This is a genomic window from Deinococcus misasensis DSM 22328, from assembly GCF_000745915.1.
Lineage (GTDB): Bacteria > Deinococcota > Deinococci > Deinococcales > Deinococcaceae > Deinococcus_C > Deinococcus_C misasensis.
Window position 1 is genome coordinate 1 of record NZ_JQKG01000014.1, and the last position, 51,778, is coordinate 51,778.

71 protein-coding genes, 1 tRNA gene and 1 pseudogene (1 of these 73 cut by a window edge) are annotated in these 51,778 nt (G+C 57.6%); 19 read left to right on the top strand and 54 right to left on the bottom strand.

Going from position 1 to position 51,778, the window contains the following annotated elements:
* The 3 genes and pseudogenes from Q371_RS10525 to Q371_RS10535 all read left to right on the top strand — a co-directional run.
* Window positions 1–317: pseudogene (locus tag Q371_RS10525) on the top strand (IS4 family transposase); the annotation flags it as partial.
* 3 nt (window positions 318–320) lie between these two features.
* On the top strand, window positions 321–1,157 hold the full coding sequence (locus Q371_RS10530) for an SDR family oxidoreductase (RefSeq protein ID WP_034340048.1): 837 nt from the start codon (window positions 321–323) through the stop codon (window positions 1,155–1,157).
* A 274-nt stretch (window positions 1,158–1,431) separates the two neighbouring features.
* Window positions 1,432–1,761, top strand: a complete 330-nt coding sequence (locus tag Q371_RS10535) for a hypothetical protein (protein WP_034340051.1) — start codon at window positions 1,432–1,434, stop codon at window positions 1,759–1,761.
* A 42-nt stretch (window positions 1,762–1,803) separates the two neighbouring features.
* On the opposite strand, the gene Q371_RS10540 is transcribed toward Q371_RS10535, so the two are convergent.
* From Q371_RS10540 to Q371_RS10750, 43 genes are all read right to left on the bottom strand, one after another.
* Window positions 1,804–2,208 (bottom strand): DoxX family protein, encoded by a 405-nt coding sequence (locus tag Q371_RS10540; protein WP_034340061.1) that lies wholly within the window; start codon window positions 2,206–2,208, stop codon window positions 1,804–1,806.
* Between the two features lie 135 nt (window positions 2,209–2,343).
* Complete coding sequence (locus Q371_RS10545) at window positions 2,344–3,243, bottom strand: HpcH/HpaI aldolase/citrate lyase family protein (RefSeq protein ID WP_034340397.1); 900 nt, start codon at window positions 3,241–3,243, stop codon at window positions 2,344–2,346.
* 20 nt (window positions 3,244–3,263) lie between these two features.
* On the bottom strand, window positions 3,264–3,719 hold the full coding sequence (locus Q371_RS10550; RefSeq protein WP_034340064.1) for a tellurite resistance TerB family protein: 456 nt from the start codon (window positions 3,717–3,719) through the stop codon (window positions 3,264–3,266).
* Window positions 3,720–3,732: 13 nt separating this feature from the next.
* Window positions 3,733–4,848: a cysteine protease StiP domain-containing protein gene (locus Q371_RS10555; protein ID WP_034340067.1), complete on the bottom strand. Its 1,116-nt coding sequence runs from the start codon at window positions 4,846–4,848 to the stop codon at window positions 3,733–3,735.
* Complete coding sequence (locus tag Q371_RS10560; protein ID WP_034340070.1) at window positions 4,845–5,579, bottom strand: HAD family hydrolase; 735 nt, start codon at window positions 5,577–5,579, stop codon at window positions 4,845–4,847. The genes Q371_RS10555 and Q371_RS10560 overlap by 4 nt, the downstream gene beginning before the upstream one ends.
* A 7-nt stretch (window positions 5,580–5,586) precedes the next feature.
* Window positions 5,587–6,717: a phosphoribosyltransferase domain-containing protein gene (locus Q371_RS10565; protein WP_034340073.1), complete on the bottom strand. Its 1,131-nt coding sequence runs from the start codon at window positions 6,715–6,717 to the stop codon at window positions 5,587–5,589.
* Window positions 6,714–7,748, bottom strand: a complete 1,035-nt coding sequence (locus tag Q371_RS10570; protein ID WP_051964082.1) for an ATP-grasp domain-containing protein — start codon at window positions 7,746–7,748, stop codon at window positions 6,714–6,716. The genes Q371_RS10565 and Q371_RS10570 overlap by 4 nt, the downstream gene beginning before the upstream one ends.
* A gap of 163 nt (window positions 7,749–7,911) precedes the next feature.
* The gene (locus Q371_RS10575) at window positions 7,912–8,955 is read right to left on the bottom strand and encodes a DUF475 domain-containing protein (RefSeq protein ID WP_034340076.1); all 1,044 of its coding nucleotides are present in this window, start codon (window positions 8,953–8,955) and stop codon (window positions 7,912–7,914) included.
* Between the two features lie 142 nt (window positions 8,956–9,097).
* A complete protein-coding gene (locus Q371_RS10580) occupies window positions 9,098–9,676 on the bottom strand; it encodes a TerD family protein (protein ID WP_034340078.1) in 579 nt (192 codons plus the stop codon).
* 55 nt (window positions 9,677–9,731) lie between these two features.
* Window positions 9,732–10,307 carry a TerD family protein gene (locus Q371_RS10585; protein WP_034340079.1) on the bottom strand — a complete coding sequence of 192 codons (576 nt, stop codon included), beginning with the start codon at window positions 10,305–10,307 and terminating at the stop codon, window positions 9,732–9,734.
* 24 nt (window positions 10,308–10,331) lie between these two features.
* A complete protein-coding gene (locus Q371_RS10590) occupies window positions 10,332–11,564 on the bottom strand; it encodes a TerD family protein (RefSeq protein ID WP_034340083.1) in 1,233 nt (410 codons plus the stop codon).
* 38 nt (window positions 11,565–11,602) lie between these two features.
* Window positions 11,603–12,181, bottom strand: coding sequence for a TerD family protein (locus tag Q371_RS10595; protein WP_034340403.1), 579 nt, complete (start codon window positions 12,179–12,181; stop codon window positions 11,603–11,605).
* Window positions 12,182–12,736: 555 nt separating this feature from the next.
* Entirely contained in the window at window positions 12,737–13,015 is a 279-nt protein-coding gene (locus Q371_RS10600; protein ID WP_034340086.1) for an HU family DNA-binding protein, read from the bottom strand.
* Between the two features lie 252 nt (window positions 13,016–13,267).
* Window positions 13,268–13,531: a hypothetical protein gene (locus Q371_RS10605; protein ID WP_034340089.1), complete on the bottom strand. Its 264-nt coding sequence runs from the start codon at window positions 13,529–13,531 to the stop codon at window positions 13,268–13,270.
* Window positions 13,532–13,916: 385 nt separating this feature from the next.
* Window positions 13,917–15,380, bottom strand: coding sequence for a hypothetical protein (locus Q371_RS10610; RefSeq protein WP_034340091.1), 1,464 nt, complete (start codon window positions 15,378–15,380; stop codon window positions 13,917–13,919).
* A 137-nt stretch (window positions 15,381–15,517) separates the two neighbouring features.
* On the bottom strand, window positions 15,518–16,771 hold the full coding sequence (locus tag Q371_RS10615) for an SGNH/GDSL hydrolase family protein (protein ID WP_034340095.1): 1,254 nt from the start codon (window positions 16,769–16,771) through the stop codon (window positions 15,518–15,520).
* On the bottom strand, window positions 16,768–17,202 hold the full coding sequence (locus tag Q371_RS10620) for a hypothetical protein (RefSeq protein ID WP_034340098.1): 435 nt from the start codon (window positions 17,200–17,202) through the stop codon (window positions 16,768–16,770). The genes Q371_RS10615 and Q371_RS10620 overlap by 4 nt, the downstream gene beginning before the upstream one ends.
* Window positions 17,199–17,483, bottom strand: a complete 285-nt coding sequence (locus Q371_RS10625; RefSeq protein WP_034340101.1) for a hypothetical protein — start codon at window positions 17,481–17,483, stop codon at window positions 17,199–17,201. Before Q371_RS10625 ends, Q371_RS10620 begins: the two co-directional genes overlap by 4 nt.
* A gap of 137 nt (window positions 17,484–17,620) precedes the next feature.
* On the bottom strand, window positions 17,621–18,223 hold the full coding sequence (locus tag Q371_RS10630; protein ID WP_211253834.1) for a glycoside hydrolase family 19 protein: 603 nt from the start codon (window positions 18,221–18,223) through the stop codon (window positions 17,621–17,623).
* A complete protein-coding gene (locus Q371_RS10635) occupies window positions 18,210–18,575 on the bottom strand; it encodes a hypothetical protein (RefSeq protein ID WP_034340104.1) in 366 nt (121 codons plus the stop codon). Before Q371_RS10635 ends, Q371_RS10630 begins: the two co-directional genes overlap by 14 nt.
* Window positions 18,572–18,988, bottom strand: a complete 417-nt coding sequence (locus Q371_RS10640) for a hypothetical protein (RefSeq protein WP_034340107.1) — start codon at window positions 18,986–18,988, stop codon at window positions 18,572–18,574. The genes Q371_RS10635 and Q371_RS10640 overlap by 4 nt, the downstream gene beginning before the upstream one ends.
* Window positions 18,989–19,228: 240 nt before the next feature.
* The gene (locus tag Q371_RS10645; protein WP_034340110.1) at window positions 19,229–19,981 is read right to left on the bottom strand and encodes a hypothetical protein; all 753 of its coding nucleotides are present in this window, start codon (window positions 19,979–19,981) and stop codon (window positions 19,229–19,231) included.
* Window positions 19,981–20,466 carry a hypothetical protein gene (locus Q371_RS10650; protein WP_034340113.1) on the bottom strand — a complete coding sequence of 162 codons (486 nt, stop codon included), beginning with the start codon at window positions 20,464–20,466 and terminating at the stop codon, window positions 19,981–19,983. Before Q371_RS10650 ends, Q371_RS10645 begins: the two co-directional genes overlap by 1 nt.
* Window positions 20,467–20,476: 10 nt before the next feature.
* Entirely contained in the window at window positions 20,477–21,715 is a 1,239-nt protein-coding gene (locus Q371_RS27725) for a phage tail protein (RefSeq protein ID WP_084571381.1), read from the bottom strand.
* Complete coding sequence (locus Q371_RS10660) at window positions 21,712–22,152, bottom strand: hypothetical protein (RefSeq protein ID WP_034340116.1); 441 nt, start codon at window positions 22,150–22,152, stop codon at window positions 21,712–21,714. The genes Q371_RS27725 and Q371_RS10660 overlap by 4 nt, the downstream gene beginning before the upstream one ends.
* 2 nt (window positions 22,153–22,154) lie before the next feature.
* A complete protein-coding gene (locus tag Q371_RS10665; RefSeq protein ID WP_034340119.1) occupies window positions 22,155–23,819 on the bottom strand; it encodes a hypothetical protein in 1,665 nt (554 codons plus the stop codon).
* A gap of 4 nt (window positions 23,820–23,823) precedes the next feature.
* The gene (locus Q371_RS10670; RefSeq protein WP_034340121.1) at window positions 23,824–30,054 is read right to left on the bottom strand and encodes a phage tail tape measure protein; all 6,231 of its coding nucleotides are present in this window, start codon (window positions 30,052–30,054) and stop codon (window positions 23,824–23,826) included.
* A 65-nt stretch (window positions 30,055–30,119) separates the two neighbouring features.
* Entirely contained in the window at window positions 30,120–30,674 is a 555-nt protein-coding gene (locus Q371_RS10675) for a hypothetical protein (RefSeq protein WP_034340123.1), read from the bottom strand.
* 64 nt (window positions 30,675–30,738) lie between these two features.
* A complete protein-coding gene (locus tag Q371_RS10680; protein ID WP_157442637.1) occupies window positions 30,739–30,993 on the bottom strand; it encodes a hypothetical protein in 255 nt (84 codons plus the stop codon).
* Window positions 30,963–31,466, bottom strand: a complete 504-nt coding sequence (locus Q371_RS10685; protein WP_034340126.1) for a hypothetical protein — start codon at window positions 31,464–31,466, stop codon at window positions 30,963–30,965. Before Q371_RS10685 ends, Q371_RS10680 begins: the two co-directional genes overlap by 31 nt.
* Before the next feature lie 106 nt (window positions 31,467–31,572).
* Complete coding sequence (locus Q371_RS10690; RefSeq protein ID WP_034340129.1) at window positions 31,573–32,547, bottom strand: hypothetical protein; 975 nt, start codon at window positions 32,545–32,547, stop codon at window positions 31,573–31,575.
* Window positions 32,547–32,819: a hypothetical protein gene (locus tag Q371_RS10695; protein WP_034340132.1), complete on the bottom strand. Its 273-nt coding sequence runs from the start codon at window positions 32,817–32,819 to the stop codon at window positions 32,547–32,549. Before Q371_RS10695 ends, Q371_RS10690 begins: the two co-directional genes overlap by 1 nt.
* Entirely contained in the window at window positions 32,816–33,262 is a 447-nt protein-coding gene (locus tag Q371_RS10700) for a hypothetical protein (protein ID WP_034340135.1), read from the bottom strand. Before Q371_RS10700 ends, Q371_RS10695 begins: the two co-directional genes overlap by 4 nt.
* Entirely contained in the window at window positions 33,259–33,723 is a 465-nt protein-coding gene (locus Q371_RS10705; protein WP_034340138.1) for a hypothetical protein, read from the bottom strand. The genes Q371_RS10700 and Q371_RS10705 overlap by 4 nt, the downstream gene beginning before the upstream one ends.
* Entirely contained in the window at window positions 33,720–34,058 is a 339-nt protein-coding gene (locus Q371_RS10710; protein WP_034340142.1) for a hypothetical protein, read from the bottom strand. Before Q371_RS10710 ends, Q371_RS10705 begins: the two co-directional genes overlap by 4 nt.
* Window positions 34,055–34,498: a hypothetical protein gene (locus Q371_RS10715; protein WP_034340144.1), complete on the bottom strand. Its 444-nt coding sequence runs from the start codon at window positions 34,496–34,498 to the stop codon at window positions 34,055–34,057. Before Q371_RS10715 ends, Q371_RS10710 begins: the two co-directional genes overlap by 4 nt.
* 3 nt (window positions 34,499–34,501) lie before the next feature.
* Window positions 34,502–34,777 (bottom strand): hypothetical protein, encoded by a 276-nt coding sequence (locus Q371_RS10720; protein ID WP_034340147.1) that lies wholly within the window; start codon window positions 34,775–34,777, stop codon window positions 34,502–34,504.
* Window positions 34,740–35,066 (bottom strand): hypothetical protein, encoded by a 327-nt coding sequence (locus tag Q371_RS10725; RefSeq protein ID WP_034340167.1) that lies wholly within the window; start codon window positions 35,064–35,066, stop codon window positions 34,740–34,742. Before Q371_RS10725 ends, Q371_RS10720 begins: the two co-directional genes overlap by 38 nt.
* Window positions 35,067–35,080: 14 nt before the next feature.
* Window positions 35,081–36,079 carry a hypothetical protein gene (locus Q371_RS10730; RefSeq protein ID WP_034340173.1) on the bottom strand — a complete coding sequence of 333 codons (999 nt, stop codon included), beginning with the start codon at window positions 36,077–36,079 and terminating at the stop codon, window positions 35,081–35,083.
* A gap of 64 nt (window positions 36,080–36,143) precedes the next feature.
* Window positions 36,144–36,551, bottom strand: coding sequence for a structural cement protein Gp24 (locus Q371_RS10735; protein WP_034340176.1), 408 nt, complete (start codon window positions 36,549–36,551; stop codon window positions 36,144–36,146).
* A 33-nt stretch (window positions 36,552–36,584) separates the two neighbouring features.
* Window positions 36,585–38,222, bottom strand: a complete 1,638-nt coding sequence (locus tag Q371_RS25605) for a S49 family peptidase (protein WP_051964085.1) — start codon at window positions 38,220–38,222, stop codon at window positions 36,585–36,587.
* Complete coding sequence (locus Q371_RS10745; protein WP_157442638.1) at window positions 38,170–38,709, bottom strand: hypothetical protein; 540 nt, start codon at window positions 38,707–38,709, stop codon at window positions 38,170–38,172. Before Q371_RS10745 ends, Q371_RS25605 begins: the two co-directional genes overlap by 53 nt.
* Window positions 38,702–40,066: a phage portal protein family protein gene (locus tag Q371_RS10750; protein ID WP_034340185.1), complete on the bottom strand. Its 1,365-nt coding sequence runs from the start codon at window positions 40,064–40,066 to the stop codon at window positions 38,702–38,704. The genes Q371_RS10745 and Q371_RS10750 overlap by 8 nt, the downstream gene beginning before the upstream one ends.
* A gap of 62 nt (window positions 40,067–40,128) precedes the next feature.
* On the opposite strand from Q371_RS10750, the gene Q371_RS10755 reads away from it, so the two are divergent.
* Window positions 40,129–40,344 carry a hypothetical protein gene (locus tag Q371_RS10755; protein WP_034340187.1) on the top strand — a complete coding sequence of 72 codons (216 nt, stop codon included), beginning with the start codon at window positions 40,129–40,131 and terminating at the stop codon, window positions 40,342–40,344.
* A gap of 37 nt (window positions 40,345–40,381) precedes the next feature.
* On the opposite strand, the gene Q371_RS10760 is transcribed toward Q371_RS10755, so the two are convergent.
* The 3 genes from Q371_RS10760 to Q371_RS25610 form a co-directional block, all read right to left on the bottom strand.
* Window positions 40,382–40,636, bottom strand: a complete 255-nt coding sequence (locus tag Q371_RS10760) for a hypothetical protein (protein WP_034340190.1) — start codon at window positions 40,634–40,636, stop codon at window positions 40,382–40,384.
* Window positions 40,637–40,725: 89 nt separating this feature from the next.
* Window positions 40,726–42,003 carry a PBSX family phage terminase large subunit gene (locus tag Q371_RS10765; RefSeq protein WP_051964087.1) on the bottom strand — a complete coding sequence of 426 codons (1,278 nt, stop codon included), beginning with the start codon at window positions 42,001–42,003 and terminating at the stop codon, window positions 40,726–40,728.
* Window positions 42,003–42,653: a terminase small subunit gene (locus Q371_RS25610; RefSeq protein ID WP_157442639.1), complete on the bottom strand. Its 651-nt coding sequence runs from the start codon at window positions 42,651–42,653 to the stop codon at window positions 42,003–42,005. Before Q371_RS25610 ends, Q371_RS10765 begins: the two co-directional genes overlap by 1 nt.
* A 124-nt stretch (window positions 42,654–42,777) precedes the next feature.
* Here Q371_RS25610 and Q371_RS10775 point away from each other — a divergent pair, with 124 nt between their 5' ends.
* The 3 genes from Q371_RS10775 to Q371_RS27545 all read left to right on the top strand — a co-directional run bounded on the left by Q371_RS10775 (window position 42,778) and on the right by Q371_RS27545 (window position 44,099).
* On the top strand, window positions 42,778–43,116 hold the full coding sequence (locus Q371_RS10775) for a hypothetical protein (RefSeq protein ID WP_157442640.1): 339 nt from the start codon (window positions 42,778–42,780) through the stop codon (window positions 43,114–43,116).
* A 56-nt stretch (window positions 43,117–43,172) separates the two neighbouring features.
* Window positions 43,173–43,838 carry a YgjP-like metallopeptidase domain-containing protein gene (locus Q371_RS25615; protein WP_157442641.1) on the top strand — a complete coding sequence of 222 codons (666 nt, stop codon included), beginning with the start codon at window positions 43,173–43,175 and terminating at the stop codon, window positions 43,836–43,838.
* Window positions 43,839–43,946: 108 nt separating this feature from the next.
* Window positions 43,947–44,099, top strand: coding sequence for a hypothetical protein (locus Q371_RS27545; protein WP_169743829.1), 153 nt, complete (start codon window positions 43,947–43,949; stop codon window positions 44,097–44,099).
* Window positions 44,100–44,143: 44 nt separating this feature from the next.
* On the opposite strand, the gene Q371_RS10785 is transcribed toward Q371_RS27545, so the two are convergent.
* Window positions 44,144–44,221, bottom strand: a tRNA-Trp gene (locus Q371_RS10785).
* A 43-nt stretch (window positions 44,222–44,264) separates the two neighbouring features.
* Here Q371_RS10785 and Q371_RS26940 point away from each other — a divergent pair.
* Window positions 44,265–44,429, top strand: coding sequence for a hypothetical protein (locus Q371_RS26940; protein WP_157442642.1), 165 nt, complete (start codon window positions 44,265–44,267; stop codon window positions 44,427–44,429).
* A 44-nt stretch (window positions 44,430–44,473) separates the two neighbouring features.
* On the opposite strand, the gene Q371_RS10790 is transcribed toward Q371_RS26940, so the two are convergent.
* Window positions 44,474–44,821, bottom strand: a complete 348-nt coding sequence (locus Q371_RS10790; RefSeq protein ID WP_034340196.1) for a hypothetical protein — start codon at window positions 44,819–44,821, stop codon at window positions 44,474–44,476.
* 98 nt (window positions 44,822–44,919) lie between these two features.
* On the opposite strand from Q371_RS10790, the gene Q371_RS26945 reads away from it, so the two are divergent.
* The 11 genes from Q371_RS26945 to Q371_RS26955 all read left to right on the top strand — a co-directional run bounded on the left by Q371_RS26945 (window position 44,920) and on the right by Q371_RS26955 (window position 48,985).
* The gene (locus tag Q371_RS26945; RefSeq protein WP_157442643.1) at window positions 44,920–45,072 is read left to right on the top strand and encodes a hypothetical protein; all 153 of its coding nucleotides are present in this window, start codon (window positions 44,920–44,922) and stop codon (window positions 45,070–45,072) included.
* 191 nt (window positions 45,073–45,263) lie between these two features.
* Window positions 45,264–45,473 (top strand): hypothetical protein, encoded by a 210-nt coding sequence (locus Q371_RS10795; RefSeq protein WP_034340198.1) that lies wholly within the window; start codon window positions 45,264–45,266, stop codon window positions 45,471–45,473.
* A 46-nt stretch (window positions 45,474–45,519) separates the two neighbouring features.
* The gene (locus Q371_RS10800; protein WP_034340200.1) at window positions 45,520–45,753 is read left to right on the top strand and encodes a hypothetical protein; all 234 of its coding nucleotides are present in this window, start codon (window positions 45,520–45,522) and stop codon (window positions 45,751–45,753) included.
* A gap of 51 nt (window positions 45,754–45,804) precedes the next feature.
* Window positions 45,805–46,221 (top strand): hypothetical protein, encoded by a 417-nt coding sequence (locus Q371_RS10805; protein ID WP_034340203.1) that lies wholly within the window; start codon window positions 45,805–45,807, stop codon window positions 46,219–46,221.
* A 23-nt stretch (window positions 46,222–46,244) separates the two neighbouring features.
* Complete coding sequence (locus Q371_RS10810; protein ID WP_034340208.1) at window positions 46,245–46,481, top strand: hypothetical protein; 237 nt, start codon at window positions 46,245–46,247, stop codon at window positions 46,479–46,481.
* On the top strand, window positions 46,471–47,505 hold the full coding sequence (locus Q371_RS10815; protein ID WP_034340212.1) for an AcrVA2 family anti-CRISPR protein: 1,035 nt from the start codon (window positions 46,471–46,473) through the stop codon (window positions 47,503–47,505). The genes Q371_RS10810 and Q371_RS10815 overlap by 11 nt, the downstream gene beginning before the upstream one ends.
* Before the next feature lie 75 nt (window positions 47,506–47,580).
* A complete protein-coding gene (locus tag Q371_RS10820) occupies window positions 47,581–47,856 on the top strand; it encodes a helix-turn-helix transcriptional regulator (protein ID WP_034340214.1) in 276 nt (91 codons plus the stop codon).
* A gap of 181 nt (window positions 47,857–48,037) precedes the next feature.
* Window positions 48,038–48,196, top strand: a complete 159-nt coding sequence (locus Q371_RS26950; RefSeq protein ID WP_157442644.1) for a hypothetical protein — start codon at window positions 48,038–48,040, stop codon at window positions 48,194–48,196.
* On the top strand, window positions 48,193–48,549 hold the full coding sequence (locus Q371_RS10825) for a hypothetical protein (RefSeq protein ID WP_034340217.1): 357 nt from the start codon (window positions 48,193–48,195) through the stop codon (window positions 48,547–48,549). The genes Q371_RS26950 and Q371_RS10825 overlap by 4 nt, the downstream gene beginning before the upstream one ends.
* A complete protein-coding gene (locus Q371_RS10830) occupies window positions 48,546–48,824 on the top strand; it encodes a hypothetical protein (protein WP_034340221.1) in 279 nt (92 codons plus the stop codon). Before Q371_RS10825 ends, Q371_RS10830 begins: the two co-directional genes overlap by 4 nt.
* Window positions 48,824–48,985, top strand: coding sequence for a hypothetical protein (locus Q371_RS26955; protein WP_157442645.1), 162 nt, complete (start codon window positions 48,824–48,826; stop codon window positions 48,983–48,985). The genes Q371_RS10830 and Q371_RS26955 overlap by 1 nt, the downstream gene beginning before the upstream one ends.
* A gap of 43 nt (window positions 48,986–49,028) precedes the next feature.
* Here the strand turns inward: Q371_RS26955 and Q371_RS10835 are convergent, their stop codons facing one another.
* The 6 genes in view from Q371_RS10835 to Q371_RS10860 are tightly spaced (at most 4 nt apart) and all read right to left on the bottom strand, a layout consistent with a single transcriptional unit that may run on beyond the window.
* Entirely contained in the window at window positions 49,029–49,298 is a 270-nt protein-coding gene (locus Q371_RS10835; RefSeq protein WP_034340225.1) for a hypothetical protein, read from the bottom strand.
* 4 nt (window positions 49,299–49,302) lie between these two features.
* Window positions 49,303–49,545, bottom strand: coding sequence for a hypothetical protein (locus Q371_RS10840; RefSeq protein ID WP_034340228.1), 243 nt, complete (start codon window positions 49,543–49,545; stop codon window positions 49,303–49,305).
* A complete protein-coding gene (locus Q371_RS10845; protein WP_034340230.1) occupies window positions 49,542–50,279 on the bottom strand; it encodes a hypothetical protein in 738 nt (245 codons plus the stop codon). Before Q371_RS10845 ends, Q371_RS10840 begins: the two co-directional genes overlap by 4 nt.
* Window positions 50,276–50,809: a hypothetical protein gene (locus Q371_RS10850; protein ID WP_034340233.1), complete on the bottom strand. Its 534-nt coding sequence runs from the start codon at window positions 50,807–50,809 to the stop codon at window positions 50,276–50,278. The genes Q371_RS10845 and Q371_RS10850 overlap by 4 nt, the downstream gene beginning before the upstream one ends.
* Window positions 50,806–51,510: a hypothetical protein gene (locus Q371_RS10855; RefSeq protein WP_034340235.1), complete on the bottom strand. Its 705-nt coding sequence runs from the start codon at window positions 51,508–51,510 to the stop codon at window positions 50,806–50,808. Before Q371_RS10855 ends, Q371_RS10850 begins: the two co-directional genes overlap by 4 nt.
* Window positions 51,507–51,778: the 3' portion of a hypothetical protein gene (locus Q371_RS10860; RefSeq protein WP_034340238.1), read on the bottom strand. Its footprint extends 109 nt past the window's final position; 272 of the gene's 381 nt are visible here — the last part of the coding sequence; its start codon lies off the right edge, out of view; it ends in the stop codon at window positions 51,507–51,509. Before Q371_RS10860 ends, Q371_RS10855 begins: the two co-directional genes overlap by 4 nt.

The window sequence follows — 51,778 nt, forward strand, 5'->3', positions numbered from 1 at the left end:
TTTTGCTTGAACGTTATTTGAAAAGGTTCCGGATTGAATGTCTTTTCAAGAACCTCAAGTCTCTGGGTTTTCGGCTGGAGAACACCCACATGACGGATGCTCGGCACCTGGAACGTTTGGTGTGCCTACTGGCAGTGGTGTTCGTGTGGGCGGTGAAACTGGGCGAAAGGGTTCAGATTCCAAAAAAGAAACATGGTCGTTTGGCCCGGAGTGTCTTTCGGGTGGGGATTTCTCTGCTGCTGGAGTTATTCAGGAAGCCATTGTGGGCTTTACTGGAAGGCCTTCAGCTTTTGTTCCCCAAACTTGTCGGGTACTGAGCCATGAAAGACACACCGATGGAAAAACCCGGACACCAGAGCGAGATGACACCCCAGCCCGAGGTCATCAGCCCCAACTACAAAGCCGCAGGAAAACTGGAAGGACAGGTCGCCATCATCTCAGGCGGAGACTCGGGCATTGGTCGTTCTGTGGCCGTGGCTTTCGCAGCAGAAGGGGCAGACGTTGCCATCATCTACCTTGAAGAAAACCAGGACGCCAGAGACACCCGGAAAATGGTTGAAGAACAGGGCCGCAAGTGCTTGCTGCTCTCTGGCGACGTGGGCAAACCCGAGTTCTGCGAACAGGCCGTGGAGCGCACACTGGAAACCTTCGGGAAACTGGACATTCTGGTGAACAATGCCGCAGAGCAAACGCCACAGGAAGACTTCATGAAGATCACCCCTGAGCAACTGGAGAAAACCTTCCGCACCAACATCTTCGGTTACTTCTTCCTGACCCGTGCGGCCATGCCTCACCTCAAAAAAGGCTCGACCATCATCAACACCACTTCGGTCACGGCTTACAGGGGCAGCCCTGCTCTGGTCGATTACTCCTCCACCAAAGGGGCGATTGTGGCCTTCACCCGTTCCCTCTCAGGCATGCTGGCAGAGAAAGGCATCCGGGTGAATGGGGTGGCCCCCGGCCCGATCTGGACCCCACTCATTCCTTCCACCTTCCCAGAGGACAAAGTTGAGAAATTTGGTGAAAACACCCCACTCAAACGCCCCGGTCAACCCAGCGAAGTGGCCACCTGTTTTGTGTTTCTGGCCTCTCAGGACAGCAGTTACATGACCGGGCAGGTGCTTCACCCCAACGGTGGGGAAATCATCAACGGGTGATGGAAGGTGCTGAAATGGTGGCTGCAATGTAGAAAGCGGTCAGCCATCAGCATTCCGCTTTCAGCAACAAAAGCTTTGGCGATGGTTTGAAAAAACAGAAACCAGCGAGGCTTGGCGCAACCTCACTGATTGGGCAATCAACTCTGTTTCGGATTGTTGATTGCGAAAGCCAAAGGCTCTGGGAGGTTTTTCACTGACCGCTGATGGCTGAATGCTGACCGCTTATGTGCCCCTTTGTCAGTTTTCTGTAACACTGTCGGGTTAGTCTGGAAGGGTGGAGTGGTTCGATCCGGTCCAGAGGGACCTCAAACGTGTCATTCACCTGCTGCACCGTCCTGATGTGGACCAGCAGGTGCAAAAAATCTATCAATTGCTGTACCGGACAGCGGTCAGGATTGGCCGCAAGACCCGCAGCAGCACCGGTGAGCCCCTCAACCTCAAGCGGAAAGAGGACGATTTCTTGCCGGTGCGTTTTCAGCTGTACAAAGCCCACTGCCTGAAAGCTGTCACAGAAGCACTGGATCAGTGGAAGCGTGGCCCCAAAACCAAAGAAGACCACAACCAGATTTTCCTGTGCATGCAGGTGGCTCTGGCCTGTTTTTGACCTGTGCTTGAAATACAGTGAACCATCCAGCAGCCCGAGGGTTTATTCCTCGGGTTTGTCTTTCTGGGCAGACCACCACACCAGCCAGATCAGGAGGGGCTGAAAGGGCAGTCTGGCCCAGGCGATCCATTTGGGCACCGGGTATTTGTCGGCATTGAGGGCCATGTGGATGTTGGCCGGGTAAACCGCAATGAGCAGCAAAATCAGCCACGGCACCGACCATTTGCGGTATTTTTTGCCCAGCAGGGCAGCGCCTCCTGCCACTTCGGCAACACCACTGACCGCCACGGCAGCTTCAGGGTAAGGCACCCATTTGGGCATGATCGACAAAAAAGGTTTGGGCAGCAGGAAATGCATGATGCCCGTAAAAATGAAAAAACCAGAGAGGGTGTTTCGAACGGTTTTTCTGGAAGGTTTGCGTTTCAAAATCTTTTCGATGGCAGACATGGTTCTGATTTTAAAGGTTGAAGGGCGGGCAAAACAGGAAGCTGCACAGCAAAAGCTCTGGCAGAACCAGAGCTTTTGCTTGTGGTGTTGGATTTTTGAACTTTGGATTTTGAAGGTTGGATTTTGAACGGGGATTCAGTCGTTGGCTGCCTGAAGCTGGATGCTGCCGGGTTCCATGCCGTACACCTCGAAGCGGTCCAGCACCTGTTGCGCCCAGTTGCTGTGGGTGGCCGGTTCGCACATGGCGTCTCCAAACTTGAAGACTGCGGGTGCGTCCGTGGCCAGAATGGCCCGGGCCATCTCCAGATCGGTGCTGGTCACCCGGTACAGGCTCTCAATGATCGGCACCTGTGAGGGGTGAATGGCGGTTTTGCCAAACAGTCCGTACTGCAAGTCCATGCGGGTTTCCTGAATCAGTGTGTCGGCATCGTCGGTGAAATCATAAACCGGAGCGCTCAGGTTGAAGCCGTAGGGCTTGAAGTGCAACACCAACTGGTTGATCAAAGAGCCCAGAGGGGTCTGGTAGGCACTGACCCCTCTGCTGCGTCGCATGTTGAGCAGACCCAGCAGGTCATTTCCGCCAATTCTTAAAGACAACACCCGGTGTTGCTGGGCCAAGAGCATCGAACGCAACTCTTCCAGAGCGCTGCGGTCAAACACCGTGCGGGTCTCCAGGGTCGGCATGATGCTGAACGCGGTGCCTTTGAGGGTGCCCATCCAGAGCGGCAGGTTTTGCGGTTCCACTTTGGGCAGCACAAAACCCTGCACCTTCTCGATGCCTTCGAAGTCCAGCAGGGTTTGCAGCACCACGATGTTTCTGGGCCGGATGAACACCTTCAGGTCGGTGTCTTGCAGGTCTTTCAGGACCCTCTGGATGTTCTGAAGGGCCTCTGGAAGGTGCTGCAGCAACACAGCATCTTCGGTGCACAGAATCACCGAACGCAAAGAAGGGTATTTTTCCCGGTTGGCCACAGCCAAGAGCTGGCTGTGGGTTCCGGGCACGTACAGGGATGCTCCCAGTTCAAGTGCGTGCATCAGGGTGGTTTCCCGTCCTCTCAAGCACCAAACTCTGCCGGGTCGATGGCCACAGCGTTGCAAATTTCTTTCAGAACGCGTCGTTCATGCTCATCGAAATTGCCGTCTGCGTTGGCGATCACCACGGCGACTTGCACCGCTGCGCGGGCGGCGTCCGGTTTGCTTTTCAGTTTGGACACCGCTTGAATCGCTTCAATTTTGCCGAAATCAAAGTCCTGTTCGAGTTTTCCGCAATAAAAATCAAATTTCTGCTTGAGGGTGGCCACATCAAAAGATTGCAGCATCGAGTTGCTCATGATGAACTGGGCGGTCTTGCTGCGCTCAGAGGGATCGATTTTGCCATCTGCAGCGGCGATCAATGCACAGGCTGCCATGCTGCCCTCAGCGAACTCGCGGTTCATGAACTGTTTGCCTGCTTTTTGCAGGTCTCCGGCGAGGGATTGGGCTGCACCTTTCAGTCGATTGAAAAAACTCATGTTGTACCCCTTTCTATATGTCTTCATTTTTCAGCAGTGGTCGAATCAGGGCCACGGACTGATACGGTAAGTCTACCTTTTCCAGCACCTTCACATTCCGTTTCTGGGCCAGATCCAGCAGGTGTTGCACATCCTTGTGGTTGATGTCCTGAACCACCAGAAGCTCGGGCACCCTCCTGAGCATCACCCGGGTGCTTTCTCCCACACCGGGTTTGATGTAATTGAGGGGCCTTTCTCCGTACTGGTGCTGCAATTCTTGCAGGCACTTCAGGGATGCTGACCTCAACATCTCTTTGTTACGCGAGGGGGAGGAGAGAAGTTCCGGCAAGATGGGAGGCTCAGGGTGGTGCTCCTCGATCAGGCCCAGATAGGTGAGGGTTTCGTCCTGGGCGGTCAGGTGGGGCAAATGCATGGCCCCATCGAATTCACCTGAAGCGTGATCTGCGGCCTGACGCACCGTGCGGCTGATCAGCCCAGAGACGGTTCCGTTCAGCACTGCGTGGGGAATCAGGTAGTCTTCGTGGGTGGGCGCATAAAATGCCGTTCCAGAGATGTCTGCCAGCACATAAAGGTTACTGGATAGGGAAGTGCCATTTTCTGCATTGAAGCGGTCGATGCTGATTTGCAGTTCCCTTGAAATCACCCCTTTTCCGGTCCAGCCATCAATGAAACGCAGGTGTTGCCCGTCCTCGGGGTGTTTTTGCAGGATGTATTGCAGGGCATTCAGGTCCAGCCCCCTGTCACGGATGATGCTGACGCTGTAATGCTCTGTTGCATGACCACAGGCCCGCAAAAACCGGGTCAAAAGCACACCCACAGGCGTACCTGCCCTTGCCAGACTGACCAGAATCAGGGTCTGGGCTTCCGGGGTGTCGTGCACCAGTTTGGCAGCCAGTTGCCGGATGTCTCGGGCCACCCTTTCGGCGTGCCTCTGGACCGCCTGATGGTAGAGGGCAAGGTAATCGGCTTTGGGCGGTGCTTCGATGGAGAGCATTTCGCTGTAATGGCTTTCTCCAGACTGGATGCGCCTTTCCTTTTCTTCCAGAGAGACGGTTTCCATTTCAATCTGACGCAGCACAAAAGTCACGTCCTGTGCATCGTAACTGGTTTGCAAGGTTGGGCTTTTCATGGGTGCTCCAGCAGTTTTTGAATCTGGCTGTTTTGCGGGGTCATCCAGAAATCACACACCTGCATGAACTCCAGGTCTGTGTGGCTGTCTCCAATTCCCACAGACAGGGGACTTCCCAGCTTCTCTTGCAGATACAGAACCGCATGCTTTTTTCGCACAGCATCGGGAATGAAAGACAGGTTGTTGCTGTTCAGGTGCACGTAAAACTTGCCTTCCAGAAAGGGTCTGACTTTCTCCAGAGCTTCACTTAAGGCGTCCTCTGGCAAGGAGCGCACTTTGCTGACCGTGCAAATTGGCAGCTCCCCTTCATGGATGATGCGATGAAACATTTTGCTGGCGTCCGGCTCGTGTTCGGTCAGAAGCCGGATGGCGGTTTCCAGCATTTCCCGGTAAGTGCTGGCTTCCTGCTGCATGCGTTCGGTCCATTCCTGTTCCGGTTGCCATCCCTCCGCTGTTTTCTCCAGCAGGGTGGCTCCGTGGTTCAAGATGGCGTGCGTGCCCCATGCAAGCCTGAGGGCTTCAAAACCCCGGCGGTCCCTTCCGGTCACGGGAATCACGTTGCCCTGTTCCAGCCACCTCAAAAACCTCCTCTGGTGGTCCAGCGTGAAGGTGGGTTTCACCCCAGAGCCCTCCTGCACCACATTGATTGGGGTTTCAGAGGGTTTTTGCCTGAGGTGCAGTTTGCGTTCGGTTTGCAGAAAAGTGTCGTCCAGATCGGTGAAAATCAGCATGGTGACCTCAAAAGTAAACCGCCTCTGCTTTTAAAAGTTCCATCAAATCCTGATCTTGCTGGGTGGGCAGGGTCTCAAAGCACACGAAAATCCGGCTGTACTGCTCTGGGCGGTGGTTGTACAGGTAGTTGGGAATCTGGTCCCCGTAATTGTCCATGAATTCCAGACGGTCCTGAATCACCTCGCCGGGCAGAATCGGGCTGCGGGTGGTGGTGTGAAAAACCACCCTGTGTCCTTTGTTTTCCAGCGCCAGTGCAAACCGCAAAGGCTCAAAAGCAAATTCTCCGGTGCCCAGAACCAGAATGGGTTTCTCCTGCATGGGCAGGTTATCCACCAGAGATTGCACCTCCTCTGGCAGGTGTTCGGTGGCAGGCAGGCGTCCCAGACGGGCATACTCATGCCGGATCAATGGGGCTTTGTCCTCGCCATTGCCGATCACTTTGGGCAGCTCAGGCGGAGAAAAATCCGGATTGGCCTCAAAAGCCATGTTGCCTTTGACCAGAGCGTGGATGGTGACCGGCAAACCGAACTCCTCCAAAAGCACCTCCTCTGGCAGGTCCAGCCAACTGGTGAAGCACACCAGATGCACCTCCCTCAGGCCAGGAAGTTGCCTTTTCAAAGTGTGGGTCAGGGCCTTCAGGGTTTTTCCGGTGGTGATTTCATCGTCAATGAGCACGAGGGTTTTTGCCCCATCCCAGAGGTCTTTTTTGGGACCAGACTCTGGAGGGTAAATCAGGTGGTCGGTGGCATGCGAGTGGGTTTCCTGAAACTGCAAGGTGCTCCGGTCTCCCAGACGGTAGCGGGTGGAAGGCAGGTACAGCACGTCCTGACGGCCAGAGGCTTTGCTGTACTCCTCAAAGATGCTGGTGGCAAGACCAGTGGCGGTCTCTGCCATCCCGATGAACAGCACCGGACCTTCTGCCTGTGCAGGCAGTGAAGTGGCCAGAAAACGGTGGTGCTTCAGGGCTTCAGAGGGCCTGACCGGCAAGTGCTTCCCGAGGATCTTGCTGACAAACAAGAACCCCCGTCTGGGATTCTGCCGGACCGCATAGGTGGTGATGGATTCTAGAGGCACCTGCTCTTCATGCAGTTCAATCTGCAAAGTGCCCGAGGGCAACTCAACGGTGCTGCGCTTCAATGCTGCTCCTCCAGAACGTCTTCTTTGACCAGCAAGCTGGAGCTGAACGCCATCATGTGCACATTGCGCCTCGGGGCAGGCACTTCATGGGGCTGGATTCTGCCCAGTGCAAGGAGTGCAGCGTAATGCCCGTAATTCAGGCCAGCGGTGATGCTCATGTGGATGCCGCCACTGGGCCTTGGGTTGATTTCCAGCATGTTGGGCACCCCCTGACGGTCTTTCAATTGCATGTTGAAAATCCCGCTCAGGCGGTAATGGCGGGTGATGTCGCGCACAATCTGTTCCACCTCGGGGTTCTCTTCGCTGAACTGGCTGCTGCCTTCCTGACTTTTGGTGCGAATCACGTACTGGGCGAGTTCGCCGTCAAGGGCAAGGCAATCAATCGAACGCTCGGTGCCTTCGCAAAGCTGCATCAGGAGCATTTCGGTGAATTTTTTGTTGTTCCCGAAGTACTCTCTGGCTTCTGTGTAGCTCATGGCGTACAGCTCATTCCCGAGCAACAAGGTCATGCGGCTGCGGCGTCGCAGCATCCTGAAGCCACTGGCATAAATGCCCACACTGGGTTTGAAGCACAGGGGTTCGGTTTCCCCTCCCAGTTCTTCGACCCTCTGGTTGAATTCATCGAGGGTGTGAAAGGTGCGCCAGTCGGGAATGGGGCAAATTTCGGTGGGAAAAGCCTTTAAAAAATCTGCTTTGTGGTCCAGCAGTTTGATGGTCTCTGGTGATGCGGCCACCACCAGCCGGGTGCCCAGAGCTTCAAAATCCGCTTCATGCTTCTTGACGATGCTCTTTTCCTTGGAGGGAAAGAACACCTCAATGCGGTGCTTTTTGCAGTAATCCAGTGCCCACTGAACGTAGGCAGAACCCACCAGCCCTTTGGGTTCAAGTTCGTGGTGCCATGGGCCGTAAAGCATCGGGGCATCATTGGAGGTGTGGGTGGCGTAAATCTCCCATTGTGCTGTGCTGTGCATGGCTGCAATCACATGGTGCAGCACACTGAAACCCTTGTTGAACCAGACGCGTGTTTTCATGTTTGTCCTTCTGACCCACTTTGGTGGGCCTTTGAAACGGTGGTTTGATTGTATGGCATGTGCGCCCGGTCTTGTTTACGCTGCCTCTGGCAAAACCGTTCCGCAGTGCTGCGAAGAGCACAAAAAAGGCGAGGGGATGCCTCGCCTTGGGAACCGTTGAATTTTACTCGCCCAGCTGCGGATTCTGCCGCTGGTAACGCATGGACCAGAGCACCGAAGCCACAATGAAGCCCACACCAATCAAGCCGGTGACCACCTCGGGGATGTGGATGTCGTGGTTCATGCTCAGCAGCATGATGATGGCCAGAGCCCCAATCCCGTAGTGTGCGCCGTGCTCCAGGAACACGTACTGCTGCAAGGTGCCTTTTTTCACCAGCATCAGGGTCAAGGAACGCACGAAGACTGCACCGATGCACAGACCTGCGGCAATCACCACCACTTCTTTGGTGATGGCAAACGCACCGATCACGCCGTCCAGAGAGAAACTGGCGTCCAGCACTTCCAGGTAAATGAAAGCGGTCAGACCTGCAGCCCCTGCTTTGGCGGCCATGTCATCGGCGTCAAAAAGGCCCCCCAGAGCGTCAATGAAGATGTAGGTCAGGATGCCCACCACCCCTGCGGTCAGAGCAGCCATTTTCTCCTCGGGGTGCACGGCGTAATTCACCAAGCCCAGAAGAAGTGCACCGGTGATGAACACCTGAATGGTGTCCAGACGGCCAATTTTGGCCAGAGGGCGCTCGATGAAACCCAGCCAGTGGATTTCCTTCTCTGGGTCCATCAGGTATTTCAGGAACACCAGCATCAAGAAAGATCCACCGAACGCCGAAATGGGCACGTGTGCCTCATTCAGGTGCTTGGCGTACTCCGATGGATTGTTGAAAGCCAGCTGGGCCACTTCAAAGAAACCCAGTTTGGCCACCACCGCCACAATCACAATCGGGAAGATGAACCGCATGCCGAACACGGCAATCAGGATGCCCCATGTCAGGAAGCGCTGTTGCCAGACCGGACTCATGTTCTTGAGGACACTGGCGTTCACCACGGCGTTGTCGAAGCTCAGGGAGACTTCCATCACGCCCAGAATCAGGGCAATCAGCAGAAACGAAAGGGCCGTGGACATGTTGCCGGTCTGGAGGCCGTAATAAAAGGCCCCCACCAAACACACCACAGTCACCACAAAAGCAAAACCAAACTCGCGACGCAACATCTTTTCCTTTCACAAGCGGCCTGATACAGCTGAGCGGTTCCCAGCCTCTTCCACTGCAGGCAGCTTTACAACCTTACACCAAGGTTTGCCCCCGCACCCCTGGGTGTGGCTCTCGGGCGCGGGGGCAAGAGAGGGCTGAAAATCAGCCGACGTTCACACCAAAGTCCAGCGCAAGGCCGCGCAGACCGTTGTTGTAGCCCTGACCAATGGCTTTGAATTTCCAGTCGCTGTTGTGGCGGTACACTTCAGCGAAGATCATGGCGGTCTCGGTGCTGGCGTCCTCACTGAGATCATAACGGGCAATTTCCGAACCGCCTGCATTGTTTAATACACGTGCGTAAGCGTTGCGGACCATGCCGAAGTTCTGACGGCGGCCTTCTGCATCATAGATGGTCACGGCAATCACGATGCGGGTCACGTTCTGGGGAACACGGGTCAGGTCCACTTTGACGGTTTCGTCGTCGCCTGCACCCTCACCGGTGCGGTTGTCTCCGCCGTACTCCACGCTTCCATCGGTGCTGGTCTTGTTGTTGAAGAACACGAAGTCGCTGTCAGAAGCAACTTTTCCATTTTCGCCAAGCAAAAAAGCGCTGGCATCAAGGTCAAATGCGGCCCCGTCGGTGCTGCGGACGTCCCAACCCAGACCCACTGTGATGCTGGTCAGACCGGGAGCTTCTTTGGTCAAACTGACGTTTCCACCTTTGCTGAGACTTACTGGCATGTTGCCCTCCTGAAATTGAGTGAGTGATGGCTTGAAGAGGAATGCGGATGGATGTTCAAACGTTGAAGCCGTGGTTGCGCAAGAAGGCTTCCAGCCCTTCGCGGTAACCTTGACCAACGGCGCGGAATTTCCAGTCTGCGTTGTGGCGGTACAGTTCACCAAACACCATCAGGGTTTCGGTGCTGGCGTCTTCTGAAAGGTCGTAACGGGCCACTTCGGTGCCGGTTTCATCGTCCACCACGCGGATGAAGGCGTTGCGGATCTGGCCGAAGTTCTGCCCTCTGGAGAGGCCATCGTGAATGCTCACCGAGACCACGATGCGCTGGATTTGTGCAGGCACGCGGGCCAGCTCCACGAGAATGCTCTCGTCGTCTCCCTCGCCCTGACCGGTGCGGTTGTCTCCGGTGTGTTCCACTGCACCACTGCCGTGCTTGAGGTTGTTGTAGAAGATCAGGTCCGCATCGCTGCTGGCCTTGCCATCTTCTTTCACCAGCAAAGCCATGGCGTCGAGGTCGAAGGCTGCGCCGTCGGTGGCCCGCACGTCCCACCCGAGGCCAATGCGCACTTTGCGCAGACCGGGGGCTTCCTTGCTGAGGTTGATGTTTCCGCCTTTGCTGAGATTGATTGCCATTTCATCCTCCAATGGTGCTGTGGATCAAGATTTTTGACCGGACTGCCAGCGGAACCCGAAGCCGTAATGCTGATCGGTTTCCTGATGACCCCGGAAATAACGTTCTTCTTTGGTGACCTCGATGTGGTCTCCGGTGTTGGTGATGCTGCAAATGGCACAGAACCGCTGGGTGGGGTCGGGTTGGTCCAGTTTCAGGTGGATTTCGTTGCCCTGATCGTCGGTGATCCGCATGCGGCCTCCCACATCCTGAAAGGTGGACACCCCCTGATAAATATAAGCGAAGACCACCACCCGTTTGATCATGTCTGGACGCAAAACCAGCAGGTTCTCGCCGTCCTGAGACTGGCCACTGCGGTCGTCTTTGTCCAGATGGATGTACGGCACGGTGTCTTTGGCCCCGAAGGTGTTCCCGAGCGCCTGAATGACCCCTTTGTAGCCGTTTTGCATCTCGAACATGCACCCGAGGTCAAGGTCTGCACTGCTCTGGTTGCTGGACTGCCCGGGCAGCAAACTCCAGAGGCCCCCTCCGCCAGATTTGCCTTTCTGGTCCCAGTTCAGGTTGATGTGGATGGGTTGCTTGCGTCCATCCTTGCGCAAATTCACCTTGCCCGAGTCGCCACGTTTCTCAAGGGTGATTTTCTTGAGGTTCACACTCGGGGCTGGGGTGGGCTCTTGCCTTGCTGGAGGGGTTGGTGGAGCAGGTGGAATGGGTGCAGGTGAAGGGGCTGGAGCAGGTCTGGCCACTGTACCACCGTAGTGTTTCACAAGGTCTTCAAGGCCACCAATGAAGCCCTGTGCATACGCCCCGAAACGCCAGACATCCTTGAAGTAGATTTCCGCAAGGATCACGGCTTTTTCGAGGTTGAAGTGCTGGCCTGTGAAAACAAATTCCAGCAGCACCTCTCCGGCATGCGAAACGCGCACCCTTCCGGTTTTGATGTCCCGGAAGGTTTTGCCGTCGTCGGTGGTGCAGGTGAAAGCCAGACGCTTGATGTTTGCAGGCATTCTGGACAAATCCAGCTGGAACTGCGAACTGTAACTGTCCCTCTGGGTCAGTTGGACTTCCTGCCCGGCAGACTGGAGGTTGTTGTAAAACACCACATGGTCGTCGGAAGGCAGTTTTTCCTGTTCATTCAGCAGAAAGCAACTGATGTCATAGGCACTGGATGAACCCTGCACCTGCACGTCAATGGTGAGTTGCAAAGCAGATGTCACATCCGAAAGTTTGATTTTCTGTCCGGGGACCAGTTTTTGCATGTTTTTATCTTATCCGCAGATCCTGCAAACCCCGTGCTTTAAAGCACACGGCGGATGTCGTTGGCAATGTCTTGAACGGTGCGCCCGTTGGTCATCTCTCCGAGGGCTTTGAAGGTCCATTCGCCAGAGACCAGTTGCAGTTTGCCGATGATGATGCTGGTGTGGTTTCCGGTGGCGCTCAGGTTGTAGCGTGCAGCTTCCTGTTTGTTGTCTGCATTGACCACACGGCAAAAAGCATTTTCCACTTTGGAGAAGTTCTGACCCCGGAAACTGGACACCGCCAGCACAATCTGGGTCACGTTGGAAGGCAGGCGGGTGAGGTCCACGGTGATCACTTCATCGTCGCCGTCGCCCTGACCGGTGAGGTTGTCGCCAGAGTGGCGGATGCTGCCGTCTTTGCTTTGCAACTGGCGGAACCAGACGGTGTCGACGTGGTTGCCCTGTGCATCAAAAACTGCTGCACTGGCGTCCAGGTCAATGCTCTCTGGGGCAGCGAAGCGCCCGAACAGGCCTTTGGGTTTGGCCACATCCCAGCCCAATCCGAGGTGAATTCTTTGCAGGCCGCCGGGGCCTTCTTTTTTCAGGTTGATGCTCTGTCCTTTGGTCAAATTGATCATGTGAGTTCCTCCCGTGTTGATGGCTGGACAGCATGCATCATGCTGGCTGTTCATAGACCCACTACGCAGTCAGGGTTTCAAAAGTTTCCATCCATCCGTACCGGGATTGTAACACGTCTGTCTGAGAAGCGTTTTGTTTGAGGGGACTGCGTGGGTGGGCTTACAAACCCTGCCAAACCTGAGGTTTTCCGACAGGTCCGGGGCCAAACGGAGGTTGATTTTGAAATCCCCCTTTCCTGATCGAATCGGTAAAATTGATGCAAATTGCCATCCTGATGTGCTGAAAATGTTTGCGGAATATACATTTGTGGGTTGGTCCGGGATTATAATTCAAACAACAACAATGTCTGATGTGGATGTCTGAACCTGTTACACCCTTCAGGCAGGAGACCAGCCTCCATATGCTGGCGTTCAAGAGACTGTTTTCTTTGACAGTCTCTTTGCTTTTTGATGACTTGATGTGTTTTGGTGGGTTTGATATGAAATTTGCTTTCAAGTTGCAGAGGTGAAACAAAAAAGAAGCCTGCTTGTGCAGGCTTCTTCGGGTCCTGTGGTTTACAGGTTGTCTTGCAGGCTGGTGGCCGTTTTGAAACGGATTTTCTTGCCAGCAGGAACGGTGATGCGCTCGGTGGTGCCGGGACGCACGGCCTGACGCTCTTTGGTGGGAACCACAGAGAGGGTGCCAAAACCGGGCAGACCGACGGTCTTGCCTTCCTTAAGGGCCTCAACAATGATTTCCAGCATGGAGTCAATGACTTCGCCTGCGTCTTTTTTGCTGACACCGGCTTTTTCGGCGATCACTTGAATCAGTTGTTGCTTACCGACTTTTTCCATGGTTGATACCTCCGATGTTTTCAGAACGGTGCTCTGGTGGGATCAGAATACAGATGCACGTTGCTGCTTGATCATCTAATCTCTTGGCCGACCGAATGTCAATAGTGGTTATACACGACCAAGGCAGTTTTAGTGTACATGAGCTTCACCATCTGACGGCAGTTCATATCCCACTTTTCCCCCGGTTTTGTCACTACAGTGTCACTATGGAAACACCCCCGGCTGTCAAACCGGGGGTGCGTTTTTGGGGGTTCAGGCTGGGTTGAGTTGGCTGAGGGTGTCCCGCTGGATTTCAGCGAGGGTTTCTGCTGGGAGGTGCTGGCTCCATGTGGCCTGCCATGCCCCGAGGATGGGGGAGAGGAGGCTTCGGAGTTGGTCTTCGGCTGCGCGGGCCATGGTGATGGCTGGGAGGCAGTCAGGGCAGTAGTGGTGGCCGAGTGCGTCTGGCCCTTCTGGGAGCTTGAGGGCTCCGGGCTTTCCACAATTGTCGCAGTCATCGACGAGGGGCTTTCTCATAATGGGTTGCGCAGTGTGTAACGAATCTGACATCATAGGGTTGACCTCCGGGTCCAGTCGCGGTGAGCTCCCCAGCTTACGTCCGCGACTGTTTTGTTTTTGTTCCTTTTCATTTTACAGGTATGCCGTCAACATAAAAAGCATCAGGGCACTGCCCTACAGAAATGAGCGAGTAGATTCTACTCGCTCAAAAAATGGGGGAATTTCTCACAGATGTACAAAACAAGGGGCCAAAAAAATCAGCATCTGGAGCAAGGTTCAGTTGGACCGCCCATAGGCTGATAAACCGGCTTCAAAGGACCGGATGCCTGACCACAGGCAATGAGAAGGCTAACCACGAGCACCACACCGATAAAGGGTTTTTTGGTCTTTTGCATACCCCAGATTAACGCACATCCCTCAGGGCCACAGAGTCCAACAGCGCGAGATTAAACCACTTTCGCACTGGGCCTGCCCATTCCTCCACATGCACCCGGTAAGCCACGCCCTCTGGGTACATTTCCGCAAGCTTCTTCAAATCCAACTCCAGCACTTCGCCGCACGGACCAGCAGCCACATACCGCGACAAGCTGATGCGGGGCAACGGCACAACCTGATGGTTCACCACCATGACAGCCTCCTCGATGTGCGCAACAGGATGCGACTTCAAGGGGAACACATTCAAGCCCCCATGGTCCGCCACGATGAACGGCACAGAAGGGCAAAACTCCCACATATATAACGTCAGCATTTGACGCTGGCTGGTGCTGCACTTCTGCCACCCACCCAACAAAGCCTGCACGTCCTCACGGGAAAACAAGCACTCCTGCATCCCCACACTCGCCTGAATGAGCGCCAGAGACCGCATGCAGTGCAGCACCTGCATGTCATACAAATCATAACCCTGTAGGCTCCGGGCTTCCTCCAGAGCCTCAGGTTTCCTGAGGGCAGCGAGGGCCAGCAGGCGCATCATGCACACCATCGGATTCCGGTACACATTCGGGCTCTGGGCTTCCTGATGCGCAAGCACCTGCTGCAACATGGCATTGGCTGTGCTGACCGTGCGTTTCCCACGCTGAAAGGGGAACTTCTGCGCCAAGAACGTCAAAAGCCTCCTGCAATCCGCCCAGGACTCCGTGACGCTCTTGAGTTCAGCATCATGCACCCCAAAACGGCGCTCACCGGACTGCAGCGTCTTCAATGCAGCCTGCACATCCGCAGGAGCCCCCTCAGGGAGGTCAGCCCCACCCAGCAGGCACGCCCAGAACAACAGCCGGGTGCTGGTGTCCACCACATGCTGAGATCCTCCGGTGGATGTGGCGATCTCACTCAACAAAGGAGCCACTTCAGAGTAACGGTCCTGAGCCCAAAGCCTCCTCGCCCGCTGGTATTTTGCATTCATGTTCACACTCGCCAAACCAATCATTTTTGAATTCGATTCCGCTTCCTGCAGGAACGGCAGGGCCTCATCCTCCCGCTTCAAACCAATCAGAAAGGTTGCTGCTGCAATGTTCAGGTGGGCAATCCCTTCAACATCCTCGATGCTGTCTGCTGCTGCCCCATCGATTTGGGAGATGGTCCACTGGAGGTACATCTCCCACAGGTGCGGGCTGGGGGCAAACTCGTAAAGCACCCGGGCCAGATACCCACGCCCAAGCAAGGTGTGAGCCACGGTGTCGAGCAGGTCACGGGCCTCCTCATCCCTCTGGAGCTGAAAAAGCACCCAACCCATGCGGGCCGTAAGGGTCGTGGAGCGCTGGCCACTGGAATGCAGCAGCACCAGCAGGTCATCGAGGGCTTTGTTTTTTGTGGCGTTCACAACTGCAAAATCAAACAGGCGTGGGGTATGGATAAGGCGATAGAAGTCCATATGGTTGAGTGAATTATAAACATGCAGGGGTTGCTGAAAGGTTGTCTCAGTTTATTAAATGGCTGTCATAAATGTAATGATTTAAGGAACAAAAAACCCTCTGGTCGAAACCAGAGGGGAATTACCTTAAAGGATTATCAGGACGCACGGACCAGCAGCACCCCGAGGAGGAACACATTGGTGGTCACGGTGTCCAGCGCGTCTGCTGCCACGCGCCTTGCTCTCAGTCCGATGGGTCTGTAACTGGCACTCTGGTTGGTGGCGACACGGGTCCACACAGTGGGGTAGGCACTCCCTTGGTTTGGGGCCACTCCGGCGACGACCCCACCCGGCGCACTGAAAACCCCACTTGCACCCGAGGCAGGCATGGGCGCACTGAAACCGCCAGTCCCAAGGTTTTGCAGCCCGACCTCCCATGCCACGCCGTTGTTACTGCCTGTGTAACCTGTGCCCAGAGCAACTGTCCACACGAAATGGACATCAAATGACTGCCAGTGTGATGGGATGTCCACAGCAGCATTGACGCTCATCTGCGTGCTCGGGTCCATCGTCCATGCAGGCATGGTGTTGGCAATCGCCAGAGTGGGGGCATTTTCGGAGGCCAGAAACTGCGAGGCCGGAATGAAACGCCATGTCTCCCGCATCGGAGGGGCCTGGGGGACCACGAGCCTGCTGGCCTTGAAGTGCCTTGCAACCTCATTGGCCCAGAGGGGCGAACCAGCATTGTCGTTGGGGTGGATGCCGTCCGGCAGCAACAGATTTGCTGTATAGGACGAATCATTCAGGAATGCCTGAGTGACGTTGATGCACCCATACCCCTCTGAGGCGCACAACTCCATGACTGTCCGCATGCGGATCAGGTGGTTGGTCCTCTCGGCATCCCCAGTTCCCCTCGGGTTCTGGAGCGTACAGATCACCCCCGCGCTGGGCCATGTTTCCTGCACTTTGCGCATCAAGGCATAGTGTGTGGCACGATAAGTGGCCCCGACGCCCGTTGTATTGTGCCCGTAGTTGACCATCACAAGCTGAGGAGTCATTGAGGACATCACAGCCCACCGTGCCTGCGTTGCCACTGGGTAGGATGCCTGCGTGCCGGAGATGCTGCCGTTCCAGACGGTCAGGGTTCTGCCACTCGTGCCGGTCTGGAGTGTCACAGCGGAGTTCCAGGTGTCATTCGTATCTTTATATGTGCGATACAAAACAGTCCACGTTGGGAACATCGCCCCGAGCCTCTGCGCCAGCAAGTAAACCCATCGGGTGTTGGTGGCCCCGGTGCTGTCGCCGAGGATGAGCATTGCTGCATCCTCGGCGCCGAGCATCATGCGCTGAACGAGGACTGCTGCCTGCTGGGCAACGATTTGGTTGTTGGGGACGAAGCCGCCTTTGCTCATGACAACCACCAGTCAACTTCCACAAGCCCGGTGGCCACCACTGCGTAATGCGTGGCGGTTCCCACGGCAACCTGAATGGCTTCACCTTCGAACAGGAACCTGCTTCCAGAGCCATCTGAAACAGCCCCAGTGGGGGCAGCAGCAGTCACGGTGCTGTTGCCAAATCGAAAGTATGCATTCGATGCAATAGGGCGAATGATCATGGTTTTTGCGCCCGCGGGCACAGCAATTGCATTCCCCGTGGGTCCATTGAGCCAGTTCACGCCGTCTGCGCGGGTTCTGGACTCCAAAGACAGACTTGCCAGAGCAGCGATGATGGTAGCACGATCCGCAGCCCCACCATCTGACTCATCCCAGCCATCCCCAGACTTGGTGTGCAATGCAAAGCCTTTCAATGGGCTGCGGGCCACAGTATCGTCAGATCTGGTCACTGCTGTGCTCCTTTCAGGGCTTCAAGGCGCCCCCAAGCCCACTCCACGGCCTGCTCGACGGCCCAACGTTGAAGGCGGTCCACAATTGGGAAGTCAAGGAATGCGCCCAGAACGGGAATTTTGTCATCAAGCATTTCGAGCTTCTCGGTAAGAAAATCACAGGCGATTTTCTTTTTGTCCTCCCCAAGAAGTTCCACGCCGGACTCTTTGGCTTTCTGCTCTGCATGCTGGACAGCATCCTGTGCGTTTTCTGCAACCCAACTCTTCCAATCAAAACTCATATTGCACCTCTTGCCGTGGGCATGTAACCCAAAATGAAAGAACCCAGCAAAAAATGCTGGATTCTGGCTTTAGACCAAGGTGAAAGATTGTGGTGGCTATGTAATCACGGGAGACCTGTGGTCTCCCGTGGGAGAGATCAGATGCCGAAGTGCTGCTTGATGAGCCTCAGGTACTGCGCCCGGTGCTCCAGTCCATTCAGGCCACCATTGATACCTCTGGTGACCCCCCTAATTTTATCCTGATCAGCGAAGCGATTCAGGTTTCTGGCCTTCCAGTACGCTGCTGCCACCTGCGCACCCACCCCGATTTGAAGCAGCAAATCAGGGTTGCCCACCAAATCAAAGCCGGTCAGTTCGCCGTAAGTGGCGTAATTGTCCCGCCCGGTCAACTGGATGAAGCCCCTACCCCGGTACTTGAAGCCATCGCCCGGCTGGGTGTTCCCCATGCGCCCACCGTACACCTTGTCACCCAGAGCTTCTGGGTTCATGGCGTAAGGCTGGGCACTTTCCAGAGTGGGGAAACGAGCAGGCCATACTTCCCGCAGGCGTTTAGCGGAGTAATTCAGGTTTTCTTCCTGCGGAACCAGTCGGGATTCCGCTGCCAGTTGGGCCAGAAAGTGCGCGACCCTCAGTTTGGTGTTGATGCCGTGCTGGTCTGCTGCCTTCTGGAATTTCTCGGCCATAATGTCTGGCCGTGGAGCCGATGGGTTGATCTTTCGGATCAGTTCAGGCGTGATCAAGGCGATCCCCTGCCCGTCTGCGCAAAGGCACTTCGTTGCGGATTCGACGTTCATTCAGGTACGCAGAAACTGAAGCGATAATCCCGAGCTGCGCACCATACTCCATGAAATCCACCACCCGAAGGGGCGGTGCTTGATCCGTGAAAATCACTGCCATGCGCATCACCAGTCCCACCAGACTGAGCAGGATGAACAGCCCGAGCAGGAGCACCAGTCGATTGGAGCGCACTGTAAACCGGTACCCAATCAGGCACCGGATTGCCCACGCATGCACCCCCACATTGCACATGAGCAGCACCAGCAGGATGAGCACATTCCCGAGAGGCATGGTCGAAAGGCCGTAAAATGTCATGGCTGATCATCTCCTTTTTGTTGCCCCAGAGCGGAATCCGCCTTCTGGCGAACCAAACTCCAGAACCACGTTTTGGTTTTCTTCTGCTCCTCTTTGTCCAGAAAGTCCTTGCCCATGAACCCCAGGAACACCGTCGCGATGACCAGTGAGGGCATGTTCAACCACCCCATGACAGCGAGGATTGCAGACACCAGAAAAATCAGGGACATTGCCAGTCCAATGTCCCCCACCATTCGCCAATTGTCTTTTTTGCGTGTCCGAGGGTCGCTTTTCCATTTGAGCCACTGGAGGAGCCCGACTCCCACGCTGGCAGCGAGGAGGACACGGGGGTCATGCGCGTTCAGCGCAAAGAAATTGCTGGCGGTCGCTTCTGTCAGGGCAGGGATGGCCGCCAATACCACATTGCTGATCACTGTTCCTCCTTGCCACACGAGACAACCAAAAGGCAACCCCTCATGTCGGATAATGACGTTATCCACACGAGAGGCCCCCGAGTGATTCAGACTCGGGGTTTTACTTCACTGGGCGAGGCCAGACCTGTCCAACCGTGGGCCTTTGTGCCCCCCCTCCTGCCAGAATCTGGCGTGTCTGACTGTATGCAGTTACAGGCGTCAAAGTGGCGATGGTTTGCCGGGTGACGGTTTGAGTGGCCATCAGAGGGTCCTCACTGCAATTCCGGCCCCGAGGACAAACCAATTCCGTGTTCCATCCGTGAGGGTACCCGCGACAGTAATTGACGCTGTTGGATAGCAGGCTGTCACAACGTCAGTGCCAAAAGACCCGTAGAACTCCTCCCGGCAACTCAACCCAAGGCGCTCCCAGACGGGGTAACTGTTCCCCCTGCGTGGGTTTGTGACATTGATTTGGCTGACGGCCCTCATAAGCGCCGGGTCATTGAGGGCAATTGTTGTGGGTTGCGCCGGCAGGACAATATTGATAAAACTATCCCCGCCGATCATCGCCATGCCATACGTGTAATTTGCCTCATCGAACCAGTCCGGGCGGTTGTTTGCTGGCCGGAGGGACAGCGTCAAAGCGTTCTGGGAGCCTTGCCGGAGGATGAAGCCGGACACTTCAGGATGATTCACGCCGTACACGGTGGCGTCTGTGCTCCACACAGGCAAATTTTCGCCACTCACTTGCGTGTCAGCACTGTTGGCTCTCCACGAAAGGCCCTGTGTGAATGTGCTCCCTGTGGTTGCCGGAACGCGCACAATCATGTACTGCGTGCCATACGTCTTCCCGGCATCAAAAACTCTGGAGTGAATGAGGGTTCGAGGGCTTCCCGCCGTGTCAGACACGCTTGCCCACCCTGCGAGGATGAGTTGCGTTTTGATGGCATCCCCGAGCTGGGTTTGGGTGAATGGCCCGGTGAGGTTTTGTTGTGTGATAGTTGCAAGTGGCATTATGCCTCCTCGATCATGGCTTCCAGCGTGAGATTCAGGGTGCCGGAGCTTCCAGAGAGGTTCGTGATTGCGAGGTAGATTTTTGGCACTTTTGGGACATCCCGGTTGCTCACTCTGGCATCCAGCACGTAAGGAGCAGTGACAGTGGCATCCAGCAGGAGTTCGAACAGGCAGGCATTGAGGCTGGCCGGATCCACTGTGTAACTTCTGCTTGCATCAGCGGTCCTCTGGGCGGATGTGCTGTAAGCCCGAACCCACCAAAGGCCTGTTGCGTTGTGTGCCGTCACAGCCCACAAGGTGGCTTTGCGTCCGATGGTCTGCAAGTCCAGATTTGCTGTGGCCCCGTTCGCAAGGAGCCCAGAGGTGATGACAGCAGACACGGCTTGCTGCCCGGATGCCTGCACCACATCCTCAAGGGCGTCCAGCCGGGAATCAATTTCAGTGCCCCACTCGGCTTTCATGAGGGTCTTTTCTACGATTGACATGGTTTCCTCCTCACTGTGCCCGGATGATGTACTGCAAGACCACAAAGGGCTGCATGTTGTTGTGTGGGTTCCCGCCCCCTTCCAGAGGGATGCCTGTCATCGGGTCCGGCTCCCCAGGGTCCCCATACCCGACCTGAGGTTCGGTGCCTGATTGGGCACTGTCTCCAGTGTTGACAGTGGTGGTCTGCCCAACGATGCTCCTGAGGATCAATCCCGGTTCGCCTGCTGCAGGTTCATCAATGCCGTGGTTGTGCTCGGGCATCTCAGCGACGGTCAGGGTATGGGTTTCAGCGCCTCCAGTCTGCCCGAGGGCTCTGGTGGTGAGTCCAGAGCCGGTACCTGCGCCGATCGGCACGCGCCCCCGGAGGTCCGGTAGGTTGAAGGTGGTGCTGTTGTCCCCAACCCCAAAATTCGTACCGATCTCCGCGAACAGGGCTGCGTAAACGGATCGGCCGACTTGCTGGCCATCGCAAGCCAGCCACCCAGTGGGAGGTGCAGTTTTGCCCCAAAGGATGATTGTGCCGACTTTCACTTCTGCGGGGACTGCCTGCAGGTCGGCAACGTCTCCGCTGAGGGTGATCAGGTCCGCTTCCAGTGGGCTGATGGCATCTTCGGTGGCATCCACCCTCGGGGTGAGGCTGACCAGCTGGCTTTCAGCAGCATCCATGCGGGCATCGAGTGCCAACACGTCCGTTTGCAGTTCAGAAAGGGTGGCGCTCAGTCCAACGGCAGCCAGGGGGTCCGAATCAAACCTCAACGTGATGGCTTTGCTGGTTTCCGATGTGACTGTCACATCGGTGAGGTTCTCCAAGGCGATTTGCGCCTGCCCGAGCACATCCAGCGTTTCGTTGTACTGCTCGACGAGCTGCTGGTAGTTTGCCCGGATGAGGGCGTCCGCAATCACATCCCGACTGACCGGGGTGCGCCAGTCCCACTCCGGAGGGCTTTCCTGCGTAACAATCGCCCAGCGCACGTAATGCGCCACCACCGGGCTTTTCCCTGCATGCGTGACCTTCAGGGACACCGTCATCGGGCTTTCCGGTGCCGGGTCCCCACCCACCCCCATGGGGATGAGGGCTTGGGTGTTCCCGGCGTCCACGTCATTCCAGCGGGATAGGAGGTGACTCCAGCGCAAGTGGTACCTCGGGCTCCCACCCCCATAAGGGGCAGGCTGGTCCACGAAAAGTTCGTAGTCGCTGGTGGGGATGATCCCTGCGGGAGCCCCCACCACTTTGGCATTCACGGTCATGTTGTGCCTCCTGTCGGCAGGCGATCCTCGGTTTTGCCCCCTGTGAGGTCAAACTGCACCAATTGCCTCTGGAGTTGCAGGGTGTAAGTGATTTCGCACCACAACCGGGCGTAACCCCACCTGGGGGGGCTTTCCTTCAGAACCTTATCAATCAGCCACCATTCGGCAATCCCGTCATAAAGACGGTCAGCAGAGAGCAAGGCGTTTCGGACCTCATTACTCTGGCTGGCTGCATCGGATGGGCTGGTACCGTGGATTTTGACCCTCAGGGTGGTCTGAGCGGGGTCCATGGTCCCACTGCCAACTGTGAGGTGCCTGCTGGTCCCAGCGACTTTCTTGATTTTGTAGTCGTAATCAATCGCTGGAGGGGAGAATTCACACGTGAGTGGCAACGCCAACAAAAAATTTTCTTCATCCCAGAGGGAGAGTTGAGCCATGGTCACCTCGATGTGATCGCGTTGATTTCGGCGGTGGTGTCCCCGGAACGCACGCTCGCCCAGTACGCCACGCGGTCCGGATCGTCGGGCTGTCCGACCTGCAGGACGGTCACGCCGTAATTTCCGTCCGTTTGGGCTTGGTACTGGTAGTGGTCGATGTTGATGCCGCTCACGATGCTGCCGTCCGCCCGGGTGAGGGTCAGTTTGTGTTTCGGGGGGTGCAGCACCCTCGGGGCTTCCACCTGCCCGGCCACCACCCCGGGGTCCTCGTAGAAGTAGGTGGCGTAAGCGTCGAGTTTTTCGGTGTCCAAAGTCACCAGTTTGATGTCGAAAAGCCTGAGTCCTTCCGTGGGTGTCAAACCTGACGCCCCACCCCCGAACAGGGAGATGAACAGGCTGTTGATGCTGTCAATGGGGGTCACCGCCTCGGGGTTCATGTGGAAGACCAGCAGGTCCACCCGGGCATCATCGGCATCCAGACTGTCGGTTTTCGGCAGGTCGTAAGCGTGTTTCACCTGATAAAAGCCGTTCTCCAGTTGGATCAAGACCTGCCGGAAGTCCCCTTCTGCCCCTCTGGCGGTGTACGTGACTTCGAGGCCCATGAACAGGGCTGGGGGCACGTCCTCCAGAGGGTAGGTCCACTCCCACTGCCCGACCAGCCCGTCCCCTCCGAAAGCAGCGTAATTGTTGGGGTTGCCATCAATGGCCCGCTCGGGGTGGGTGATGTTGCTGGTGGAGGTTCCGGCGTTCAGTAGGGTTTTCTTCTGGAAGGCCAGAGCGTTGGCGCTCTTGCGAACCACCCGGAATGCGGGTTGCCCGGAGGAACTGAGGTGCGAGAAAAACGAGATCGGCTTGAAGGGCAAAACCTGAATGGGGGAGTACGTCAACCACTGTCGCACTTGACTGGCCCCCACGGTCCCTGCGGGCTTCGGGACCATCCAACGCACCCGGGTTTTGGCATCCCGGTTGCTTTTCGCTTGCCAGGCGCACTGCGCTTCCCCTGCCCGCACATCAACGGCCACCACCCCCACCGTCCGCACCCCAAAAAAGAACGTCCGGTCGGCGGACACCCCCCACAGGCACTTCTTGAGGGGGTCGGAGTTGCCTTGCTGGTAGAAGCTGGCCAGTTGGTCGAGGATGGCTTTCACGCTGGCGTAATTCCCGGTGATCGCCCCGACCGTGTAACCGGCGAGGGCACCTCCGCTCGGCTCTGGCCCGAGCAGGATGGTTTTCACTTGCCCTGAGGTGATCACATCCCGCATGATTTGCCATGCCGTGAGGGCAGCGTCCTGCTCGGGGTAATTCCCGATGACCTCGCAGCCATCGAGGAATTCCCGGAGGTCCGCGAGACCCACGTCCTGAAAGTCATCGAGGTTCTCCGGGTTGATGGGGGCCTCCACGAACCCATAAAAAAGGCTCTTGGTGTCCGTGAAAGTCCCGTTGTCGGACCACTCAATTTGGACCCCATCGAAAGGGTCCATCATGGCGTTCTGCGGGTCCACAGTGAGGCGGGCTTCGAGGCTGTTGAACTCCCCAGAGTTGAGGGAGTCCCCTTCGACTCTGGCGGTCCATTCGGCCACGTGGCTTTCCTCCAAAACTTTCGGGAACCCCCCTTTGAGGGTTCCCGTGGCTGCACTGAAAACACTGATGCGCCAAGCTGCTGTCAAGTTGTCACCCCCTTGTGACCACGGTGGAGCTTCCCCCTCTGGCGAGGTCATACAGGCCTTCAACAGCAACTGCTGTGCGACCCGTGTTCCTCTCGATGCCTTGCAGGGTGGTGATGAGGATCCCGGCTTCCATCAGGTTTTGGATGGCGCGGTTGCTACGCTCAATGGCCTGCAGGGTCGTGTAAATGCCGGTGTCGGCCACCGCGAATTGACTGGGTGCAGCCCCTATGATGCTGCTCGGGCCAGTTGTGCCATTCCCGTTCTGCCCGACCATCCCGAGGGACGCTGCAGCAGGGTAAATGACGTTCTGGGCGAACTGCTGGGCTTGCGCAGCGAACCCGGGCAGGGCTGCATTGAAAGCAGCGAGGGCGGCTTGATCGTCCTCGGTTCCGGGGGTTTTCAGGGCATCGGTGTAAGCCTTGATGTACGGGGCGAGCATCTCCGAGGCGAAACTGTTGATCAGGCCCATCAGGGCAGCTTTGCCGATCTCCTGGGTGAGGGTCTTCTGGAAGTTATCCCAGTTCCCGGTTTGCAGCACCTCATCAAAAGCCCTGGAGAACCCATTCCCTACGGCTTCCTCAATGCTCTGGGCGACCCTGAGACCCACGTCATCGACTTTCGTTTCGTAAGTGGCCCCGAAAGAAGATCCGAACAGTCCGGGTTTGTACTCTGCGGTCATGTAATCGCTGGCGTTGATGAAACGCAGCCCTTTCTGTGCAGCCTCAACGTTTTTCACGAACTGCTGGTAGCTGTTGCTGGCGCTGGAAAACCCCTCGATCAGGTACGTGAGGCCCTCGACTGCAGCCTGTACGTAATCCCCCTTGGCGATCTTCTCAGCGACGCTCAATCCGGTGTTCAGGAAGTCCCCAGCGAGGGACAGTTGACGCCCGAGGTCCGAGTCGCCTGCTGCCTTCCCGAGGGCACCCAGCAGGTCCGCTCCGGCTTGGATGTACTGTTTGGCATCGTTGAAGGCCCGCATTTTTGCGTTGAGTTCCTCGTATTTTTTGATGAGTTCCTCAAGGCGTTTTTTCTGCGCTTCATCCAGATTGCCTTCCAGCTCCCTCTGTTTGAGGTAATCTTTCAGGCTCTGAATGGTGCCCTCGTAGCCTCCTTTCACGCTGGTGTCGAGGGAGTTGGCGAGCGTCTGGCTGGCCTGATCGATGTCCCGCTGGACTTGAGCTGCCATGCGGGATTTCTCGATGTATTGCCCGAGGCTCCCGGTGTCACCCCCCAACTCCCGGAATTCCTCTCCGAGTTTGACGAGCCGGTCTGTGAGCACGTCCATCTCCATGGGGGAGATGCCCCCAGCTTCAAGTTGGCTTTTCACCTGCTGCATTTCATTCCAGATCTTGAATTTCCCCCGGTCAGGGGCGGTGCTCTGGATTTGTCCAGCAGAGTAAGCATTGTTGTAATTGGCGTTCTGGTAACGCCCGTCAGGGTCGAGGGCTTTGGCCATTTGCTGGTTGCGCCAAGCCAACCACCTGTCAGCACTGTCCGCAGCCTCCTGAACGGTGGTGCCGAACGTCACTTCCGTTTGCCCTGCACTGTACGGGTTGGTGTACTCTCGGGCTGGGGCATTGAAGGCCCCAAGCTCCTCCCGGAGCATCCTGATTCGGATTTCATTCAGGCGCTCAGCGGAATCCACCGGAACGGCAGTGGGCAGAATGCGACCTGCACTGTACTGGTTGTTGTACTCAGGGACGGGGAAACCATCCGGGTTCGCCCACTTCGAGAGGGCTTTACCTCCCTCTCCGAGCATCCAATCGTCTTTACCCAGAGACATGGGGGTCGGTGCGATCTGCCCGGCACTGTAGGGGTTGTTGTAGACCGGCACGGGGAAGCCGTCCGGGTTCGCCCACTGGGCCAGCATTTTGTTCTGCAACTGCAACCAGCGGTCCAAGCCACTCACCACGCCCTGAAGGCCATTGATGGTTTCCCCTGCAATCCCTGCGCTGTAAGCATTGCTGTAGTTGGCGTTCTTGTACTTCCCTTCAGGGTCAAGGCTTTTCGCCATGTTCTGGTTGCGCCAAGCCAACCACTCATCCTCTGTGGCGATCTTCGAGGGTTGAATCATGCCAGCGCTGTACTGGTTCTCGTAGGTTTTGACTTTGCTTTGCAGGTCAACGATTTTTTCGAGGATGGCCGCTTCCTCATCCCTGAGGCGGTTGTATTCTTTCAGGTCGGTGGTGGCATCGGCTTTCGCTCTGGTGCTGTCCAGCAGGCCTTTGAGACCATCCATCTCCAGAGTGTTGAGCTTGTTGCGGAAATCGAGGTTGTCCGCCAAAGCTTTTTTCTGTTCCAGCAGGGCTTTCAGTTCAGTGCGCTTCTGCCCGATCTTGTCCATCAGGGCGGTATAACGCTCCAGGTTGCCCATGTCTTTCTCTCGGGCTGCAGCGTCCTCCAACTGGGCCAAAGTGAGGCTTTCGAGGCCCTGAACCCACTCCTCGAAGGCCATTTTGTCCTGCAGGTCCTGCCATTTGCGGGCTTCCTGCTCACTGTCCCGGAGGGTGCCGGAGTACTCTTTCAGGCTGCCGATGAGCTGCTGGATGTCCCCGTCATCCCCTCCCACGAGTCGCACACGTTTCCCGAGGTCCTCCAACTGGGTAATGAACCCGTCAAGTTCAGAGGAAGTCAGGTAGGGTTGCAGGTCGGTGAGGGTCTGGAGGAGGTTCCCGAATTCCACATTCAGTCCCTGCAGGTCATTTGCGCGGTTCACGCCCTCCATGCCCGCTGCGAGCTGTTCACGCCAGTTCGACACGTAAGGCTGACTGGTCGGCACTGGGGCCAACTGTCCCCCTTTGAAGCGGTCCTGCACCTGCTGCAACAGTTCATTCTGCCTTGCGAGGAGGATGTTTTGCTTCTGGGTAAGCTCCCTGAGTTGAGTGGGGGTTTTCGCTTCGGCCATGGCTTTCTCAACGGCCAGCAGGGTGCCCCGAACTTCATCCACCCCCATCACGCTGACTTTTGCCCTGAGGGACGTTTCAGCCTTCTGGTCCTGATAATCCCCAATGGTTTTGGCACGCTGATCAGCGATCGCTCTGGCACGACGGTCAAGTTCCTCTTGGATGATCTTGGCTGCATCTTTGTTGCCAGCTCTGGTTTCCTGTGCCAGACGCTCACGCAGCCGGGAATCCAGAGCGTTTTTGACGCTGTCTTTGAGGACCTGGAGGGCATCTTTGTTGGCTTTCGAGAAATTTTTGTTGCCGTTGCTGATTTCCTCCTGCGCGAAACGCACTGCTCGCGCAGCATTGTCTGATTTTTTGGCGAACTCCTCAACGGCCAGAACAGCCGTCCTGTACGCCTGAGTGCCAATTTTTCCGGAGTCTTTGAGGTCTTCGACGGTCATGGTCAGACTGCGGGCTTGACCCATCAGGTCATCGGTGGTGGCCGTGAGGAACTGGGTGTCGCCCTTCACCTCTGGTTTGGGGGTCTCAGGGGTGGGCATGCGGATCACGGTGGCATTCGCAAGGGTTTTGCTGTCCCAGGACTTCCCGGTGTGGAGCTTCATGCTGCCGTCACTGCCCGACGTGGTGAGTTTGCCCCCATCGGTGTTGTCCACCACTTCGACGTGGTACCCGACCTTCTGGCCGTTCTCGTTGTACTTCATGGCCCCGAACTGGGGACCCCTGAAGAAGATCAGGTCGCCCGGTTTGGCTTGGCTGACATCAATCTGCTTCCCGCCAGCAGCAAGGGCATTGTTCAGGAGGCCCTTGGCGAGAGGGGAGGCTTTGATTTCCACGCCGAGCTTCTGCATGATTGCCGATGCTGCCTCAGCGCAATGGCTGTCGATTTCTGGATTCAGTTTAATTTGCCGTGTGACCTTGCGGACCCACTCGGTGCTGAATTCAGAAGCGGAAATCTCCTCACCAGTGACGCTCTTACCGCTCTTGCGATTCTGAATGGCCGTCTGGACTTCTTTAAGCTTGCGAGTGACTTCAGTGATGGTGAAATTCGCATCATTGATGGCCTTCTGCCACTCTGGGACATCTCTATTGTTCGGGTAGCTTTTGATGCGCATCTCGTTCATGCTTTTGCTGTTCTCAGCATCCCGCATGCTCTGGGTGAGTCTGGCGATCCGAGCCCGCTCATTGGGAGTTGCATCGGTGGGTGTGAGACCCACGCTCTCCAAGAACTTGTTGGTGTACGGATCCTGATTCTGCATGGTGGCATTCCATGCATCCAAAGTGTTGTTCATCTTGTCAAGCAGTTGCTCCAAGGCCGGAGCAGCGAACTGGCCGAGGTTCGCTTTGAATGCAGCCCATTTCTCGTTCAGAGCATTCTGTTTGTCGATGATGTTCTGGGTTTGGGTGCTGGCCGTGCGGAGGGCAATCCCTTGATCCTCAACTTTGCTCAGGTACTCTTTCAGTTCGGTGGTGCCCGCCTTGTAGGCAGCTGCGTACCCACGCATGGCGTCCGACCCACCCAAAGTGACCATCATGACGCCCCTCTGGTAATCGTCAAGCTTGTCCAGTACGTCCACAACGTCACCCATGATTGCGAACACATCACGGTGTCTGCCTTCCGAGTCAAACAAAGCGACGTTGTGTTTCGCCAGCATTTTGTTCACTTCATCGTAAGCACCAGTGAGGCGCATCAGCATGGTTTTCATGAGGGTGCCGGCGTCCGACCCTTTGATGCCCCGGTCGGCGAGCATGGCGAGGTAAGCAATGGTCTGCTCGATGGTCATGTTGCTCGCAGAGGCCATGTTCCCTGCTTGCTGGAGGGATTCACCCAGAGAGTGGACTTCCAGAGCGGATTTGTTGGCTCCGGCGACAATCGTGTCGGTCACGCGGGCCATGTCTTTGCCTTCCAGCCCAAACATGGTCATGCTGGCTGCAGCGATCTTCACGGCCTCGGGCAGTTGGATGCGGGTTGCAGTGGCCAGCAAGGCGGTGTTCTCTGCTGCACCTCCGAGCACGTCCTGCACGTCCAGACCCGCCTTGACCAACTCAGCCTGCATGTCCGTGAATTTCTCTGCGCCCAGAGCGCCGTAAAGCAAGTTGGTGCCAAGGTTTTTGGCCTGCAGGTTCAGGGTTTTCAGTTCGCTCGTCGAAGCTTGAGACACAGCAGCAAGGTTGGCAACCTCTTTCTGGAATTTGCCGAATTCCTGAGCGGTGTTGTAAGCCGCCACCCCGAGACCACCCAGCAGAACAGTAACGGCCACAATGGGGTTTTTGAGGGCTTCGAGGGCCATTCCGACCATGCTGGCCTGAGGTGCGAACACACTGAAGTCATTCAGGGCATTGCGGATGTTCCCACTGAGCCCCGCGGTATTCACGCCACCATTGATGGTGTTCATTTCCCTGCTGGTGCGGGCCATCAGGTTTCTTAACTCAGTCAGCTGTTTTTCGGTCAGGTTCCCAGCAGCCCTCAGGCCATTGAGCTGGGTTTGCAGTCCTTGAAGGGAGGCAGTGTAAGCCTGTATCGCTGCACGTTGCTCAGTCATGTTCCGCGCACTGCGAGTTGCTTCATCAAATGCAGCTCTGGCGTCTGCCAATTGGGATTTGATGCGGTCAATCCCGGTGCTCTTCAATGCGGTGGCCAATTGCCCTGCCTGTCGTCTGAGGTCCCCCATCCGTGCGGTCTGCTCAGCAGTGAGAGGCCCGAGGGCACGCATGGAGTTGATTTCGCTCTGAATGCTCACCAGCAGGCGTTGCAAAGCGGACTGGTACTGGTTCAGGGCAATGGTGCCCGCCTGATAATCCCCCGCAAGGGCCTTTGCTTCCTGTGCCCGTGGGTCCACCACTCTGGTACTGTTCCTGCCTGTCCCGCCACCACCTGCGCCCCCAAGGGCACGCAACTCCCGGATTCGGTCGAGGAGTTTTTGGTTGAGGTCCTGCAACTGGGTCACATCGACCTTCACCAGAGCCCTGAGGGCCGTCCCGGTAGCACTGAATGTGCCTTGCAACTTGCGGATTTCCGCATTGATGGCACTGGTGTCCAACCCCGCTTTCAGTTTGACAGTCAAACCAAGGGTGTTCACCTTGTTGCGGAGGTCCGTCACATCCAGACTCAACTTCAGCTTGATGCTCCCACCGAGGTTCTGGAGGTCCTTCTTCAAGGTGCGAACCTCGGTGCTGGCCGTGCGGAGGCTGGTCAGGAAGCCTGCCACGACAGACTGGTCAATGCGGATGGCCCGGATGTCATGCAGGTCCTGTTTGATTTTGGCGAGGTCGGCCCCCCCTTGCGTGTTCGCCTTGAGGGTCAGGGATGCGGTGCTGTTGTACTGGGGCATGATTCACCTCCGAGGCAAAAAGAAAACCCGAGCAGATCGCTCGGGCAGAAGGGGCAAGGGTGGGTTTAGGGTTGCTGTGTGGTGATGAAGGGACTGATCAAGTTCCCGGGCCTGAGCCTCAAGGAGAGATACACGGTCTGATTGGGGTAAACCCTGATCCCCATTGTTGGGGAATTTGTTGGGATGAACACCGTTTGCGTGGAGACTGGAGCAAATTCATCAAAGTGAGCACCACAAAACGTTTTGTAGTAAACACTCTGCTCGGTTTCATCAGGTGGCCCTTGAAACAATTGCGCCACACCGGATGCCAGTGTGCTTTCTGGCCCCACCGTCCCAGCGTATTTCTGAATTTGAATGATGTGGGCTCCACCTTGCACCCCCAAATTCAGGTAGAGGACACAGGAGACTTCCGCTGGTTTCTGTTGAAGTTTGGTGATTTCAGTGATGGTGAGGATTTCTTCCCCCACGAAACCATCGTGTTCCTCAAAGTAACTGATGTACCCTCCATCGCCTACTGGCATGAAGTGGTAAAGGTCGCCTGCGCCGTTGCCTTTGAGTTTGAAGCCCTGTGCGTTTGCGAAGCCCAACAGGGCAAGCAGGGTGATCAAAAGTGCTTTCATGGTTTCACGTTACCACCATGCTGGCAACATGGACACGTTGCCAGTCACACCTACGAGTAAACCCTTACCATTTGTCTGGTTTCGGTCCACGCCTGCCCCGACCACCGCTGGCACCCTTGCGGTTGTGTTCCCGGTGCACGAAATCATGCCCTTCCTCAGCGTTGCCCCACATGGCCACAGCCCGATTCAACAAGAACCCCTCGATGCTGGATTTGGGGATGCCGTACTGCTCCGCGGGGCTGCCGTAGCCGTTCTTGGCCTGCTGGTGGAGGCTCACGGCATTCAGGATCAGCCAGCGCTTCCCCTCTCGTTCTGCCACGTCAGGCGCTTTGGGAAAACCACGTCCCGTTGCGAGAAGTAAATGATGGCAGCGTGCAGGAGGTTGTTGTAGATGTCCGTGATGCCCTGCAGGTCCTCGAAGGCCGGGGAGACGAGGCCTTTCCTGAGGATCTGGCGTTTCGCCACGGCTTCCGCTTCCCACATGAGGGTTTCTTTGTCCTCCGGGAGGGGGTCGCTGGCCCGAGGGGGCATGTTGTCGAGCGCGGAGAGCTTCGCCCCTGCATCGGCAGCATTGCGGGCTGCGAGGGCGATCAGCACGTCCTGCCCGAGCACCGTTTGCAGCACGGCCTGCGTGACCTCGGTGACATCCACCCGGCGAATCTTGAATTCGAAGGGGTCACTGTCTCCCGGTGGGAGGTCCTCGGGGTTCTCGCAGGCGTAAAAGACGCGGTTCGCTTCCCGCACGAAAATGGACTTCTGGTTTCTGGCCTTCAATTGTTCAAGCACATCCATGCTGTTTTCCTTTTTGGAGGGGACCCCGACGCGAGTCCCCACGAACCGTTCCCTCTGGCATTAGCTGTCGGTGGCCAGAGGGAACGGGCGTCGGTTCGGAAAAACGTTATGGGACGGGAGTGACGTGCACGGCAAAGCCGGGCGTGGCGTTGTCCTCACTCACGAACTTGGCGGTGTAGGAGGTGGTCACGCGGTCCAGTCCAGCGGGCGTGGTTTTCCGTTGGATCATGGCCCTGCCCACGACCTTCCAGAGGGCAGACCCTTTCTGGAGTTTCACTTCGAAGTCATCCACGATCACACTGTTCCCAGTGTCGCTGAATGCAGCATCAAGTTCACTGTCGGACCCAGCCATGGTGAATTCGACGGTGCAGGAGATGTTGGCGTTCCGCTCGAAGCCGAGGATGAACAGTCCGTTGCCGGTGCCGTCCACTGGGGCCAGTCCGATGGTCAAGGTGAGGGTGAGGGTCTCAACGGCCTTCAGGTTCCCGTTCCAGCTGACACTCAAATCGCGGTGGTTGTAGAACGTGTCGGTCTCCGCGAGGGTCGCAGGTGCGAACGTGAAACCACCAATGCCAGAAGCATTCTCGGGTTTCACGCCGTGGAAGCTCAGGCTGGCAGTCAAAAACTGCCTGAGTTGGAAATTCAAGCGGAATTCGTAGATTTGCACGTCCGTCACGCGCAATTTCACGACCGGGTGGTTCACCTCCATCGTCAGGGGCACGAGGGGCATGTTGGCATGCCAGTTCTTCGCTGCCTGAGGGGTGATGACTCCAGTTGCAGCGACGTAATCCCCGGCCTCCGTGCGGAGTTGGTGCAAGGAAAGGAACTGCAAGAGGCTCTGGGTGGGGTAGAAGTCGCGGCTCTTGCCCTGGTAGTACACACCCATGAGTTGAGGGACGGCATCGAAGAAATTCCCGTCTGCGAAGTCGGGCTCCTCATACCTGAATTCGGGGTCGAGGTCGGACCCGCCAGTGACGGGGAAGAAGACGGTGGCAGGAACGGCGGTGCCTTTGGTGGTCTGCAAACCAAACCCGAGGGTCTGGACGCGGCCAACGTTCGGGACGGTGACGGTGTTGGACATTAGGCTTTATCTCCTTCCTGAGTGGCCTTTTCGGCCTTGCCTTTGGGTGCCTTCTCGGCCTTTTCGGCTTTCGCTCTGGCCTCGTTCCGCTCACGGGACCGGCGTTGACCGGGCGTCTCACTCGGGCTTTCGGTGGTGGGGGAGAAGCGGCCATCTGCCTCGATGGCCTGCTGGTGGGTTTCGTTGACCGGCTTGATCACGAAACCCGGCTCCACGTAACCCACGCCGGGGATGCTTCCGGTGGTGTCCCCTTTGAACTTGTAATTTTTCATGGTGTGACTCCTGTTTCCAGCCAGACGGTCATCGTCCAGTCTGCAGTGATGGTGTAAAGTGGCCCACTCTGGGTGTTCACGAGGGGATTCTGGAAGATCTTCGCTCGGTCCACCTTGAAGTCAAGCAGCACGGAATGGTACGGCTCCAACGCGGGGTTGTTCCAGAAGGACTCCAGTGCCCGGTTGATGGTCACGGCCAGCGCGAGCCTCTGCCCGTAAGTGGAGTTGAGGGCCATGTGGAACGCCACGTAACCGGCGATGGATTCCCCGGTGATGGTGTTCCCTGCGCCGACATCCACGCCTTCCCCGAGGCCAACCACCTCAAATTCAGCGGTCCCAGCGCGGAGTTCACGCTGTTCGAGCGCTCTGGGGGTGATGGCCTGCCCGATCTGGGTTTGCAGGTGCTGGTGCAGCAGGTCAATCAGGGGCGTCGGGTCGATCATGGGAACCCTCCAGTGGCAATCCGGGCGAAGTTCAACTGGACGTAATTCACGGCTTCCAGGCCGGATTTGGTGATGGTCATACGGGCAGGGATGGTGACCATTCTGGCACGCACCCAGTTCCCGGTCGGTACCGTGCGGTCCCCAGGCCTGTAGAGCCTGAACCGCAGGTATTGTGCCCGCACTGGCCGGATGACCGCCCCGACTTCGTTGCTGACCGCTCCGGGGTGCGTGACCGACAGTACTGCTGCATCTGGCCCGGTGACCTTCCCGAAGATGTTGTTCTGGTAGAGGCCTGACCGCCTGTTCAGGTAATTGCTGTTCAGGGCTCCAAGGACAGCGTTCCTTCTGGCGAAAGCTGCCGCTCTGTCAGCCCAAGCGGTGAGGGTGCGGTCCTGCAGGGTTTTCGCGTCCGGGATGAAAGCAATGAATTTCGCCCAGTCCCCATTGAAGACGAGGTTCACAACTCACCACCCCCTCGCCAGTGCAACCCGACCACCCAGCCCACAAGGTCATCCCTGTGGATGGGGTGGGTGACTTCGAAGCGCCTGCCGTCCGAGTGGGTCAGCAGGTCCCCGAGTTCCAACTGCACCCCCGGAGGGAGGAACAGTTTCAGTTGCGGTTCGGGGTTGATTTGCTGCATGTACTCCCCGCTGGTCGCGGAGTCCTGCGATTCCCCCTGCTCAAGCCTCCCCCTCAGGGAAGGGGAGGTGAACACGTCCGGGTAGACGGTGGGGTCACTCGCGGTTTGCGTGCCGAAACGCTGGAGGGCAGCAGCGAGGCGATCAAAGGCACTCACTCACCGACACCCCCTCTGTTCCGGTCGAACCAGTCCGGTTCGGGCATGCTCTCCCCGGTCTCTCTGGGTGGGTCGCTGCGCACGAAAGCTGAACTTGCCGGAATCAAACTGGACATGCCGACGAGCATCCCCGTGCGGAGGTTCAGGCTGGTGGCGAGGTTGCGGAGCTCACGGGCCTTCGCTCGCCACTCTGCGCACTGCCCTTTGGTGTCCAGTCGGCCCCGGTTCTTGGACTCCACAACCGCTTCCAGCGAGGGATCAGCGAGGGAATCGAGGACGGTGGCAGCCACGAGCCTGACGTCTCCCATCTGGGAGATGAAGGTTGCCAGCACGTCCTCGGGGTTGATGCCCTGAGCGGTCATCAGGGCTTTCCACTGGCCGTAAGCCTCAGGTCCGACGTAAACGGCCAGCATCTGGTTGTCTGATGGGCTCAGGGGCATGGTTTACCCTCCTGTGGGGTAACTGCGGATTTTGGCGAGGGTGGCTTTCCCGAGGCCCTCGATGGCCAGCAGGGTGGCATCATCTGCCTGCTGGACTTGCTGTCGGGTGGTGAACCCAGCGGTTTGAAGGAGGTCCAGAGCGGGGAAGTTCTCAGGGAGAGGCTCTGGTTCCGGGGTGGGTTCAGGGTCTGGGGTTGCTTGCGGTGCACGGGCAGCAGGGGCCTCTGGTTCCGGGGTGGGATCAGAGGGGTGCAGGCTCTGGGGTGCCTTCAGGGGCATCTTCGAAGATGAACTGGGAAACGAAATCCCTGAATTCCTGCTTGAGGGCACCCAGTTCATCCACAACACCTTTGAAGGAAGCCACTTGGGCTTCCAGTTCGGCGATGCGGTCCTCCAGAACCTGGGTGTCGGTGGCGGGGAGGCGCTTCAGCCCCCCCCGGTTGGCGTGCCACTCCAGAAACTCGCTGGAGTAGTCAGCGGTGCTGATCACCTCGCCACGAATCCGGTAGGTGGATTCGTAATTCCCGGCAGTCAGCACCTCGTAATAACTGGTCTTATTCTCGCTCATGAGAATACTCTCCTTTACGCCACGCACTGATCAAGGAAGATGCCGAGGTCAGCGCCGATTTGCTCCATGCCCCACGCTGCGGTGTAACGCACGATGTCAGAGGCACGCTCTTGGGAGTACCAGCGCTCGATGATCCCGCCGTCCTCGGTGGTTGCGCCGGGCAGGAGGCCCGTCCATGCGAAGATCGCACCAGCGGTGGGCACCATCGGGGCGGGGTTGGGGTCCACGTAACCGACCCACATGCCTTTGCGGTTGGCCACTCGGGCAGTGGTCACGCTGGAAGCACCGATCTTGCTGGTGACCTGCACGGCTCCCAGCACGAACAGGCGGTCCACGCTGATTTCCAGAGCGTCCGCGATGTTCTGCTTGGTGGGCACGCCACCTTGGGAGTAAACGTACATGCCTTTCAGCTCTGCACCGTTCACGATGGCCTCGTAGACATCCACGCCCATCACAACAGTGTTGGGGCGTAAGCCAGTGGCGTCCTCGACGGCCTTCATGGCTGCGCGGGTGGTGGCGATGGGGGTTGCGCTGGCCTGATCGAAGCGGATGAACTGGTTGGTGCTGGCCCCGCTGTTCACGCCAGTCCAGTCGGTGGTCCACACGCCCGTCTTGAAGAACCGGTCAGCCCAAGTCTTCTCGCGGAAAGTCAGGCCGTTGTTGACGAGCATGCGGGTCACGCCCTTCGCGGACTCCAGAGCCTGAGCGACAGCGTTGGCGCCTTGGGCCGTCATGCGACGGTCGACTACGAGCTGCTTGCTGTACTCCTGACAGGCGTAGGTGACGGGCACCACATCAACGGTGGTCTCGAAGGCCCCTTGTCCCATGGGGCGAATGTCGAGGTCGGCCTGCATGAAGTACTCTTTCGGGAAGGTCGCGATCTCACCACTCTGGGCCTCCACGGGCATCACGGTGAAGATGCGTCCAGCTTGGAAGCGGGCAGGGTCCTGAAGGTAAGCGAGGGAGTAGGCGGTCAGCAGGGGGTCGTTTCTCCAACGGCGGGGGTTGTACATGGTGTCTCCTTGCCCCTGTGGGGCGGTGGGTACTCTGGGGGGGTTGGCCTTTCAGCCAAGGGGCTTAGATTTTGAAGACGTTGATCATCATGGGGACGTAATCGCCAGAGGAACCACCCTCCATGAGTTGACCCCAGACGTAATCGCCAGAGGTGGGAGCAACGGCGACACCGGAAGCGTTGGCGGTCACGTTCGCGCCAGCTGCGAGGTTCGCGCCGAGTTTGACTTGCACCACGCCAGCGGTGGCGATGTGAACGTCATCTCCAGTGGCGATGGTGGCGGTGAACTGGGTGACGCCTGCACCACGGGATTTCCCGGGCACGTAGATGATGCCTCCGGGAACGTCGGTGCCTGCGCTGGCAGGGGCGTAACCGGGTGCTGCGCTCTGGCGTTTCACCATCCGCCCGAGGGCGTTGGTGATGTTGCTGGTGGCGATGAAGGCTTCTGCGGAAGTGATTTTCTCTTTGGGCATGGTCTCGCTCCTTTGCGGTGTGAGGGGGTGGGTTTACTCGTCGCTGGGGTCCACTTGGTCGCCGTAAATGGCGACCAGCAGTTCGGGGTGTTTGGCGTGCACGAGATCCATGGCCTTCATGCGGGTGTTGCCTTGGGCCACGAATTCATCCACTTTCTTGTTGTAGGCAGCGAGGGCCTCACTCTGGGTGGCGGTGCTGGGCGGGGTTTTCCCGGTGCCGGTCACGTCAGTCACGGCACTTGCGCGGGCAGCGAGGGCCTGCCATTGGGGGAGGAGGGCGTTGTAGGCGTCAGGGGCGGAGGCTTGCAGGGCACGCAGGTGGGTGCCGCCCTCTCGGGTCATGCCGAGGGTTTCGGCCAGAGCACCAAACTCGGCATCCAGACGGCGGTTCACTTCGGCCTGCGCAACGTCACGGTGCGTCTGGAGTTCCAGGGCGAGACGCTGGTTCTCGGCTTGCAGTTGCGCGAGGGCAGCCTGAGGGTCCACGGGGTTGCTGGCGTCCGGCGTGGCAGGAGGGGTGGGTGTGGGGGTGGCGCTCTGGGCTGCGAGGTGCTGCTGGAGGAAAGCGTGCTCTTCAGCGGTGAGGGTTTCTCCAGCGGACAGTTTGGCGAGAATGGCTTGCAGGTTCATCGGTCCTCCTTGTGGGGGTGAAGGGGCGGTGGGTTCAGGTTCGGACTGAGTGCCAGTGGCCTCAGGTGCGTCGGAATGGGTGGCTTCGAGGTCATCGGGTTCCACTTCAGGGCCATCATCGGAATCGTCGGTTTCCCCTCCGGTTTCCTCTGGGCCAGCGGAAGGGTAAACCCCAAGTTCGGTCAGGAGGTCATCGAGGGTGGCGACGCGGTCAGCGAGGCCCAAATCCACGGCTTCCTGACCCATCCAGATGTGATCGATGTCCTCGGCCCAACCCTGAACTTTCTTCTCCGCAATGCCCCGGCCAGAGGCGACAGCAGCAACGAAGTTCTGGTGGTACCGCTTGATGATCGAGCGGGTTTGCTCCTCCGCTTTCCCTTTCATGGGTTCCGTTGCCGTGCCGAGGGTTTTCACGTCCGTGGATCGGATGACGGTCGGCTCGATGCCCTCTGAGCGGAGGTACTTGCTGTAGTCGTAGTGCGTCATGATCACGCCGATGCACCCGACTGCACTCCCAGCCCCGACGAGGATCTCATCTGCCTGCGAGGCAATGTAGTATCCGGCACTGCACGCCTGACCGCCCACCACCGCGTAGACTTTTTTGCCTCGCTTCCGGGCGTTCTGGACGGCTGCTGCTGCGACATCGAGTCCGTTGACGGTCCCTCCGGGGCTGTCGATGTCGAGGATGATGGTTTTGATGTTGGCATCCCGAGCGAACTGGTTGACGAGGCTGGCGAAGTACTGCGGGTTGGTGGCCCCGGACAACCTTTCCATGCTCTGGGCACGGCTGAAGATCACCCCGTAGAGGCTCACGATGCCGACACCGTCACCAGTGGCATCGCCACCGGAGTAACCAGAGCGGGAAGAGCCGTACTTGATGCCCTCGATTCGGCTCTGGATGGTTTCGATGTCGGGTTTCACGCCATCCATGCGCTCCATGAGGATGCTGTAGATGGTGTCGTGCATGGCTGGGCTGATCGCCCATGGTTCACGCAAGAACGCGGTCAGCAGGTGGCGCGGTTGAATCGCCTTCGCTGGCATGAGGTTCGCCTCCTTTCAGGGGCACTACGGAATGGGTGGCGGTCACCCACGGGCTGAATTGCTTCAGGAAGTCCTCGATGGGGAGGGAGTAAACGTCCTGCATGTGGTTGTTGCTGATGGACACCAGCCCCTCTGGGTGCACCACGCACGCGATGCGGTGGAAGTACCCTGTGAGGTCCGCTTGGGATTTGTGGTCGAGGAGGAACCCGGTGGGTTCGTTTTCGTCCTGCGCTTGCTCCAGAACCAGCAGCACCCACTCCCTGAAGACGGCCTCTGGCAGCACGGCACCCGAGAGGGTGAGTTGGGGGAGGACCAGAAAGCCGTGCTGGAGGGCTTCGAGTTGCAGGGTGTACGTGGTGTTGGCCTGCAACTGGAGGGCTGCGGGGTCGTGCAGGAGGGCGTGCAGGCTGGTGCAGAGGCTGTTGGCGTCCTGATCGAAGGTGTGCTTCATACCGTGATCGCTGAGGTTCTCTGGAACATCAAGCATTCTGGTCTCCCGTCTGGGTTGCGGTTGGCTCTGGGGGTGCTGGCTCCGGGGTTTGCCGTCTGGCCGTTGCGGGGTCGTGCGCTGGGAGGCCAGCGAGCATCCGCAGGTGCGCCTCGGTGGGGTCATCTGGGGTGATGAAGCCAGCGTTGGCGAGGCTGGCGAGGGCCTCAGCGATCTGCTGCAATGCCGTTTCGCTCAGGCTGCCGTGCTCAAGGGTCGGCCAGTACTCTGGTAGAATCCCGTTGAACTGCATGAGTTTCGGGAGGGTCACGCGGTTGAATTCATCGGCGATGCTGTCCAGAATCCCACTGAGGGCTGCGAGGAACAGTTTCGTTTTGTCGGTCGAGAGGGCTTCACTGCCGCTCTTTTCGATGCCGAGCATGATGAATTCGGCCAGCAGGGCTTGAGCGATGCGACTCCCGTAACGCCGGATGATTTTGTCGGTGTCGTGCGCTCTGGTGCCCGCTGCGCTGATCAGCCCGAACTTGTACCCGGTGGGGACCGACTGGACGCGGTTGTCGATCTGCACGAAGGTGGTCTCGGCGGGGAAGATGACGTAGGCCCTCTGGTCTTGCCGGAGGGCTTGCAGGTTCTCCTCGATGTTGCGGAGGACGCTTTGCCTTGCGGAGTACTGCTCGTCGGTCTCTCCGGGCTGTCTGGGCTGGAGGAGTTCGAGGGGCACTTCCGCTTTGGGGATGCCTGCGAGGTCGCGTTCCACGCCGATGGCCTCAATTTCTTCCAGTTTGGTCTGGAAGTAGAAGGGCCTGTAGACGTTGCGGAGGAAGCTTCGCCCGTAGGGGTGAGCGTGGGTGGTGCGGAGGAACAGGCACTTGCTGAGGGGGACGGTGTAGGTTTGGTCTGCGCTCTGGCGCATCGCGGTGGGTTTGCCGTCCTGGTCTTCTTGCCATTCGAGGAGGCTGGTTTGTGGTCTGTAGTCGAGGTTGCGGAGGCCGAGCCTGCCGTCTGTGAATCGGCTGTTCGTTTCCGGCTTCCCGGTTGGACCGCGTCTAAATTTCCAGAGTTCTTCGAAGACGCACCACCCGTGGGTGAGCATGCTCATGGCGGTCACGGTGACGGCAGACCAAGGGTCCTCCATGTCGTGCAGACAGGAATCCAGAAACTCAGCTTCGGCGATGGCGCGAGCGTCCTCTGGGATGAGGCTGTTGGGTTTCGCCCGCCACTCCACCCGCTTGATGACCGACTCGACCAGCAGCATGACGCTGCCGACCACGGGGTCCGTGTCCCGGATGCGTTGGTAGGTGCGGGCTGCGGTGGTGCCCCTCAACTCTGGGGGGTCGTGGACGATGTAGGCACTGGATTTCCCAGTGCCGTATTTTGCGAGGTCACTTCTGGCCATGTCCCTCCTTTCTGTGCGTTTACCCCCGTATAGCGGGACGCTATTCGAAATAGAATATTTTCATGCGGAAGAATAAAACCCAGTCTGCCAGAGGCAACACCCAGAACCTCACCCCCGGCAAGAAGCCGTCGAAGCGGAAACTTTACCGTCTGAGAGCCAGCGTGGCCCCCGAGGATGCTGCCTTGCTGGATGACTGGCTGGAGTCCTTCGGGACCCCTTACGCCAGAAGCAAAGCCCTCGGGAGACTGCTGGGTGAGGCCGTGAGGGGCAGGAAGTAGCGTTTACCCCCGTATAGCGGGACGCTATTCGAAAACCCTACCTGCCTTTCCGCCTGCGTTTGCTGGCTCTGGGGTTGGTTTTCATGCGCTTGCGTTCTGTCTTGCTGGGCTTGCTGGGGCCAGTCCATGTTTTACTGGCAGCCTTGCGCTTGTGGGGCTTGCTGGGAGGTGGGTCACGAAATAGGGTGCGCTCGAACGCTTCCCTTTGGCCGTTTTTGATGGCTTCCACCTGACTGGATCCGAGCAGTGCACCTGCCACGCCCAGTAAAACCGCTTGCCTGCTGATGTTCATGCTTCCTCCTAGGTATGAAACCCCTCACCTGTTTTTCGAGGCCCCTTAAAAGCCATTCTGGTGAGCGGTGGTTTTTTGTTGTGCTGGACTCACTTCCAGAGGCTGGTCTGGGTTCCCCCAATGACCTGCATCCCAGTGAGGTTGAGTTTCACTTTCTCAATGCCGAATTCGCTGTACAGACCGTACCGGCTCATGTCCATGCCGTGATCGTGCACCTTCAAAGGCTTGTCCTCGCCTCGGGCTTGAGCTTTGGGGTCCCAGAGGTAAGCACTGTACTCCCGGATGACATTCCGGCAGTGACGGGCAACCATGTAGCGTCCGGTGTGCAGGCACTGGGCGTGGAACCGGATGCCGTTGATCACATCGTTCTTCGCATCCAGCACCCTGTACCCGCGTTTGATGAGCTCCACCCTGAAACTGGCGGCACTCGGGTCAAGGTAAATGTGGTCGATCTTCCGCCCGGCCAGCCACGCCTCGAAGTCATCGGCGTACTCGGCATCGGTCTTCTGGCGTCCAGTGTCCCGGCCAGAGTGGTGGTACTCATCGGCCAGCCACACCTGGGGGGTGGCGTAACGCCCGCTGGCATCCACAATCCCGGTGGGGTTGCGTAACGCTCCGAACAGGCCGAACACCGTGGCGTTGCTGGTGCCGTAATCGATGGCGACGTACTGGTAGTCGGGCTCTGGAAGGTTGAGGGTGGTGTGCAGGGCCTCGTCGAAAAAATCGAAGATGGCGCCTTCCGCTGCCACCCAGAGGCCGAGGATGAACCGCTTGTACCAGAGGCCCACGTACTCGGCTTCGAGGGCTTTGATGTAGTCGGGGTCGAGGGTGGTGTTTGCGCTGATGGGCCACGTGAAACGCCGGAGGTTCAGGCTGGCCATCTTGTCGATGTACTCGGTTTTCAGCCAGTGGAACGGGCCGTCCGGGTTGGTGGTGATGAAGAACTTTGCGCCCCTGACGGAAAGGCGGAGACCGCACTGCTTGAAGACCTCAGCGGGCCAGAGGGTAACCTCATCGCCGTAAATCCCTGCTGCTGTGCTCCCGCGGATCCGGCCTTCTGCGTCTTTGTTGCTGGCCCCGAGGATGTAGATTTCCCGGCCTGCGAACCACGCTTTGCCTGCGCTGGTGCTGTAGTCGAACAGGCCACCCGTGAACTCCCGCAGGGGCGCAAGGATGTTCCTTTCGAGAGCTCCGAGGGTCTTGCCGATCATCCACAGGTCGCCTCTGGGGGCGGTGATCACGAATTCCAGCCAGCGGATCAGGGAGTGGACGGTTTTGCCTGAGCGGACTGGTCCATCCCAGATGTTGTAACGCCCGGTGGACTCCCAGATGCTGTCCTCTGGAGGGCCAGCGATTGGCGTCCACATCAGCTTTCATCCCCAGGTTGTTTTTTTGCCTCGTGCTCTGCGCGCTTCTGGGCCATGAGCTGGGCGAGTTGCAGCAGGCCGGAGTTCTTGCCATCGTCGCCAGCTTCTTTGTAGATGCCGAAGTGCTTGGCGAGTTTGTCGAGGGCAGCGAGTTTGTCGTGCTGCTGGATTTCGATTTCGATGGTGGTGTCCGTGACCAGTTCGGAGACCTGGCTGATGGTCTTCTTCATTTTGACGCGTTTGACGCTGGCGGCTTCGTCTCGGGTGAGGATGCTGGAGGGGTAGGGGGTGAGTCCGTCTGCGTCCCATACGCCGAGGTCTCGGGTGCTGCTGAAGGCGATGGCTGCGAGTTCTTCGATGACGCGTTGGGCGGTGATTTCGTTTTTTTGTGCCTTTTTGCGTTTGAGGGTGGTGATGTGTTGTGCGACTAAGGGATTTTTAAGGAGGTCGTGGGCGATGACGTGGGCGCTTTTGGGGCTGTAGCCTGCGCGGATGGCGGCTTTGGTTGCGTTGAGGTCCACCATGTATTCGTCGCAGAAGCGTTCTTGCATGTTGGTGAGGGTTCTGGGTGTTTTGGGTGGTTTTTTTTGGGTGGGGGGTGTTTTGGTTTTGCCCCGTTTGGTGTTGGTGGGGGGTTTTTGCGGGGCCATGGTCACATCCTTTCTTTAGACTCAGTAGAACAATTCTAACTATTGAAATAATTATTATTCTGGACTAGAATAAAAAACATCAAGGCAGTGCAGACAGCACACCTGAAATCCCATGGAGGACCACATGCTGAACACCCAACCCACCCAGAGAAAAGCCCCCAGTGCAAAAAGCCAACTCGTGAAGGCCCTTTCCGAGATCAGCAGGGAGAAGCGTCGCAACATCGGGTTCATCCTCGGGCTGCAAGGCCAGCACAACCTCGGTTCCAGTGACGTCCGCTGGATTGCAGAAGGGATCATGCAGGCACCCATGGCCACCCGTGACCGGATCCTCAGGGAGGTGGCCGTGTGCAGCACCCTTCCAGGACAGGAAGGCATCGTGCGGGTGATGTGCAACCTGACCTTCCACAGCTTCGAGCTGGTGCAGGCTGCCACCCGCAGTGAGCGGGGGATGCTGAACGCCTGAAATTCTCACTGCTGAGAATATGCCCGGTGAAAGCCGGGCTTTTTTGGAGGGATACCATGCAAGAAACACTGACCGTTGGCAACATCCACTTCACCCTGATTCGCTGCGCCAGAAAAACGCTGGCCATCAACGTCGAGAATGACGGGAGCGTGAACGTCCGGGCACCAGAGGGGGCACCAGAGCACCTGATCCTGAAGGCAATAGCTGACCGGCATGACTCCCTCTGGGAGACCGTGCAAAAACACCAGCAGGGGTTGAGGCCCGTGGTGTTCGAGAATGCCCGCAGTGTCCGGCACCGGGGTGAGAACTGGCGTCTCCGGTTGGAGGACCGGACGGATGTGCTTTTCGTGCGGGATGGGCACTGGATTCACGTTCCGGCCAGTGACTCCAGAAGGCACCTGATTGAGGCGTTTACCCAGCGGATCCGGGAGCACCTGCAAGGCCCGATGGAGGACACCGCCAGAGAGTTGCGTTTTCCCCTGACTGGCGTGCAGGTGAGGGACGTGACGGGGTGGGTGAAGGTCAGCAGGCGCGGTCTGGTTTCCGTGGACTGGCGTGCTGCGATGCTCGCACCTTTCGCCCTGCGGTACCTGCTGGCTGTCGCTGCCTGCAAGGCCAGTGGGAAGCAGGCGGACCTCTGGAGGTTATGCCCGGATGCCCGGAATGCCGTGACGTGGTTGAAGGAGCACGGCAGGTCGTGTGACCTCCATGAAATCCCTTAGGAAGTGTCGTGTGCGACATGTTGCAGGTGGTTTTACTTATTCCGTTTGGCCCCTGAAAACACCCCAAAATCATTACGTTTCTGGCATAATGTTAAGGGGAGGTGAACGATGGGAGCTAAAAAAGGAACGAACACCAAGCAGTCCAGTGCCGCGATGGCCAGCAAAGCCAGCAAGGTACTCCAGAGCAACAGTTCCAGCAAAACCGCCAAGAGCCTCGCTGGATCCGTGCTGTCACAGGCACACCTGAACAAGAAGAAGTAACACAGGTGGCCACGCACTCCCCGATTCCGTTCGGGGATTTTTTTTGGCAGGACCGGCAGGATTTGAACCTTGCAACCACCCGGTTTGGAGGCGGGTGCTCTACCAGATTGAGCTACAGTCCCATGCTGGCCCCAGGTGTGCAGGCTGGGGCCTTTAGGAGGGGTCATGAAGCGACGAATTGCGGGGTCAGGCCATTTAACGCATGGCTGCGAGACGCTGGATCACCTCCTGCTGTTGCGGGTGGCCCTGATTTTCCGCCAGAGTACTTTTCTGGCCTTCTGGGAGTGGTGTGCTGGTTTGACCTTTGGTTTTGCCATGTGCACCTCCTGATCTCTGATCTCTCCCACGGGAGACATTCTCTTGGGTGAGAATATTCAGTCTGCCGGGTGGGGGCGTCTGTGTACCTCTGCTGCCTTCACGCTGGACCGGAAGGCCAGTGGGATCCGCGCAGCCGCTTGTGTGGCCTGCCGTTGCTCCTCTGGGGTCCTTCGGGTGGGGTAGACCGTCCATGTGGTGCCCATGCCGTCATCGAGGGTGAGGGCTGGGCGTTCCAAGCGCTGGTTCACGAGGGCCAGCATGCGGATTTTGGCTTCCGCTGGTGGGCTCTGGCCGTTGAGGATGCTTCGGATGCTGGCATGGATTCCGAGGCGGTCGAGTTGCTCGCGGATGCTGTTGGCATGCTCAGGCTTCCAGACCACCTGATTCACGTGTTCGTGAAACATGGTTTTCTCCGTTGCGGTAAGGTTTTTGAGGGTACAGTTTAGTGTAGCATTTTTGACGATCCGGTCAAGGTTGTCGCCTTCGGGTGACACACTGGGGCATGGCCAGAAAACGCAAGAAAACCAGAGAGGAAATTTTGAGGCACTTTCAGGAGGTCTGGGATTACATGCAGGCGCACCCGAGGCCGGAGGGGCCGGTGGGGCAGTGTGATGGTGGGCATGTGTTTGTACGGCCTCCTGATTTGCCGGGCTGAAATGAAAAGTCCCGAGGGCGACTCCACTCGCTGCCTCGGGTTTGGACGGTGCCCCCAACAGGGGGCGTCTTCATTTTAGGGGTTTCCCTGATGCAGTCTCAAGTGTTGACATACTCAATAATTGAGTATATACTGATCTCAGATCAGAGAGCACTCCACAAAATCCCGCTCGATGATCAGGACGGTACGAAATGAAACGAGTTGAATTCGGAAGCAAAGTGTACGCCACCAACAGCAATGGAGAAGGCCTCTTCACCCGCCAAGCCACCGAGGGCGCATACACCCAAATCAAAGGCAACAGCCAATTCAAAGCCAACAAAACCGCCAAAGGCTTCATTTCCCAACTGAAACGTGCTGGCCTGATCTCCAGCGATGCAGAAGCCACCTACATCAACTGGTAATTCCTCCTCCCGAGCCGGACGGGCAAATCCGGCACTGGAGACCAAAATGAAATTGCAACGCATTGTCCAACACCTTACCTCCGGCGAAAAATTTGGTTACGCCCTCGACTCCGACAACCAACAGGAGTACTGGACCGATGCCCTGAACGAGCAGGAAGTGGAAACCCTGAAAGCTCAGGACGGCGACTGGGAAGGCGTGGAGGCCGTAGACATCAGCGAAATGGGCGACGAGGAGTTTGCCCATCACTGTGGTCAATACCGAGAAATCCACCAGTTCTAAACCTCATTCCCTCTCTGGCCCCTTCGGGGGCCTTTTTCACAGGAGACCACCATGAGCCAGCTGTTTGCCTACCCAGCAGGACACATCAATCCAAAAGACCTCACTTGGTGGGAAACCAGACTGCAAGACCCTACCAAGTACACCCCCTGTTTTATTCGTTTTGGGGCACTCCCAGAAGGCGGAAAATCCCGGAACCACCGCTCAAACACCCTTGAGGCCGGAGTAAGTGTTTATCAGGCATACCGGAGTATCAACACCGGCTCTTACATCATCATGCTGGATGGTATCGACCAAATTTCTGCTGCTTTTTGCATCTCGGATGAGGTTCCTGCCTTTTTTGTGACTGGCGATCTGCTGGATGTGCGGGGCTCGGATGGCGAACCCCTGCTGGTGAACTGCAAAGCGAAACGCATGACCAAAAAACAGCAGCAAGCTATCCGCCTCGACCTTGGACCAAGCAAGCAGTAACCCCATTTTTACAGGAGACCACCATGCCGAAATTTCCGACTGCAGCCATCAAAGGGGCACTCATCAAGGCCCTCATCCTCCAGAAGTACAAAACCGTGCGTGAATTTGCCGTCCAAAACGGCATGACCGAAAAGGAATACCAGAATTTGTCCAGCAGCATCGCTGGAAGTCGGAATTTTGGGGACAAGCAGTTTGAGGGGTTGCTGGCCCTCCTCGGGCAGGACCCCGAGAAACTGGAGTTGGTGGCCCGTGAAGGCTGAACCCCGACCTCTGGTGATCCTCCGCGAGCAGAAACCCCTGATGGATGCCGTGAAACCCCAAATCCAACCGTTCCGGCAGGCGTACCTGGAGAACCGCCTCCCTCCAGAGCTGGACCGTTGGGACCCATCTGTCTACCTGCCGATGGGCCTTTACCTGAGCCTCCTGCAGCACCTCGGCAGGGGCCAAATGCCTCCAGAGCCCCTCGCTCTCGGGAGTGCCATTGCGTGTGCCCTGCACAGCTGGAGCATGACCAGAGACGTGTACCGTTTTGACCCAGAGGTTGCAGCACAGCTCATCACCGGGAACCTGAAAGGCGAGATCCCCACGAGCCTGCTGAAACGCCTGCCGGGCTGGTGCCTGTACATCGATGTACAGGCACTGGGACTGCATTACCAGCCAGCGAAACGGGATGTCGTGGGATTTTTCGCCCATCTGGACCATGACCCTCGGGGCTGGCTGGAGTTGCGCCTGCTGTTTGATGTGGGGGTCGAGAAGGCTCTTTTTGCCCTGCCAGTCCCCCTGAAGGGCAGCATTGAGGAGTCCCTGAAATCCCTACCAGAGAGCGCAGGTCTGCCCGGCCAGATCCAGCAGGCCGTGGGGCAGGCCACTGTGGGTTACTACGGGGATCTGGCTGGCCAGTGCATCAACCTACTGCTGTGGTTGTGCAGTGAGGAGCCGGACATTGTTGGGAAAGGCCAGCCCACCCGCCCACAGCCAGTGCGGACAAAGCAGGGTTTGAGGGAGTTCCCGGTTTCCGAGCCTGTTCGGTCGTGGGATGTGGCGTACAGGTACGGTAGCAAACTCAGGCTGGCAGAGGGGCATTTCGAGCGAGAGCAGGGCACGGGCGAAGGCAGGAGCAGGCCCCGTCCGCACTACCGGAGGCCACACTGGCATGCGTTCTGGACTGGCCCGAGGGGTGGTGAGCGGGTGCTGGTGCTGAGGTGGGTGCCTCGGGTGCCGGTGAACATGCAGGGGGTCTCAGAGGACGATTTGCCTGCTGTGATCCATCGCGTTCAGGAGTAGATTTTTGTCGCCCGGAGGGGCTTACTTTTAATTCTAAAGGTTGGAATTTGTGTCATACTGGGGGGAGGAGGGATCATGCCCGGAGTGAAATCAAACAGCACCAGATCCGTGGCTGTGCTGGCTGTGGAAGCCTACAGGCTCATTGCAGAGAAGCCCGGCCACTTCAACCAACAGGCACTGGCTGAGGCCATGCAGGAATCCAAGACCAGAGTCCACCGGATTGTCACGGACTTGGAGGAAGCGGGTCTGGTTTTTGTGCACCAGACCAAATTGACCACTGTGCAACCAGAGCCTGAGCCTGTCTCGCATTCAGGTGGGGGGAATCCTCCCGGCCCTTGCTCGTCGTGCTGAACCCGGCTTTGTCCGGGTCTTTTCTTGCCCGCCTCACTTAAATTGACTAAGTACAAATATTCTAACTATTGAAATACAAAATATTCTCAAGTAGAATAATACTCAGAAGGGAACCTCAAGGGAGCACCAAGCCTGCCAGCCTCGCTCCCCTGAAATCCAATCCCTACTGAGGTGTACGGACATGAAAAATCTTACCCAAACCCAAAGCCCCGAGCAAGCAACCTTCGAAGCCACCCTCGAATTTGGACTCCTCATCGGCATGACCGAACAGGAAGCCCGCAACTGGGCAACCCAGCGCGTCGAAGCCAAACACGGCCAGAACGTGGAGGTGGAGGCATGAACGCCAACTTCTCCAGCAACACCCTCACTCTGGCCCACATTCAGGAAGCCGAAGCCAACCTCACCAGTGCCCGCAAAGCCCTCTACACCGCCACCGAAAAGGCCGTAATGCTCAAGCGCATTCACGACAACGCCCGCGCTGAAACCATCAAGTCCGGCCTGATCACCGGCAAAAATGCTGAGGAGCGCGAAGCCAACCTGCACGCCTCCCTGAAAGCCGAGCGCTCCATGCTGGAGGAAGCAGAACGCGGGGTGGCCTTCGCCCGCCAGAACTTCGAGGTTGCTGAAATCCACTGGAACAGCATCCGGTACCAGCTGCGCCTGCTGGAAGTCCTGAAGGGAGGAGGGGCATGAACGCCCCTTTTTCCCTCCCCCCACTGCAACGCCAGATGGTTGCAGAGCGGATTCCTGCACGTCCCAACGTTCTGGCCATGGTGAGTTTAAGCCCCATCAGTTACCAGAAAGTGGTTGTGGATGAGCGTGGAGCGTTCGGGATTGAGTGGCGCGGGCATGATGGCACTGAGGCAGAAATGGATGCTTTCGTGGAGACTCTGAAGGGGTATGGGTACGGAGTGGTTGTGACCTGTCGGATTTGGGGTTTCAGCATCCGAATTGAAGGAGGTGCGTGATGGGGGTGGCCTTCTGGTTCCCTCTGGAGGACAACCAGCCCAGCAAGACCTTTGTGGACGTGGAGGAACTGGGTAGGGTGGAGGATGACTACCTGCCCACGTTCGGAGGCCCCAAAATCAACCCTGACCCTCAGGCCGAGTGGGAAGCACAACAGGAGTAAAACAAAAGCCCCCTGCTGGTGCAGGGGGTCTTTCTTTGTGCCTTCAGATGATGGGGGCACTCCAGGAGATCACCCACCATTTTGAGGTGATGCCTCGATCATCATCGCACTTGGCGTGGACCATGTACCCGAGGTTTTCGAGGTGCTCCCTCACAACTGGTCGGAGTTCGTTGACCTTCACCTCAGTTTCACAGCGTCCAATGGCCAACTGGATGGCTTGGCTGATTGCTGCCATGTTCTGCTCGTTTTTTTCGTGCTCGATGCTCTGGACTGCCTTGAGGGCTTCAGATGCTCTAGGGATGCTGGTTTTCATGCTTTCACTGTCTCCTTTTGGCGTGGCACTCACCACACCAGATGCCTTGGTATTTTCGGGCACTGCTGACGTAAACCCAGCCATCCAGCAGGAAGGCACTTTTGCTCAGAGTAGCGGTGGCCCCGCATTTCACGCAGGTATGGGTTTCAATGGTTTTTTGGTTCTCGGGTTTTCCTGCTGAGGCTTGAACCATTTGCCGAATGGCATTTTCACCTCGATTTTCGTCGTAATCGGGGTTGCGGTTCATGGGTTCACCCGCTTGAACTCCACGACCCACACAAAGGGGTTGGCGTCCCAAGTGACCCCATGTTTTGTGTGCAGGGAGTTCCAGAAGCGCTGGAAACGGATTCGCGCACGAGGTCCAATAGGGGGTTTGGGCATGGGTGGCTTGCCAAGCTCCCAACTCCCATGCTCCTTTTTGTATGCTTCGGTGGCCAGCGTGAATTGCTTGAGTTGCTCAGCGTATTCAGGGAAAAGTTTGCCAGTGGTCTCCTGAGACAGGGCGTGCATGCCCTCCGCAAATGCGTCATGCTGGGTGATGTTCTGGAGGGGTTCACACCAAATGGCGGTGATTTCCAACTGGATCCGGGAGAAGACGTGAGGCATGTGCATGGCCTCAATCACCTTGTTTTTGGCTTTCTTCTCAATCCAGTTGGTGTACTCCTGCTCTGGCAGCACGGGGATGGGTGCGCCGTCAGCTGCATAAATCCAATTCTGGTGTTCGTCGCGCACCAGAACCTCTTTGACCCAGAGCTGATCACCGACCTTCCCGTACCTGCACCGCACTTCTCCAAGGCTGCGGCTGTTCGGGGTGGCGTCTTTCACGCAGTTGTAGGTGGTGAGGACGTCGGAATCTCTGGTGGTGAGCCAGACGAAGCCAGTGCCCTTTGGGGGTTTGGCCAGCCTGCGGGTCTGGGTTTTTGCGTTGGAAAGGATGGCTCGAACCATCTCGGGACCGAACATGATGGGGCGTTCTTTCATTGGGGACCTCCATGGTGGGTTTCGAGGGCTTTGATGTAAGCGCGGGCCAGAGCTTCAGTCAAGGTGGCTCCTGATGCCCCAGAGCAAATGTCAGGTTGCCCTACTGGGCCAAACACCACACAGTGATCACCATCAGGTATGGAGTCCCTCACCCAATCCCACCCTCGGGCTTTAATGCGGTTGAGCAAGGCAGCGAGCAAATGGCGCTCGTAAAAGTCGGTGGTTTCCCAGATACCAAAAAGCTCATGGTGGTTCCGGTCAAAGTACTGGTGCCCGCAGGGCAACGTGAAAAGTTGAATTTTTTCCGTGGATTCAAAAATGTCTGGGTCTAATTTTTCCAGTTGCCTGAGCAATTCAGGTCCAAGAGGGCTCTGGAGGCCATCCTCATCTTTGATGCGTTCAAAAGCAGCACTGAGGGGGTAATACATGGCTCGGAGTTCCTTGGCGTGCTCCAGCAGGAGCTCGTGCGCTTTGGTCCGGCTGTAATGGCTGGATTCAAACTCGGCCAGCAGTTTCTGAAGGGTGTTCATTCATCCTCCTGCAAGTAGCCATCTGGCATGTCCTCAATGCGGTGCTCGATGCGGAGTGACCGGCATGTGGCAGGGAGGGCAAACAGCAGCATCTGCCATGCAGCCAGTTGATCGGTGTACTCCTGATGCCCGAGGTCCGGGGGTTCCACGAAAAAGGGCGTCTGGGGGTCTTGCTCTGGGTTGGCGTGGGAGTGGTTGTGCCTGCTGAGCTTCGTGCGCTTCGGGGGGCGTTTCATTTCGATTCGCACCTGATCGAGGATGGCTGCACGCTCTTTCAGGGTGAGGGGTGCGAGGCCTTGCGCTTCTCGCTTTTCGAGGGTGCTGGGGGTGGTCAGCAGGTGCTCCACCCACTCGAGGTACTTGCCGTTGGGTCGGTTGGGTCGGTGCGTCCTGCCGAGGTAAGCAGAAATCAGGCTGGCCGTGGTCTCATCGAGGGTGCTTCTGGCCTGCAAAAAGTCCTCTTTGGTGAGGGTGAGGGTGTTGATGGCGTCCACGACCAGCAATTTCCCGTCCTGTTCGGGGTGAGGGGTGAGGTGCCGGGTGGTGTGCTCGTAATGCACCCGGAATCCGTAAGAGGCGTCTGCATTGAAGGTCTCCCACCAGATGCAGCCAGCGAGGGCAATGGTGAGGTTTCGGAGGTTCCGTTTGTGGTGCTCGATGAGGGACAGGGGTTCAGGGATCCTCTGGAGGCTGATGATCATGCGGTCTCTCCCGTGGGGGACATGCGTTCACTGAGGGTGTGCCTCCAAGGGGTGTTGTCATTGATGAGCATGTCCCGGCTGAGTGCTGTTACGAACGTGCGGAGGCGGAGGCTGTAAATGAAGTAGATCTGGGTGCGCCTGACGGTCATGCGGCAGTACACGCAGTCATCGCCCTGCTGGCAGTCCCCGAGGTACTCGGCTTGGCGGAGTGCCCGATTCCCGAGGTCTTGAACCTGGGTGAATGTGAAGTCGAGGTTGTACCGTTCCC

Coding starts and splice junctions, on each gene's coding strand:
- Q371_RS10530 (WP_034340048.1), top strand. CDS start 321: ATGAAAGACACACCGATGGAAAAACCCGGACACCAGAGCGAGATGACA.
- Q371_RS10540 (WP_034340061.1), bottom strand. CDS start 2,208: ATGTCTGCCATCGAAAAGATTTTGAAACGCAAACCTTCCAGAAAAACC.
- Q371_RS10545 (WP_034340397.1), bottom strand. CDS start 3,243: ATGCACGCACTTGAACTGGGAGCATCCCTGTACGTGCCCGGAACCCAC.
- Q371_RS10550 (WP_034340064.1), bottom strand. CDS start 3,719: ATGAGTTTTTTCAATCGACTGAAAGGTGCAGCCCAATCCCTCGCCGGA.
- Q371_RS10555 (WP_034340067.1), bottom strand. CDS start 4,848: ATGAAAAGCCCAACCTTGCAAACCAGTTACGATGCACAGGACGTGACT.
- Q371_RS10560 (WP_034340070.1), bottom strand. CDS start 5,579: ATGCTGATTTTCACCGATCTGGACGACACTTTTCTGCAAACCGAACGC.
- Q371_RS10570 (WP_051964082.1), bottom strand. CDS start 7,748: ATGAAAACACGCGTCTGGTTCAACAAGGGTTTCAGTGTGCTGCACCAT.
- Q371_RS10575 (WP_034340076.1), bottom strand. CDS start 8,955: ATGTTGCGTCGCGAGTTTGGTTTTGCTTTTGTGGTGACTGTGGTGTGT.
- Q371_RS10580 (WP_034340078.1), bottom strand. CDS start 9,676: ATGCCAGTAAGTCTCAGCAAAGGTGGAAACGTCAGTTTGACCAAAGAA.
- Q371_RS10585 (WP_034340079.1), bottom strand. CDS start 10,307: ATGGCAATCAATCTCAGCAAAGGCGGAAACATCAACCTCAGCAAGGAA.
- Q371_RS10590 (WP_034340083.1), bottom strand. CDS start 11,564: ATGCAAAAACTGGTCCCCGGACAGAAAATCAAACTTTCGGATGTGACA.
- Q371_RS10595 (WP_034340403.1), bottom strand. CDS start 12,181: ATGATCAATTTGACCAAAGGACAGAGCATCAACCTGAAAAAAGAAGGC.
- Q371_RS10600 (WP_034340086.1), bottom strand. CDS start 13,015: ATGGAAAAAGTCGGTAAGCAACAACTGATTCAAGTGATCGCCGAAAAA.
- Q371_RS10605 (WP_034340089.1), bottom strand. CDS start 13,531: ATGAGAAAGCCCCTCGTCGATGACTGCGACAATTGTGGAAAGCCCGGA.
- Q371_RS10610 (WP_034340091.1), bottom strand. CDS start 15,380: ATGGACTTCTATCGCCTTATCCATACCCCACGCCTGTTTGATTTTGCA.
- Q371_RS10615 (WP_034340095.1), bottom strand. CDS start 16,771: ATGAGCAAAGGCGGCTTCGTCCCCAACAACCAAATCGTTGCCCAGCAG.
- Q371_RS10625 (WP_034340101.1), bottom strand. CDS start 17,483: ATGAGTTTTGATTGGAAGAGTTGGGTTGCAGAAAACGCACAGGATGCT.
- Q371_RS10635 (WP_034340104.1), bottom strand. CDS start 18,575: ATGACATTTTACGGCCTTTCGACCATGCCTCTCGGGAATGTGCTCATC.
- Q371_RS10645 (WP_034340110.1), bottom strand. CDS start 19,981: ATGCCACTTGCAACTATCACACAACAAAACCTCACCGGGCCATTCACC.
- Q371_RS10650 (WP_034340113.1), bottom strand. CDS start 20,466: ATGTCAATCGTAGAAAAGACCCTCATGAAAGCCGAGTGGGGCACTGAA.
- Q371_RS27725 (WP_084571381.1), bottom strand. CDS start 21,715: ATGACCGTGAATGCCAAAGTGGTGGGGGCTCCCGCAGGGATCATCCCC.
- Q371_RS10660 (WP_034340116.1), bottom strand. CDS start 22,152: ATGGCTCAACTCTCCCTCTGGGATGAAGAAAATTTTTTGTTGGCGTTG.
- Q371_RS10670 (WP_034340121.1), bottom strand. CDS start 30,054: ATGCCCCAGTACAACAGCACCGCATCCCTGACCCTCAAGGCGAACACG.
- Q371_RS10675 (WP_034340123.1), bottom strand. CDS start 30,674: ATGAAAGCACTTTTGATCACCCTGCTTGCCCTGTTGGGCTTCGCAAAC.
- Q371_RS10685 (WP_034340126.1), bottom strand. CDS start 31,466: ATGGATGTGCTTGAACAATTGAAGGCCAGAAACCAGAAGTCCATTTTC.
- Q371_RS10690 (WP_034340129.1), bottom strand. CDS start 32,547: ATGTCCAACACCGTCACCGTCCCGAACGTTGGCCGCGTCCAGACCCTC.
- Q371_RS10695 (WP_034340132.1), bottom strand. CDS start 32,819: ATGAAAAATTACAAGTTCAAAGGGGACACCACCGGAAGCATCCCCGGC.
- Q371_RS10700 (WP_034340135.1), bottom strand. CDS start 33,262: ATGATCGACCCGACGCCCCTGATTGACCTGCTGCACCAGCACCTGCAA.
- Q371_RS10715 (WP_034340144.1), bottom strand. CDS start 34,498: ATGCCCCTGAGCCCATCAGACAACCAGATGCTGGCCGTTTACGTCGGA.
- Q371_RS10720 (WP_034340147.1), bottom strand. CDS start 34,777: ATGCCCCTGAAGGCACCCCAGAGCCTGCACCCCTCTGATCCCACCCCG.
- Q371_RS10725 (WP_034340167.1), bottom strand. CDS start 35,066: ATGAGCGAGAATAAGACCAGTTATTACGAGGTGCTGACTGCCGGGAAT.
- Q371_RS10730 (WP_034340173.1), bottom strand. CDS start 36,079: ATGTACAACCCCCGCCGTTGGAGAAACGACCCCCTGCTGACCGCCTAC.
- Q371_RS10735 (WP_034340176.1), bottom strand. CDS start 36,551: ATGCCCAAAGAGAAAATCACTTCCGCAGAAGCCTTCATCGCCACCAGC.
- Q371_RS25605 (WP_051964085.1), bottom strand. CDS start 38,222: ATGCCAGCGAAGGCGATTCAACCGCGCCACCTGCTGACCGCGTTCTTG.
- Q371_RS10745 (WP_157442638.1), bottom strand. CDS start 38,709: ATGCTTGATGTTCCAGAGAACCTCAGCGATCACGGTATGAAGCACACC.
- Q371_RS10750 (WP_034340185.1), bottom strand. CDS start 40,066: ATGGCCAGAAGTGACCTCGCAAAATACGGCACTGGGAAATCCAGTGCC.
- Q371_RS10755 (WP_034340187.1), top strand. CDS start 40,129: ATGCGGAAGAATAAAACCCAGTCTGCCAGAGGCAACACCCAGAACCTC.
- Q371_RS10760 (WP_034340190.1), bottom strand. CDS start 40,636: ATGAACATCAGCAGGCAAGCGGTTTTACTGGGCGTGGCAGGTGCACTG.
- Q371_RS10765 (WP_051964087.1), bottom strand. CDS start 42,003: ATGTGGACGCCAATCGCTGGCCCTCCAGAGGACAGCATCTGGGAGTCC.
- Q371_RS25610 (WP_157442639.1), bottom strand. CDS start 42,653: ATGGCCCCGCAAAAACCCCCCACCAACACCAAACGGGGCAAAACCAAA.
- Q371_RS10775 (WP_157442640.1), top strand. CDS start 42,778: ATGCTGAACACCCAACCCACCCAGAGAAAAGCCCCCAGTGCAAAAAGC.
- Q371_RS25615 (WP_157442641.1), top strand. CDS start 43,173: ATGCAAGAAACACTGACCGTTGGCAACATCCACTTCACCCTGATTCGC.
- Q371_RS27545 (WP_169743829.1), top strand. CDS start 43,947: ATGGGAGCTAAAAAAGGAACGAACACCAAGCAGTCCAGTGCCGCGATG.
- Q371_RS26940 (WP_157442642.1), top strand. CDS start 44,265: ATGAAGCGACGAATTGCGGGGTCAGGCCATTTAACGCATGGCTGCGAG.
- Q371_RS10790 (WP_034340196.1), bottom strand. CDS start 44,821: ATGTTTCACGAACACGTGAATCAGGTGGTCTGGAAGCCTGAGCATGCC.
- Q371_RS26945 (WP_157442643.1), top strand. CDS start 44,920: ATGGCCAGAAAACGCAAGAAAACCAGAGAGGAAATTTTGAGGCACTTT.
- Q371_RS10795 (WP_034340198.1), top strand. CDS start 45,264: ATGAAACGAGTTGAATTCGGAAGCAAAGTGTACGCCACCAACAGCAAT.
- Q371_RS10800 (WP_034340200.1), top strand. CDS start 45,520: ATGAAATTGCAACGCATTGTCCAACACCTTACCTCCGGCGAAAAATTT.
- Q371_RS10805 (WP_034340203.1), top strand. CDS start 45,805: ATGAGCCAGCTGTTTGCCTACCCAGCAGGACACATCAATCCAAAAGAC.
- Q371_RS10810 (WP_034340208.1), top strand. CDS start 46,245: ATGCCGAAATTTCCGACTGCAGCCATCAAAGGGGCACTCATCAAGGCC.
- Q371_RS10820 (WP_034340214.1), top strand. CDS start 47,581: ATGCCCGGAGTGAAATCAAACAGCACCAGATCCGTGGCTGTGCTGGCT.
- Q371_RS26950 (WP_157442644.1), top strand. CDS start 48,038: ATGAAAAATCTTACCCAAACCCAAAGCCCCGAGCAAGCAACCTTCGAA.
- Q371_RS10825 (WP_034340217.1), top strand. CDS start 48,193: ATGAACGCCAACTTCTCCAGCAACACCCTCACTCTGGCCCACATTCAG.
- Q371_RS10830 (WP_034340221.1), top strand. CDS start 48,546: ATGAACGCCCCTTTTTCCCTCCCCCCACTGCAACGCCAGATGGTTGCA.
- Q371_RS26955 (WP_157442645.1), top strand. CDS start 48,824: ATGGGGGTGGCCTTCTGGTTCCCTCTGGAGGACAACCAGCCCAGCAAG.
- Q371_RS10835 (WP_034340225.1), bottom strand. CDS start 49,298: ATGAAAACCAGCATCCCTAGAGCATCTGAAGCCCTCAAGGCAGTCCAG.
- Q371_RS10840 (WP_034340228.1), bottom strand. CDS start 49,545: ATGAACCGCAACCCCGATTACGACGAAAATCGAGGTGAAAATGCCATT.
- Q371_RS10845 (WP_034340230.1), bottom strand. CDS start 50,279: ATGAAAGAACGCCCCATCATGTTCGGTCCCGAGATGGTTCGAGCCATC.
- Q371_RS10850 (WP_034340233.1), bottom strand. CDS start 50,809: ATGAACACCCTTCAGAAACTGCTGGCCGAGTTTGAATCCAGCCATTAC.
- Q371_RS10855 (WP_034340235.1), bottom strand. CDS start 51,510: ATGATCATCAGCCTCCAGAGGATCCCTGAACCCCTGTCCCTCATCGAG.